Source organism: Streptomyces omiyaensis (assembly GCF_014650895.1).
Lineage (GTDB): Bacteria > Actinomycetota > Actinomycetes > Streptomycetales > Streptomycetaceae > Streptomyces > Streptomyces omiyaensis.
Map to the genome: position 1 here is coordinate 284,287 of NZ_BMVV01000003.1, position 57,671 is coordinate 341,957.

Consider the following 57,671-nt stretch of genomic DNA (forward strand, 5'->3'; position numbering starts at 1 on the left):
CGGGCTCACCGCCTGGACCTGGGGCGGACTGCTCGGCATCGACATGCTGTGGGTGCACGAGGACCACCGCCGGGGCCGCTGGGGGAGCCGGCTGCTGCGCGCGGCCGAGGCGGAGGCCCGCCGGCGCGGCTGCGACCGGGCGGTCGTCTCCTCCTTCACCTTCCAGGCCCCGGACTTCTACCGGCGCCACGGGTACGCGGAGACCGGCCGCACGCTCGGCATCCCGGGCGGCGCGGAGGACGTCCACTTCCACAAGAGCCTGACCACCCCGTAGCCGGAGGGCCGGGCCCCGCCGGGGCCCGGCCCTGCGGGGGTGCTTGACCTTTCCCGGGGAGATGGCGATACGATACGTCTCGTCTTGTTGAGAGAGCGGGAGGAGACCGGCATGATCCGTGGACGGTACGTGGACGTGGAGCCCGGCGTACGGCTCTGGGCCGAGGAGCGCGGCGACGCCGACCGCCCCCCGCTGCTCCTGGTCATGGGCGCGCAGGCGTCCGGGCTCGCCTGGCCCGACGGGCTGGTCGAGCTGCTGGCCGCCCGCCACCGGGTGATCCGCTACGACCACCGCGACACCGGCCGCTCCACCTGGGCCTTCGACGAGAACCCCTATCCGCTGAGCCGGCTCGCCGAGGACGCCGTCGCCGTCCTGGACGCCTTCGGGGTCGAGCGGGCCCACGTCGTCGGGATGTCCCTCGGCGGGCTGCTCACCCAGCTCCTCGTCGCCGACCACCCGGACCGGCTGCTCGGCGCCACCGTCATCGGCACCGCCGCGCTCAGCGCCACCCCGTACGTCCGTCCCGACGGGGTCAGGGTCCCGGTGGAGGAGCTGCCCGGCCCGGCGCGGCACCTGCTGGAGTTCTGGTCCCTCCCCGAGGAGGACCGGGACCCGGAGGCGGAGCTGGACCACCGGGTCGAGCACTGGCGGGCCCTCGCCGGCGACGGCCTCCCCTTCGACGCGGACTGGTTCCGCGCGCAGGAGCGGGCGATCGTCGCCCACACCGGACACCACCGGCCCGGCACCGCCCACGCCCGCGCCGACGCCTCCGGACTGCTCCGCACCGACGAGCTGGCCGCCACCGCCGTGCCCGTCCTGGTGATCTCCGCGCCGGCCGAGCCGGTCGCCCCGCCGCCGCACGCCGAGCACCTCGCCCAGGTGGTCCGCGGCGCCCGGCTCGCCGAGATCCCCGGCATGGGCCACGCCCTGCCCCCGGCGGTGCACGCACCGCTGGCACGGGCCGTCCTCCGGCACGCCGGGGCCTGACCGAATATCCTGGAAGAGCGCACAAAAATACCCCGGCTGAATTGACAGTCGGGGTGGTGCGGCGTCTATATTGATGAATTCCGTGTGCTTGCCGACGGTTTGCGTCAGCTTATGTCCGGCGAATTCGCGGAGCATTTCACTAAAGGCACTGTATCGCGCTGGGAGTCGAATTGTCAACCGAGCCAATTCGGGACGAGCAGAAATTCATCACCTCGCTCTACGCGCGGCTCGACGATCTGCGGGACCGGGCCGAGGCCGCCGTCGGCGCGGCCCTCGGCACGCCGGGGACCGGGAGCGCGCAGTCGCGCCTGGAGCGGGACATCATGGTGGCCGAGCAGTCCGGGCTGCTCGCCGCGTTCAACGCCGGCGAGACCGGACTCTGCTTCGGGCGGCTGGTCTTCCGGGACGGACGCGACCACCACATCGGGCGCATCGGCCTGCGCGAGGACGACCCGCGGCGCACCCCGCTCGTCGTCGACTGGCGCGCCGAGGTCGCCCGCCCCTTCTACCTCGCCACCGGCCACGAGCCGATGGGCCTCAGCCGCCGCCGGCACATCACCACCCGGGGCCGCGAGGTCGTCTCGCTCCACGACGAGGTGCTGGACCTCGCCGACCGCACCCGCTCCGGGCACGAGGGCCGGGACGCCGACGAGGTGCTCCTCGCCGCGCTCGACGCCGCCCGCACCGGCCGCATGCACGACATCGTGCAGACCATCCAGGCCGAGCAGGACGCCATCATCCGCTCCCCGCACGGCGGCGTCCTCGTCGTCGAGGGCGGTCCCGGCACCGGCAAGACCGCGGTCGCCCTGCACCGGGCCGCGTACCTGCTCTACGCCCACCGCGAGCAGCTCGCCAAGCGGGCCGTCCTCATCGTCGGCCCCAACCCGGCCTTCCTCGGCTACATCGGCAACGTGCTGCCCTCGCTCGGCGAGACCGGCGTCCTGCTCGCCACTCCCGGCGAGCTCTACCCGGGCGTCCGCGCCACCGCCGCCGACGCCCCCCGCGCCGCCGCGGTGAAGGGCGACGTCCGGATGGCCGAGGCGCTGGCGGCGGCCGTGCGCGACCGGCAGCAGGTCCCCGGGCGCGGCGCGCCGCTCGTCGTCCCGCACGAGGACGGCGACCTGGTCCTCGACTGGGACATGGCCCTGGAGGCCCGTCACAAGGCCCGCGAGACCGCCCTCCCGCACAACCTCGCCCGCCCCTACTTCGCCTTCCGGATCCTCGACGCGCTCGCCGCGCAGCTCGCCGACCGGATCGGCGCCGACCCCTACGGCGGTCCCAACTTCCTCGGCCCCGACGACATCGCCCTGCTCGCCAAGGGCATCGCCGCCAACCCCGACGTGCACGCGGCCATCGACTCGCTCTGGCCCGAACTCACCCCCGAGGACTTCCTCGCCGACTTCCTCGCCGAGCCCACCCACCTCCCCGAGGAGGACGCGGCCGCGATCCGGCGCGACGGCGGCGCGTGGACCCCCGGCGACGTACCGCTCCTCGACGAGGCCGCCGAGCTCCTCGGCCACGACGACTCCGCGGCCCGTGCCGCCCAGGAGGCCGAGCGGCAGCGGCGGGTGCAGTACGCGCAGGGGGTCCTGGACGTCTCCTTCGCCTCGCGCACCTACGAGTTCGAGGACAAGGAGGAGCTCGACGAGGACGCCTCCGAGGTGCTGTCCGCCCACGACATCATCGACGCCGAGCGGTTCGCCGAGCGGCAGGAGGAGGCCGACCACCGCACCGCCGCGGAGCGGGCCGCCGCCGACCGCACCTGGGCCTTCGGCCACATCATCGTCGACGAGGCGCAGGAGCTGTCCGCGATGCAGTGGCGGCTCCTGATGCGCCGCAGCCCCACCCGCTCGATGACCCTGGTCGGCGACCCCGCCCAGACCGGCGACCCGGCCGGCGTCGGCGCGTGGCAGGCGATCCTCGCCCCGCACGTGCAGGACCGCTGGCAGCACGTGCGGCTCGGGGTCAACTACCGCACGCCCGCCGAGATCATGGCGGTCGCCGCCGCGGTGCGCCGCCGGGACGACCCCGCCTTCGAGCCGCCCGGCTCGGTCCGCTCCACCGGCGTCGAGCCCTGGGACCGGACCGTCGAGGACCCGGTCGAGGAGACCGCCGCCGCGGTCGCGGCCGAGGCCCGCCACGAGGGCCGGCTCGCCGTGATCGCCCCGGCGGAGCTGCTCCCCGCCCTGGCCGGGGCCCTCCCCGACGCCTCCCACGGCCCGGCGCCCGACCTCACCCGCCCGGTGGTCCTCCTCGACCCCCGCCAGGCGAAGGGCCTGGAGTTCGACACGGTCCTCGTCGTCGACCCGGAGGCCGTCCGGGCCGGCTCCCCGCACGGTACGAACGACCTGTACGTGGCGCTGACCCGGGCGACCCAGCGGCTCGGGATCGTCAGGCGGGCCTGAGCCAGACCGTCGCGAGCGGCGGCAGCGTCGTCCGGATGCTCGCCGAGCGCCCGTGCCACGGCACCGACTCGGTCTTCACCGGGTCGGTGCCGACCACGTCCGAGCCGCCGTACCGGGAGGCGTCGGTGTTGAGCACCTCGCCCCACGCGGCGAAGGCGTCCGGCACCCCGAGCCGGTAGTCGTGCCGGACGACGGGGGAGAAGTTGCAGACGGCGAGCAGCGGGGAGCCGAAGGCGTCGTAGCGCAGGAAGGCGAGGACGTTGTCGTCGGCCGCGTCCCCGGCCACCCACTGGAAGCCCTCCGGCGCGGTGTCGCGCTCCCACAGCGCGGGGGTCGCCGTGTAGACCCGGTTCAGGTCCCGCACCAGGTCCTTCACGCCCCGGTGGTCGGCCTCCGCCCCGTACGCCGGGTCGAGCAGCCACCACTCCGGCCCGTGGTCCGCCGACCACTCCGAGCCCTGGGCGAACTCCTGCCCCATGAAGAGGAGTTGCTTGCCGGGGTGGGCCCACATGAAGCCCAGGTAGGCCCGGTGGTTGGCGCGCTGCTGCCACCAGTCGCCGGGCATCTTCGACACCAGCGCCCGCTTGCCGTGCACCACCTCGTCGTGCGAGATCGGCAGGATGTAGTTCTCGCTGTACGCGTACACCATCGAGAAGGTCATCTCGTGGTGGTGGTACCTGCGGTGCACCGCCTCCTTCTCCATGTACTGGAGCGAGTCGTGCATCCAGCCCATGTTCCACTTCATGCCGAAGCCGAGGCCGCCGAAGCCTCCGGGGCCGACCAGGTCCGTCGCCCTGGTCACGCCGTCCCAGGCGGTCGACTCCTCGGCGAAGGTCACGATCCCGGGGCAGCGGCGGTAGACGGTGGCGTTCATCTCCTGGAGGAAGGCCACCGCGTCCAGGTTCTCCCGCCCGCCGTGCTCGTTGGGCAGCCACTCGCCGTACTCGCGGGAGTAGTCCAGGTAGAGCATCGAGGCCACCGCGTCGACCCGCAGCCCGTCGATGTGGAACTCCTGGCACCAGTAGACCGCGTTGGCCACCAGGAAGTTCCGCACCTCCTTGCGGCCGTAGTCGAACTCCAGGGTCCCCCAGTCCGGGTGGTGCGAGCGGCGCGGATCCGGGTGCTCGTAGAGGGGCCGCCCGTCGAACTCGGCGAGCGCCCACTCGTCCTTCGGGAAGTGGGCCGGCACCCAGTCCATGAGCACGCCGATGCCCGCCCGGTGCAGCGCGTCCACCAGGAACCGGAAGTCGTCCGGGGTGCCCAGGCGGGCGGTCGGCGCGTAGAAGCCGGTGACCTGGTAGCCCCAGGAGCCGCCGAAGGGGTGCTCGGTGACGGGCATGAACTCGACGTGGGTGAAGCCGAGTTCCGCCAGGTAGGCGGGGAGCTCGACGGCGAGCTCGCGGTAGGTCAGACCGGGGCGCCAGGACGCCAGGTGGAGCTCGTAGACGGAGATCGGCGCCTCGTGCGGCGGCCGGGCCCCGCGCCGGGCCATCCACTCGGCGTCGTCCCACGCGTAGTGCGACTCGGTGACGATCGAGGCGGTCCGCGGCGGGCACTCGGTGCGCCGGGCCATCGGGTCGGCGCGGACGGTGTGCGAGCCGTCGGGCCGGGTGATGTCGTACTTGTAGACCGCGCCCTCCCCGACCCCGGGCACGAACAGCTCCCACACGCCGGTCGAGCCGAGCGAGCGCATCGGCAGCCCGGTGCCGTCCCAGTGGGTGAAGTCGCCGGTGACGCGGACGCCCCGGGCGTTCGGCGCCCAGACGGCGAAGCGGGTGCCGGTCACCCCGCCGTGGGTCATCACCCGGGACCCCAGCGCCGTCCACAGCTCCTCGTGCCGGCCCTCGCCGATCAGGTGCAGGTCCAGCTCGCCGAGGGACGGCAGGTGCCGGTAGGGATCCTGGACGGCGACCTCGCTCCCCTCGTACCGCACGCGCAGCTCGTAGGCCGGGACCTTCCGCAGCAGCGGCACGAGCGCCGCGAAGAGGCCGTCGCCCTCGTCGAGCAGCTCGACCGTCCGCCCCTTCGGCAGCAGGGCCGTCACCCCCTGCGCCCAGGGCCGGAGCACCCGGACGACGACCCCGCCCTTCACCGGGTGGGCGCCGAGCAGCGCGTGCGGGTCGTGGTGCTCCCCGGCGAGCAGCCGCGCGCGCTCGCCGGGGTCGAGCGGGGGCGCCGGGCGGGGCGTCTTCGCGGTCACGCGAGGCCTCCTGAGAAGTCGAAATGGGTACGAACAAGGCAACTCCCCGGCCGTCCGTCAGGACACTCCGCCGAACGGGCCATCTCGCCCGCCGGGCTCCCCGCGCTCAACGGGCCGCGGCGAGACGCTGGATGGCGGACATGGGGACGGGGAGCCAGTCGGGGCGGTGACGGGCCTCGTAGACGACCTCGTAGACCGCCTTGTCGGTCTCGTAGGCGCGCAGGAGCGCCGGGTCGGTGCGCGGGTCCGCGCCCGCGACCTCGGCGTAGCCGGTGCAGTAGGCGGCCCGGCAGCGGGCCGCCCAGTCGGCGTTCCAGGGCCGGTGGGTGCGGGCCGCGTAGTCGAAGGAGCGGAGCATCCCGGCGACGTCGCGGACGGTCGGCTGGGGGCGGCGGCGCTCGTCGAGGGGCTTCGCCGGCTCGCCCTCGAAGTCGATGACGGCCCAGGCGCCGTCGGAGCCGCGCAGGGTCTGCCCGAGGTGCAGGTCGCCGTGGATGCGCTGCACGGTGCCGGCCCCCTCCGCCTCCCCGGCCGCCGCGAAGACGGCCCGCAGGCCGGGGACGTAGGGCAGGAGCGCGGGGACGGCCTGGGCGGCGGCGTGCAGCCGCCGGTCCATGGCGGCCGCCAGGTCCTCGGTCTCGGTGCGCGGCAGCCGCTGGGTGGGCAGGGCCCGGGCGAGGGCGAGGTGGACCTCGGCGGTGGCCCGCCCGAGCGACCGCGCCTCGGCGGTGAACTCCCGGCCGGCGGCCAGCGCGTCGAGCGCGAGGCGCCAGCCGTCGCGGGAGTCGCGCAGGTAGGGCTGGAGCACGCCCAGGGTCGCCGCGCCGGACTCGAACCAGGCGACCGGGGCCGGTACGCGGGCGCAGCCGGCCCGGTCGAGGGCGAGGGGGAGCTCCAGGTCGGGGTTGGCGCCGGGGCTGACCCGGCGGAAGATCTTGAGGATGTAGGCGTCGCCGAAGACGAGCGAGGAGTTGGACTGTTCGGCGTCGAGGACCCGGGGGGCGAGCGCTCCGGGCAGCGGGCGGGTGGCGTGGAAGCGGAGCGGTCCGGTGCGGCCGGGGGAGCGCAGCCGCTCGTAGAGCAGCCCGGCGAGGCGCGGATCGCGCAGTCCCTCGTAGAGGGCGCGGCCGGCCAGCGGGCCCTGCCGGACGCGTCCGATGAGGGCGGGGGCGAGGCGTGGCGGGAGCTGGCTCCGCACGCCGAGGAGGAGCTGGTAGCAGTCGGCGGGTTCGCCGGCCGGACGGCCGGGCTGTTCGACCCGCAGCAGGAGGTGGAGGAGTCCGGGTCCGGCGCCGTCCAGGGGGAGCAGCTCGGTGGCCGCGTCCAGGGTGAATCCGGTGACCCGGCGGCCCTTGCCCGCGAACCAGCGCTGCCGTGGCAGCCATTCGTGGAGCAGGGGCGTGAGGGACGGAAGGAGGGCGTCCGGGGCCCGGGTGGTGGATGCGGTCTCCGGCATGGCATCGCGTCCTTTCCCCGGGGCGCGCAATGGGATGTCGTAAGCGTTCAAATGCGCAGATTGTCCCGGATGGCGGCTGGGGCTGTCCGGATGTGCGGGACGTGTCGGAAAGGGAAGATCCGTATGGATGGACCGGGATGGAGCGGGATGGACCACGATGGACCCGGTTCGTGTGTGGGACACAGTTCCCAGGGTGGGGCGGCGGAAACCGCCCCACCCCGACGGAGGCCGAAACGGCCGTCCCTCAACTCCGCTTCATGCGGAACCAGTAGAAGCCGTGACCGGTCAGCGTGAGCAGGTACGGCAGCTCGCCGACCGCCGGGAACTCCACCCCGCCGATCAGCTCCACCGGCCGCATCCCCGCGAAGCGCCGCAGGTCCAGCTCGGTCGGCTGCGCGAACCGCGAGAAGTTGTTCACGCACAGCACCAGGTCGTCGCCGTCCTCCCGCAGGAAGGCGAGCACCGCCGCGTTGGAGGACGGCAGTTCGGTGTACGTACCGGTCCCGAAGGCACGGTTCTGCTTGCGGACCTCGATCATCCGCTTCGTCCAGTGGAGCAGCGAGGACGGTGAGGCCATCCCCGCCTCGACGTTGGTCACCTGGTAGCCGTGGACCGGGTCCATGATGGCCGGAAGGTAGAGCCGGCCCGGGTCGCAGGAGGAGAAGCCCGCGTTCCGGTCCGGGGTCCACTGCATCGGGGTGCGCACCCCGTCCCGGTCGCCGAGCCAGATGTTGTCGCCCATGCCGATCTCGTCGCCGTAGTACAGCACCGGGGAGCCCGGCAGCGAGAAGAGCAGCGCGGTGAACAGCTCCATCTGCTTGCGGTCGTTGTCGAGCAGCGGGGCGAGCCGGCGCCGGATGCCGATGTTGGCCCGCATCCGCGGGTCCTTGGCGTACTCGGCGTACATGTAGTCCCGCTCCTCGTCCGTGACCATCTCGAGCGTGAGCTCGTCGTGGTTGCGGAGGAAGATGCCCCACTGGCAGCCGGAGGGGATCTCCGGGGTCTTCGCCAGGATCTCGGAGACCGGGTAGCGCGACTCGCGCCGGACGGCCATGAAGATCCGCGGCATGACCGGGAAGTGGAAGGCCATGTGGCACTCGTCGCCGCCGGAGCGGAAGTCGCCGAAGTAGTCGACGACGTCCTCGGGCCACTGGTTGGCCTCGGCGAGCAGCACCGTGTCCGGGTAGTGGTCGTCGATCTCCTTGCGGACCTGCTTGAGGAAGGTGTGGGTGGCCGGCAGGTTCTCGCAGTTGGTGCCCTCCTGCTGGTACAGGTACGGCACCGCGTCCAGCCGGAAGCCGTCGATCCCCAGGTCCAGCCAGAACTTCAGCGCCGACAGGATCTCCTCCTGCACCGCCGGGTTCTCGTAGTTGAGGTCCGGCTGGTGCGAGAAGAAGCGGTGCCAGTAGTACTGCTTGCGGACCGGGTCGAAGGTCCAGTTGGAGGTCTCGGTGTCGACGAAGATGATCCGGGCGTCGGCGTACTGCTTGTCGTCGTCGGCCCAGACGTAGTAGTCGCCGTACGGGCCCTCCGGGTCGCGCCGGGACTCCTGGAACCACGGGTGCTGGTCGCTGGTGTGGTTCATGACGAAGTCGATGATCACGCGCATCCCGCGCTGGTGCGCCGCGTCCACGAACTCGACGAAGTCGGCGATGTCCCCGAACTCGGGGAGCACCGAGGTGTAGTCGGCCACGTCGTAGCCCCCGTCGCGCAGCGGGGACTTGAAGAACGGCGGCAGCCACAGGCAGTCCACGCCGAGCCACTGGAGGTAGTCCAGGCGCGAGGTGATGCCCTTCAGGTCGCCGACGCCGTCGCCGTTGCTGTCCTGGAAGGACCGGACGAGGACCTCGTAGAAGACGGCCCGCTTGAACCAGTCGGGGTCGCGGTCCTTGGCGGGGGTGGACTCGAAGGTGTCGGGGACGGGATCGTTGACGGTCATGAGGTGGGTGACCCTCCGGTCTGCGGGGACGGTCGCAGGACGAGCACGTGCGCGGGCGTGACGCCCGGTTCCAGGCGCACGTAGGCGTTCCTGCCCCAGTGGTAGGTGTCGCCGGTGAGCTCGTCGCGCACCGGCACGGTCTCGTGCCAGCCGAGGCCGAGTTCCGGCATGTTCAACGAGACCGTCGCCTCCTGGGTGTGGTGCGGGTCGAGGTTGACGACCACCAGAACGGTGTTCGAACCCGACTTCTTCGCGTACGCGATCACCTGCGGGTTGTCGGTGTCGTGGAAGGTGAGGTTCCGCAGGCGCCGGAGCGCCGGGTGACGGCGCCGGATCCGGTTCAGCGAGGTGATCAGAGGGGTGATCGTCGACCCCGAGCGCTCCGCCGACTCCCAGTCACGAGGCCGGAGTTGGTACTTCTCCGAGTCCAGGTACTCCTCGCTGCCCTCCCGCAGCGGGGTGTTCTCGCACAGCTCGTACCCGGCGTAGATCCCCCAGGTCGGCGAGAGCGTCGCCGCCAGCACCGCCCGCACCTCGAAGGCCGGCCGGCCGCCCTCCTGGAGGTAGGCGTGCAGGATGTCCGGGGTGTTCACGAAGAAGTTCGGCCGCATCTGCGCCGCCACGTCCCCGGACAGCTCGGTCAGGTACCCGGTCAGCTCGTCCTTCGTGTTCCGCCAGGTGAAGTACGTGTACGACTGCTGGAAGCCGACCGCCCCGAGCGTCCGCATCATCGCCGGCCGGGTGAAGGCCTCCGCCAGGAAGATCACGTCCGGGTCCGCGCCGTTGACCTCCGCGATGACCCGCTCCCAGAACACCACCGGCTTGGTGTGCGGGTTGTCCACCCGGAAGATCCGCACCCCGTGGTCCATCCAGTGGCGCAGCACCCGCACGGTCTCCGCGACGATCCCGTCCATGTCGGCGTCGAACGCGATCGGGAAGATGTCCTGGTACTTCTTCGGCGGGTTCTCCGCGTAGGCGATCGAGCCGTCCGGACGGTGGTGGAACCACTCCGGGTGCTTCTCCACCCACGGGTGGTCCGGCGAGCACTGCAGGGCGAAGTCCAGCGCGATCTCCAGGCGCAGCTCGCGCGCCCGGGCCACGAAGGCGTCGAAGTCCTCGAAGGTGCCCAGGTCCGGGTGGATCGCGTCGTGCCCGCCCTCCGGCGAACCGATCGCCCACGGCACGCCGACGTCGTTCGGACCCGCCGACAGGGAGTTGTTGGGGCCCTTGCGGTGGGTCTCGCCGATCGGGTGGACCGGCGGCAGGTAGACCACGTCGAAGCCCATCGCCGCGATGGCCGGGAGCCGTTCGGCGGCCGTGCGGAAGTTCCCCTGCACCGTGCGGCCCTTGACCTTCCGCACGCCCTCCGAGCGCGGGAAGAACTCGTACCAGGAGCCGAACAGCGCCCGCTCCCGCTCCACCCGGAGCGGGAACACCGGCGACGCGGAGACCAGTTCGCGCAGCGGGTGCCGCTCCAGGGCCTCCGTCACCTGCGGCGCGAGCGCGGCGGCGAGCCGCGCGGCGGCCGGCCGGGACCCGTCCCGCAGCGCGTCCGCCGCCGCGAGCACCGCCTCGCGTCCGCCGCCCTTCTTCGGGACGCCCTTCGCGGCCCGCTCGTGCAGCTCCGCGCCCTCGGACAGGACGAGTTCGGAGTCGATCCCGGCCGGGATCTTGATTTTCGCCGCGTGGCGCCAGGTCGCCAGCGGGTCGCTCCACGCCTCGACGGAGTACGTCCACAGGCCCTCGGCGTCCGGGGTGACCTCGGCGCCCCAGCGGTCGGAGCCCTCGGCCAGCTCGCGCATCGGGGTCCACGGGCCGGTCCGGCCGGTCGGGCCGGTGAGTACGACATTGGCGGCGACCGCGTCGTGGCCCTCGCGGAAGACGGTCGCCGACACCTCGAAGGTCTCGCCGGCCACCGCCTTCGCGGGGCGCCGGCCGCAGTCGACCAGCGGGCGGACGTCCAGTACGGGAATGCGTCCCATGAGCGGATTCACAGCATCACCTGACGGGTTACGGGGGTGCGGGTGGTGGTGCGCTCTTTCTAGCCGCGCCGGAGGCCGGTGGGAGGCGGGCATCGCCGCGCCCCTCCGCGTTCACTCGGATGGCGGGTCCACAGGGATGAAGACGAGTACGGAGCGGACGGTTTCGGGGGTTACCGGTGGAGCCTTCCCCAGGTTCTCGGGCGGGCAATCCGGCCCTTTGTTAACTACTAGGGCGTAGGGGGTCGGGCAAGGCCACCGGTCGGACACGAATCCGGCCGGACGCGTGCGGCGTCCCGCAACCCCCGTCCCGGCTCGTTACGCTGACGGTCCGTCGTCACCGGGAGATCGGGAGACGCACATGGACGCGAACACGGCCCGGGCCGTCCTCCACCACGTGCTGGCCGGACGCTGCCGGCTCGTCCTGCCGGGGGCCGGCCCCCTCGAACTCGCCGCCGGGGACCTCGCGCTCCTCCCGTCCGGCGCGCGCCACCGGCTCACCGCCGGCCCCGGCGCGCCGCCCCCGCCCAGACCCGCCGCCCCGGGCGCCGGGCCGCCCCGGTCCGGCGGCCCGCCCGTGGAGGTGCGCGAACTCGGCGGGGAGGGCGACGGCGCCCGGGTCCTCACCGTCCGCGCCGGATACGACCGGCGGACCGCACCGCCCCTCGTCGCCGCCCTGCCCCGGGCCCTGCGCCTCGGCCGGACCCGCGTCGACGCCGCCCCGCTGCTCCGCGACACCCTCGCGCTGCTCGCCGCCCCCGGCCGCCGGTCCGGCCCCGGCGACCGGCTGCTCGCCCTGCGGGTCCTGGAGGCCGGCCTGGTCCTCGCCACCGTGCCCCCGCCGCCGGACGGCCCGCGCCGGCACCCCGGCATCGGCCGCGCCGTCGCCGCCATCGAGAACCGCTACGCCGAGCCGTGGACCGTGGTCACCCTGGCCCGCGAGGCCGGGATGTCCCGCTCCGCCTTCACCGCCGCCTTCCGCGCGGCCGTCGGCACCACCCCGGCCCGCCACCTGACGGCCCGCCGGATACGGGAGGCGGCCCGACTGCTCGCCGGGACCGGGATCCCCCAGTCCGCCGTCCCCGCCCGCGTCGGCTACCGCAGCCGGGTCGGCTTCCACCTCGCCTTCCGCACCGCCTACGGCACCACGCCGGGCGAGTACCGCGCCGGCGCCCCCCGCCGGGACTGAGGCCCCATGGCCCGGCGGCCGCGGACGCCCTACGCTCGGCGGCACGCCGGACGCACAGCGTGGTGCGTCCGCTCCGTTCCGTCACCGGCCTGCGAAGGTGGGACACGTGAAGGCAATCCGTCGATTCACCGTGCGTCCTGTCCTCCCCGACACCCTTCGACCCCTCGCCGCCCTGGCGCGCAATCTGCGCTGGTCCTGGCACGAACCGACCCGCGCCCTCTTCGACTCCCTCGCCCCCGAGGGGCTCGCCGGAGCCGACCCGGTCCGGGTCCTCGGCGCCCTGGAGGCCCCCCGGCTGACCGCGCTCGCCGCCGACCGGGACTTCCTCGCCCGGCTCGCCGCCGCCGCCGAGGACCTCGACGGCTACCTGGACCGGCCCCGCTGGTACCAGGAGCGCGGCTCCGGCGACGGCCCCGCCGCGGTCGCCTACTTCTCGCCCGAGTTCGGCGTCGCCGCCGCCCTGCCGCAGTACTCCGGCGGGCTCGGCATCCTCGCCGGCGACCACCTCAAGTCCGCCAGCGACCTCGGCGTCCCCCTGATCGGCGTCGGACTCCTCTACCGCCACGGCTACTTCCGGCAGTCCCTCGGCCGCGACGGCTGGCAGCAGGAGCAGTACCCCGTCCTCGACCCCGGCGAGCTGCCCGTCACCCTGCTCCGCGAGCCCGACGGCACGCCCGCCCGGATCACCCTCGCCCTGCCCGGCGGCCGCAGCCTCCACGCCCACCTGTGGGTCGCCGAGGTCGGCCGGGTCCCCCTGCTGATGCTCGACTCGGACGTCGAGGAGAACGCCCCCGGCGAGCGGGCCGTCACCGACCGGCTCTACGGCGGCGGCAGCGGGCACCGGCTCCTCCAGGAGATGCTGCTCGGCATCGGCGGCGTCCGGGCCGTCCGGACGTACACCCGGCTCACCGGCCACCCCGAACCCGAGGTCTTCCACACCAACGAGGGCCACGCCGGCTTCCTCGGCCTCGAACGGATCCGCGAACTCCAGGGCGAGGGGCTCGACTTCGACGCCGCCCTGGAGACCGTCCGGGCCGGCACCGTCTTCACCACCCACACCCCCGTCCCCGCCGGCATCGACCGCTTCGACCGCGAACTGGTCGCCCGCCACCTCGGCGACGACGGCGCCCTCCCCGGCCTCGACACCGGCCGGATCCTCGCCCTCGGCGACGAGACCCCGCTCGGCGGCGAACCCGGCGTCTTCAACATGGCCGCCATGGGCCTGCGCCTCGCCCAGCGGGCCAACGGCGTCTCCACCCTCCACGGCGCCGTCAGCCGCGGGATGTTCGCCGGGCTCTGGCCCGGCTTCGACACCGCCGAGGTGCCGATCGCCTCGATCACCAACGGCGTCCACGCCCCCACCTGGACCGCCCCCGAGGTCGGCCGCCTCGGGGCCGACGCGAGCGACCGCGACCTGTGGGAACTGCGCCGCACCCTGCGCACCCGGCTCGTCGCCGACGTCCGCGACCGGCTCCGCGCCTCCTGGCGCCAGCGCGGCGCCGCGGCCGCCGAACTCGGCTGGACCGACGCCGTCCTCGACCCCGAGGTCCTCACCATCGGCTTCGCCCGCCGCGTCCCCTCGTACAAGCGGCTCACCCTGATGCTCCGCGACAAGGACCGGCTGCGCGCGCTGCTGCTCCACCCCGAGCGGCCGGTGCAGCTCGTCGTCGCCGGCAAGGCCCACCCGGCCGACGACGGCGGCAAGAAGCTCGTCCAGGAACTCGTCCGGTTCGCCGACGACCCCCGGGTCCGGCACCGGATCGTCTTCCTGCCCGACTACGGCATGGAGATGGCCCGCGGCCTCTACCCCGGCTGCGACGTCTGGCTCAACAACCCGCTGCGCCCGCTGGAGGCCTGCGGCACCAGCGGCATGAAGGCCGCCCTCAACGGCTGTCTCAACCTCTCCGTCCTCGACGGCTGGTGGGACGAGTGGTTCGAGCCCGAGTTCGGCTGGGCGATCCCCACCGCCGACGGGGCCGCCGCGGCCGACGAGGACCGCCGCGACGACCTGGAGGCCGCCGCCCTCTACGAGCTGATCGAGCGCCGGGTCGCCCCCCGCTTCTACGACCGCGGCCCCGACGGCGTCCCCGCCGCCTGGACCGCCATGGTCCGCCGCACCCTCGCCGAACTCGGCCCGAAGGTGCTCGCCGACCGGATGGTCCGGGAGTACGTGGAGCGGCTGTACGTCCCCGCCGCCGGGGCCCGCCGGGCGCTCGCCCCGGACCGGGCCCGGGAGCTCGCCGCGTGGAAGACGCGCGTCCGGGCGGCCTGGCCGGGCGTCTCGGTCGACCACGTGGAGATCGGCGACGACCTCGCGGAGGCCGGCGCCGAACTGGGCGCCACCCCGGTGGTCCGGGTCCGTGTCGCGCTCGGAGGCCTCGCCCCGGACGACGTCGAGGTGCAGGCGGTCACCGGCCGGGTCGACGCCGAGGACTCCCTCACCGACACCCGGGCGGTCACCCTCAAGCCGGCCGGCGGCCCGGACCTGGAGGGCCGCCAGCCCTACGCCGGAACCCTGGAGCTCGACCGCACCGGCCCCTTCGGCTGCACGGTCCGCGTCCTGCCCGCCCACCCGCTCCTCGCCCACCCCGCCGAGCTCGGCCTCCTCGCCCTGCCGGAGGACGCGGGCGGCGAGGGCGCCGGGGTGCTCCTGAGGTAGCGCCGCGCCCGCGACGGCCGCGCCCCGACCCGGGCGCGGCCGCCGCGGGCGCTCCGTACGCCGGGCCCCGCCCGTTGCCTAGGCTGGGCCGCATGATCAGGGTGCTGCTCGCGGACGACGAGGCGATGATCCGTGCCGGGGTGCGGGCCATCCTCACCACCGACCCCGGGATCGAGGTGGTCGCCGAGGCCGGGGACGGGCACGAGGCCGTGGAGCTGGCCCGGCTGCACCGGCCCGACGTGGCCCTCCTCGACATCCGGATGCCCCGGCTCGACGGCCTCGCCGCCGCCGACGCGCTGCGCCGCACCCTCCCGGGGACGGCGGTGGTCATGCTCACCACCTTCTCCGAGGACGACTACATCGCCCGCGCCCTCGGCGGCGGCGTCGGCGGCTTCCTCCTCAAGTCCGGCGACCCGCGCGAACTGATCGCCGGGGTCCGCGCGGTCGCCGCCGGCGGAGCCGCCCTCTCGCCCACCGTCGCCCGCCGGGTCATCGACACCCTCGGCGGCGAACGGCTCACCCGCGCCGCCGACGCCCGCGCCCGGCTCGCCGCGCTCACCGGCCGGGAGCGGGAGGTCGTCGCGCTCCTCGCGGCCGGCTTCTCCAACCAGGAGATCGCCGCCCGCATGCACGTCGTCGAGGGCACCGTGAAGGCCCACGTCAGCGCGGTCCTCGGCCGGCTCGGCCTGCGCAACCGCGTCCAGCTCGCGGTCCTCGCCCACGAGGCGGGGCCGGTCGGCGGGCCCGGGCCGGACGACCGGGGCGCCCCCGGTGCCTGAGACCTCCCCGGCCCGCCGCCGCCTCTTCGACCTGGCGCTGTGGATGCTGCTCTCCGTCCCGGTCCTGCTCCGCTCCGATCCGAACGACGGCGGCTCCTGGTTCCAGGTCGCCGCCGGGATCACCGTCCTCGGCGGCTGCGTCGCCGTCGGCCGCCGGTGGCCGCTGCTGCCGCTGGCGGTCACGGTCGCGGCGAGCCTGCCCGCCTCCCTCGAACTCTTCACCCCCTCGTACAGCCTCGCCCTCGTCGCCTTCGGCTACCTCGCCGGGCGGCGCCAGGACCACACCCGCGGCTCGCTCTGGCTCTTCGGCGCGGTGGCCGCGGTGGGGCTGCTCCTCACCCGGCTCACCGGCACCTCCCTCGGTCCCTGGTTCACCCTGCTGCTCGCCCTGGCGCTGGCGATCGTGGCGCCCTGGCTGGTCGGCCGGTACGTGCGCCAGTACGACCGGCTGGTGCGCAGCGGCTGGGAGCTGGCCGACCGGATGGAGCGGGAGCAGGCGGCGGTGGCCGACCGGGAGCGGCTGCGGGAGCGGTCGAGGATCGCCGGGGACATGCACGACTCGCTCGGCCACGACCTGGCGCTGATCGCGGTCCGGGCGGGCGCCCTGGAGGTGGACCCGGCGCTCGGGCCCGGGCAGCAGCGGGCGGCGGGGGAGCTGCGCCGGGCGGCGGCGGAGGCGACCGAGCGGCTCCGGGACGTCATCGGGGTGCTGCGGGAGGAGGGCGCCGAGGCGCCCACGACCCCGCCGGACGAGACGGTCGGCGACCTGGTGGACCGGGCGCGGGCCTCGGGGCTGGACGTGACGCTCTCGGGCGGCCCGCCCGCGCTGCCGGGGATGGCGGACCGGGCGCTGCGGCGGGTGGTGCAGGAAGGGCTGACGAACGCGGCCAAGCACGCCCCGGGCGCCGCCGTGCGGGTCGAGGTCCGGGAGACCGGGCCGCGGGTGACGGTGCGGGTGGAGAGCGGGCCGGGCACCGGGTCGGGGCCGCCCGCCTCCGGGGGGTCCGGCCTCGTCGGGCTCGACGAGCGGGTGCGGCTCGCGGGCGGCACGCTGTCCCACGGCCCGCTGCGGGGCGGCGGCTTCGCGCTGACGGCGGTGCTGCCGCGGCGGGCCCCGGCGGCGGTGCCGGCCGCGCCGACCTCCGCCCGGGAGCTGGACCGGGCCAGGCGGCGGGTGCGCAAGGACCTGGTGCGGGCGATCTGGATCCCGCTGGCGCTGCTGGCCGCGCTGGCGGTGCTGACGGCGGGCGTGGCGCTGTGGTCGCAGTCCCGCGCGTACCTGGAGCCCGACAACTACGCGCGGCTGCTGGTGGGACAGGCGTACGGGGAGATCGTGGAGGACCTGCCGGAGCATCCCCTGGAGGTGCCGCCCGCGGGGCTGGGGCCGGAGCCGGCGGGGGTCGACACGTGCCGGTACTACCGGGCGACGGTCTTCGCGGAGCTCCCGGTCTACCGGCTGTGCTTCGCGGCGGGCCGGCTGGCCTCCGCGGACGAGCTGCGCTGAACCGGCGGGGGTGCGCGGAGGGCGGCGGGGAACGGGCGGACGCCCGGAGGGATGGGTCCCTCCGGGCGTCCGTCGTGACTGCTCCGGGCCGTGCCCCCCGGGTTACGGGAAGGTCAGCTTGAAGGAGTTGATGTAGCCGGTGTCGGCGCCGGCCTTGTCCTGGACGCGGAGCTTCCAGGCGCCGTTGGCGACCTCGCTGGAGGCGTTCACGGTGTAGGTCTGGTTGATGTTGTCGGCGCTTCCGCCGGAGCGGTTGTGCAGGTTGTAGACCGAGCCGTCGGGGGCGACGAGGTCGACGACGAGGTCACCGATGTAGGTGTGGACGATGTTCACGCCGACGGAGAGGTTGGTCGGCGCGTTGCCGGTGACGCCGGTGACGTTGACCGTCGAGGTCACCGCCGCGCCGGGGGAGTCCGGGATGGAGACGTCGGCGGTGTTCTCGAAGACCTTGCCGGTCGGCGGCTCGCCGCCGCCGGGGCGGGTGCCGACGTTGACGGCGGCCCAGGCGTGCTGGACGGCGAGGGCCTCGGGGCTGCCGGCGCCGTAGAGCTCCTCGGCCACCGCGACCGTGCCGGTGCGGGCGCCCGCGTAGTTGGTCGAGGAACCCCACTTGGTGGTGAGGGCCTTGAACCAGATCAGCCGGGCCTTGTCGATGCCGATGCCGGTGACGGGCAGGCCGTCGGAGGTCGGCGAGTCGTAGGTCACGCCGTTGACCGTCTTCACGCCGCTGCCCTCGGAGAGCAGGTAGAAGAAGTGGTTGGCCGGACCCGAGGAGTAGTGGACGTCGATCGATCCGATGCCCGAGTACCACGCGTCCTTGGACGAGCCGTCCTTGCTCGGCTTGTCCATGTAGCGGAGCGGGGTGCCGTTGCCGCGGATGTCGATCTTCTCGCCGACGAGGTAGTCGCCCTTGTCGTTCGGGTTGTTGGCGTAGAACTCGACCGCCGCCGCGAAGATGTCCGAGGTGGCCTCGTTGAGGCCGCCGGACTCGCCGCTGTAGACGAGCTTGGCGGTCACCGAGGTGAGGCCGTGCGTCATCTCGTGGGCGGCCACGTCGATGGAGGTGAGCGGCTTGGTGTTGCCCGCGCCGTCGCCGTACGTCATGCAGAAGCAGGAGTCCTGCCAGAAGGCGTTGACGTAGGCGTTGCCGTAGTGGACCCGGGAGTACGCGCCGACGCCGTCGCCGCGGATGCCGCTGCGGCCGTGCACGTTCTTGTAGTAGTCCCAGGTGAGCGCGGCGCCGTAGTGGGCGTCGGCGCCGGCCGTCTCCAGGTTGGTCGCGGTGCCGTCGCCCCAGACGTCGTCCGAGCCGGAGAAGAGCGTCCCGGTGCCGGACGTGCCCCGGTTGAGGTTGTACGTCTTGTGGTTGCCGCGGCCGGTGTCGGTCAGCGTGTACGAGGGCGCCGTGCCGAGCGTGACCTGGCCGCTGTACTGGGTGTTGCCCGTACCGGTGTGGACGCCCTGCCACTCGTACAGCTTGGCGCCGGTCTTGGCGTCGGTGACGACGTGCAGCTCGTTCGGCGTGCCGTCCTCCTGGAGGCCGCCGACGACGGTCTCGTACGCGAGGACGGGGGCGCCGGACTGCGCCATCCAGACGACCTTGCGCGGGGCGCGCTCGCTCTTGGCCGCCTTCGAGCCGTCGGCGGCGGCGAGGCCGACGGCCTGCTTCTCCGCGGCGGCCGGGGTGACGGTGGCGGCGAGGTCGACGTTCTTGAGCTCCGCGCGGGAGGACTTCGAGACGCCGGTGGTGACCCCGGTGGTGGACTCGGCGACGATCAGGTCGCCGCCGAGCACGGGGAGCCCGCCGTAGGTGCGCTCGTAGCGGGTGTGCGTGGTGCCGTCGCGGTCCTGGACCACGTCGCGGACGACCAGCTTCTCCTGGGCACCGAGGCCGAGCGCCTTGGCCGTCTCGGCCTTGTCGGCGTCGGCGGCCTTGATCAGCGCGGTGCGCTGGGCGGGGGAGAGGTCGGCGGGGAGCTTGCCCGGGTCGGCCTTCCCGCCCGCCAGGATCTGCGGGGCGGCCCCGGCGTTGTCGGCGGAGGCGCTGCCGGCCTGGACGCCGACGGCGAGCATGGCGGCGGCGGCGATGAGCGCGCCGGTCGCGGTGGCACGGCGGCTGGGCGTGGATCTCACGCGAACTCCTTTTGCGAGGGGGGTACCGGCCGCTGGGTGGGGCGGGCCGGGCTGTGCAAGCAGAGCGGTGGCGCACGATCGGGTGAAGTGGTGAACACGGTTGCGAGGAACCGGTGGAGAGACTGGCAGCTACCGGCGGTATCTGTCAGGAGCGCGTCAACAACTTGGCCGGAAGTCGTCCGCTGCGCGTACGGCCGCGTTCGTTAACCGGACGTTTCATCGATCATGGGCGGGACGCCATCCCCCGTTCCGCGTGCGGGAACGCCGTGCCGGCCGCCCGCGCCGACCGCTCCCCGCCGCCCGCCGTCCCGCCCCTCGGACGCGAGACGGCTTTACCGAAGCGATGGCCGGAATCATCCGGCGTGAACCGAGCCTTCCGCTCCGCCCCGGTCCCGGCGATCCCGCGCGGACGGCCGGGCGGACCGTGCCTCCGGCATGCTCCGCCCGGTCCTTCCGGGTCCCCGGCGCCCCCGTGCGGCCCGCCGCCCGTCCCCGGCGCCCTCGCCCCCGCCCTTCCGCAGGCCCCCGCCCGCGAGGGCGGGGGCCCGACGCCCGTCAGCCCGTCAGGGAGTCGCGCCAGGCACGGTGGAGACCGGCGTAGCGGCCCTCGCCGCCGACCAGCCCGGCCGGCGTGCCGTCCTCGACGATCCGGCCCGCCTCCATCACCAGGACCCGGTCCGCGACCTCCACCGTGGAGAGGCGGTGGGCGATGACCACCGCCGTGCGGCCCGCCAGGACCGTGTCCATCGCGTGCTGCACCGCCCGCTCGCCCGGCACGTCGAGCGAGCTCGTCGCCTCGTCCAGGATGAGCACCGCCGGGTCCGCCAGGAGCGCCCGCGCGAAGGCCACCAGCTGGCGCTGGCCCGCCGAGATCCGGCCGCCCCGCTTCCGTACGTCGGTGTCGTAGCCGTCCGGCAGCCCCGCGATGAACTCGTGCGCGCCGATCGCCTTCGCCGCCCGCTCGACCTCCTCCCGGGTCGCGTCCGGACGCCCGATCGCGATGTTCTCCGCGACCGTCCCGGAGAACAGGAACGCCTCCTGCGTCACCATCACCACCCCGCGCCGCAGCTCCGGCGTGGCCAGCTCCCGCAGGTCGACGCCGTCCAGCAGCACCCGGCCGTCCGTCGGGTCGTAGAACCGCGCCAGCAGCTTCGCCAGCGTCGACTTGCCCGCGCCGGTCGCCCCGACCACCGCCACCGTCTGCCCGGCGGGGATCCGCAGGTCGAAGCGGGGCAGCACCTCGCCGCCCGTCCGGTAGGCGAACCGCACCCCGTCGAAGACGACCTCCCGGCCCGGCGCCGCCCCGGCCCGCTCCGGCAGCTCCCGCGGCGCCACCGCCTCCGGCACGCCCGGCTCCTGCGCCAGCAGACCCGCGATCTTGGCCAGCGAGGCCGCCGCCGACTCGTAGGAGTTGAGGAACATGCCGAGCCGGTCGATCGGGTCGTACAGCCGCCGCACGTACAGCACCGCCGCCGCCAGCACGCCCAGCTCCAGCGAACCTCCCGCCACCCGGTAGGCGCCCCACAGGCACATCCCGGCCACCGCCGTGTTCGCCACCAGCCGCGAACCGACCACGTAGCGGGCCATCTCCAGGAGCGCGTCGCCGTTGCTCCGCTCGTGCCGGTGGTTCAGCCCCGCGAACTCCGCGTCGTTCACCCGCTCCCGGCGGAAGGCCCGCACCGGCCGGATCCCGTTCATCGTCTCCGCGAACTTCACGATCACCCCGGCGATCGCCGTCGACCGCTCCGCGTACACCGCGCCCGCCCGCCGCCGGTACCTCCGCACCAGCAGGTACAGCGGCCCGAAGGAGGCCACCGCCACCGCGCCGATCCCCAGGTCCAGCCAGAGCAGCACCAGCGAGATCGACACGAAGGACAGCACCACCCCGATCAGCTCCTGGAGCCCCTCCGACAGCAGCTCCCGCAGCGACTCCACGTCCGTCGTCGACCGCGAGATCAGCCGCCCCGAGGTGTACCGCTCGTGGAAGTCCACGCTCAGCACCTGCGCGTGCCGGAAGATCCGCCCCCGCAGGTCGAGCAGCACGTCCTGGTTGATCCGCGCCGCGCCCCGCACGAAGACGTACTGGAGCGCCCCGGCGCCCACCGCGCACAGCAGGTAGCCGACCGCCACCGCGACCAGCGGACCGTGGTCCCCGGCCCGGAAGGCCGGCACCCCGCGGTCGATCGCGTACGCCACGAGCAGCGGGCCCGCCTGGACCGCCGCCTCCTTCACCAGCAGCACCAGGGCCGCCACCGCCACCCGGAAGCGGTGCGCGGCCAGCAGCGAGCGCAGCAGCGCCCCGGTCGCCCCGTGCGGCGCCGGCAGGTCGTCCCGGTCGAACGGATCGCCCGGACCGGCCTCCTCCCGCTCCTTCTCCGGCCGCTCCGGCTGCGCGAGCGTGGTCTCCGTCATCGCCCCGCGTCTCCCGTCTCCGCGGACCCCTCGCCCGCGGTCGCGCCCGACATCAGCCAGGCGTACTCGGCGCTGCTCCGCAGCAGTTCCTGATGGGTGCCGACCGCCGCGATCCGGCCCTCCGACAGCAGCGCCACCCGGTCGGCCAGCATCACCGTCGACGGGCGGTGCGCCACGACCAGCGCCGTCGTCTCCTTCAGCACCTCGCGCAGGGCCGCCTCGACCCGCGCCTCGGTGTGCACGTCCAGTGCCGAGAGCGGGTCGTCCAGCACCAGGAAGCGCGGCCGGCCGACCACCGCCCGGGCCAGTGCCAGCCGCTGCCGCTGCCCGCCCGAGAGGCTCAGCCCCTGCTCGCCGACCTGCGTCCCGGCCCCCTCGGGCAGCCGCCCGACGAAGCCGTCCGCCTGCGCGATGCCGAGCGCCCGGTCCAGCTCCGGCTGCCCGGCCGCCGCGCCCGCGCCCATCAGCACGTTCTCCCCGACGCTGGCCGAGAAGAGGGTCGGCTCCTCGAAGGCCACCGACACCAGCGACCGCAGCCGCTCCCGCTCCATCAGGGCGATGTCCTCGCCGTCCAGCAGGATCCGCCCGCCGCTCGCCTCGTGCAGCCGCGGCACCAGGGCCGTCAGCGTCGTCTTGCCGGAGCCGGTGGCCCCGACCAGCGCCAGCGTCTCGCCGGACCGCACGTGCAGGTCGACGCCGTCCAGGACGGGCGGGGTGCCGTCGGGCGCGTCCGGGAAGCGGAACGAGACGCCCTCGAACCGCAGCCCGCCGGAGGGACCCCCCGCCGGCCGGGTCCCCGCGGCCGGGTCCCGCTCCTCCTCCGCGTCCAGCACCTCGCAGTACCGCTCCGTCGCCGTCACCGCCTCCTGGCTCATCGCGAGCAGGAAGCCGATCGAGTCCACCGGCCAGCGCAGCGCCAGCGCCGTCGACAGGAAGGCCACCAGGGTGCCCGCCGACAGCCCGCCGTCCGCGACCCGCACCGAGCCCAGCACCAGCGCGGCGCCGATCGCCAGCTCCGGCAGGACCGTGATGAGCGCCCAGATCGTGGCCAGGAGCCGCGCCTTGGACAGCTCCGTGGAGCGCAGCAGCTCCGCGAGCCGGCGGAAGGCCTCCGCCTGGCTGCGGTGCCGGCCGAAGCCCTTCACGATCCGGATGCCGAGGACGCTCTCCTCCACCACCGTCGTCAGGTCGCCCACCTGGTCCTGCGCCCGCCGGGCCACCACCCCGTACCGCCGCTCGAAGTACGAGCAGAGCACCACCACCGGCACGACCGGGAGCAGCAGCACCAGGCCGAGCGACAGGTCCTGGGCGAGCAGCAGCGCGCAGCCGGCCAGGATCGTCACGCCGTTGACCACCAGGAAGGTCAGCGGGAAGGCCAGGAACATCCGGATGACCATGAGGTCGGTGGTGCCGCGCGAGAGCAGCTGCCCTGACGCCCACCGGTCGTGGAAGGCGATCGGCAGCCGCTGGAGCCGCCCGTACAGGTCCTCCCGCATCCGCGCCTCCACCGAGGAGAGCGGCCGGGCCACCAGCCACCGCCGCAGGCCGAACAGCGCGGCCTCGGCGATCCCGAGCAGCAGCAGGTAGAGTGCCCCCAGCCACACCCCGCCGGGGTCCCGGTCGGCGACCGGACCGTCCACCAGCCACTTCAGGACCAGCGGAATCACCAGGGAGAGGCAGGAGGCGACGATCGCGACGGCGCCGGCGGTGAAGAACCGCCCGCGCACGGGCCGGACGTACGGCCAGAGCCGCAGCAGCACCCGCACGGCCGAACGGCGGGCGGGGGCGGACTCGGAGGGAGCAGGTTTCTCGGGCATCAGGTCCGACCATACGAGTCGCCACTGACACCCCTCACCCGATTTTCGGACGGTGCCCCTCCGTGCGTCCGGCCCGGGGGCGTGCATAGGATCCCGGTTCTGATCACGACCAGGGGTGGGGAAGAAGCATGAGGATCCGGAAGAGACCCGGAGTGGCGGTCACCGCCGTGGCGCTGCTGACGGCGCTCGTCGGCTGCGAGGACCCGGCGGGCGGGGCGAAGGGCGCGGGGGAGAGCGGCGCGAGCCCGGCGGCGACCCCGACCCGGGCCGCCGTCCTCGACCTGCCGGTCCGGCGGCAGCCCTCCGCCGCGGCCTCCGCGCTGCCGGAGAGCGGTACGGCCCGCTTCACCGCGACCGTCACCTACGCCTCGGCCGGCGGGAGCGCGGTGGAGCGGACCGACGGCGTCCTCGACTGGGGGAAGGACGCCGCCCGCGCCGAACGGGTCCGCCGGACCCCGGCCGGATTCCCCGGCTCCCTCGCGGACGAGCTCGGCCTCGCGCCCGGGGCGACCGTGCGGCAGAGCTTCGCCGTCGAGGGCAACGAGGTCGCGTACCGCCCGCGGGGGGAGGCCTGGCTGAAGTACGCCGCCTCCGATCCCAAGGAGTTCGCCGACCGGGTCGACGGGGTCCTCGACCTCGCGGGCGACGCCGCCCCCTGGGGGCGCACCCTCGCGGAGGTGCTGAAGACCTCCTCCGCGGAGGAACGCGAGGCGCTGCCGGGCGGCGGGTTCCGGTACCGGACGAGCGTCGACGCGTACGGGGCGCACGTCGCGCTGCCGCCCGCCGTCGCCCGGCACGTCGGCCACGGCCCGGCCCGGCGGGTCGTCGTCGACCTCGACCGGGAGGGCCGGCTCGTGCGCGCCGAGGCCGACTTCGGGCCGCTGCTGAAGGAGCTGCACCGGGACGGGGAGCTGCGCGGGCTGACCGGGCTCCGGGTCGAGCTCGCCCTCACCGGGCACGGCACCCCCGTCACGGCCCTCGTTCCCGCCACCGAGCGCTTCGAGGCCGCGCGGACGGTGCTGACGCCGCTGGCGGAGGTGGAGCCCGGAGCCTGCGCCTCCGGGGACACCGGCCTCGACCACACCGGAGTGGTCCGCGTCGTTCGCTGCGGAGCCGGCGCCGACCTGCGGGTCTTCGGGCAGCGGAGGATCGACGAGACGGTGCGGAACGCGAACCCCGAGGGGCTCGGGGACCGGCTCGCCGCCGAGCGGTGCGGGCGGGACTTCCGCGCCGCACCGGCCGCCTGGACCTCCGGTGCCCGCCCGGCCGGCACGTACCGGGTCTCCGGCACCGAGCGGATCAGCTTCGTGTACACCGGCCCCGACGCCTCAGCGCGCGGCGACTTCACCTGCTACGTCCGCCTCCGCTGACCCCGCGGGCGGGTCTCCTCACCCCACCACCCTCAGCAGCACCACCGACCGCGCCCCCACCGGCAGGACCGCACCGCCGGGGTGGAGCGTGCCCGGGGGCGCGGACTGGTCGTCGAGGGCGGTGTCCAGGACGCGTTCGTAGGTCTGGGCCCAGGGCGCGGCGGGGAGCCGGAAGTCCAGGGGCTCCGGACCCGCGTGCAGGACGGCGAGGAAGCTGTCGTCGAGCACCTGTTCGCCGCGCTCGTCCCGGCCCGGTATGTCGCGGCCCGACAGGTAGAGGGCGAGCGTGGCCGAGGGGGCGTACCAGTCCCGCTCGGTCATCTCGGTGCCGTCCGGGCCGAACCAGGCCAGGTCCCGCAGCCCGTCCGCGCCCTGCGGGCGGCCGGAGAAGAAGGCGCGGCGGCGCAGCACCGGGTGCCGGTGGCGCAGGGCGAGCAGCCGCCGGGTGAGGGCGAGGAGCTGGGCGCGGCCGGGGTCCTCGGGGAGGGACCAGTCGAGCCAGCTCGTCTCGTTGTCCTGGCAGTACGCGTTGTTGTTGCCGCCCTGGGTGCGGCCCATCTCGTCGCCCGCGACGAGCATCGGCACGCCGGTGGAGAGCAGCAGCGTGGTGAGCAGGTTGCGCAGCTGGCGGAGCCGGAGGGCGCCGGTCTCCGGGTCGTCGGTCTCGCCCTCGGTGCCGCAGTTCCACGAGCGGTTGTCGTGGGTGCCGTCCCGGTTGCCCTCGCCGTTGGCCTCGTTGTGCTTGCGCTCGTACGTCACCAGGTCGCGCAGGGTGAAGCCGTCGTGGGCGGTGACGAAGTTGACGGAGGCGTAGGGCCGCCGGCCGCCCCAGGCGTAGAGGTCGCTGGAGCCGGAGAGCCGGTAGCCGAGGTCGCGGACGTCGGGCAGCGCGCCGCGCCAGAAGTCCCGTACGGCGTCCCGGTAGCGGTCGTTCCACTCGGTCCACAGGGGAGGGAAGGCGCCGACCTGGTAGCCGCCGTTGCCGACGTCCCAGGGCTCGGCGATGAGCTTGACCCGGCGCAGCACCGGGTCCTGGGCGATGACGGCGAGGAACGGCGACAGCATGTCGACGTCGTGCATCGACCGGGCCAGCGCCGCCGCCAGGTCGAAGCGGAAGCCGTCGACGCCCATCTCGGTGACCCAGTACCGCAGCGAGTCGGTGATGAGCCGGAGCACCTGCGGCTGGACGACGTGGAGGGTGTTGCCGCAGCCGGTGTAGTCGGCGTAGCGGCGGGCGTCGGACTGGAGCCGGTAGTAGCCGCGGTTGTCGATGCCCTTCAGGGAGAGGGTGGGGCCGAGCTCGCCCGCCTCCGCGGTGTGGTTGTAGACGACGTCGAGGATCACCTCGATGCCGGCCGCGTGCAGGGCCCGGACCATCCGCTTGAACTCGCCGACCTGCTGTCCGGTGGTGCCGGAGGAGGAGTAGCCGGCGTGCGGGGCGAAGTAGCCGATGGAGTTGTAGCCCCAGTAGTTGGTGAGGCCGCGGCGCAGCAGGTGGTCCTCGTGGGCGAACTGGTGGACCGGCAGCAGCTCGACCGCGGTCACCCCGAGCCGGACGAGGTGGTCGACCGCGGCCGGGTGGGCGAGCCCCGCGTAGGTGCCCCGGAGGTGTTCGGGGACGCCGGGGTGCCGGGCGGTGAAGCCCTTGACGTGGAGCTCGTAGATGACCGAGTCCTGCCAGGGCGTCTTGGGCCTGCGGTCGTCCGACCAGTCGTCGTCGTCCCGCACGACGACCCCCTTGGGGACGTGCGGGGCGGAGTCCCGCTCGTCGCGGACGGTGTCGGCGACGTGCTGCTGGGGCCAGTCCCGGACGTGCCCGTACACCTCGGGGGGCAGCGCGAACTCGCCGTCGACGGCCCGCGCGTACGGGTCGAGGAGGAGCTTCGCCGGGTTCCAGCGGGCGCCGGTCCACGGGTCCCACCGGCCGTGCACCCGGAAGCCGTACCGCTGTCCGGGCGCGATCCCGGGCACGAAGCCGTGCCAGATCTCGTGGGTGAGTTCGGTCAGCGGCAGCCGGGTCTCGGTGCCGTCCGGCGCGAAGAGGCAGAGTTCCACCGCCTCGGCGCCGCCCGCCCAGAGGGCGAAGTTGGTGCCCCGGGTCCCGTCCGGTCCCACCCGGCAGCGGGCCCCGAGCGGGGTGGGCGTCCCCGGCCACACCGGGGGTGCGGCCCGTCCCGGGGCATGCTCCGGTACCGCCTGCTGTTCGGCTGCGCTCGACACCGCCCTGGCCTCCCGCGGCTCCGGCGGGCCCGCGTGCCGGGGCCGGGGCGTCCCGGCCCCGGCCCCGCGCGTCCTCCCGCACCCTCGTGTACTGCCGTCCGTCCCCCCTGTTCTGCCCGCAGGGCCGTCCCCCCAACATGGCCCGCACGCACGTTTCCCCTGGAGGGGGGTCGTCGTTGGGCCACGCGTGACACGTGTATGGGTACGGGCCGGACAACTCCTCGCGGTCGCGGGGCTCCTCGTGGGTCTCGCCGGCTGCACCGGATCGGACGAGGAAGGAGGCGTCGGCCTGGGACTTCCCGGCAAGGCGCGGGCCCCCGGCGACGTGATCCGGGTCAGCCCGGAGGACGGCAGCCGGGCGGTTCCCCCGGAAGGGCCCCTGGAGGTGAGGGTGGACAGCGGGCGGCTCGAACGGGTGAGCGTGACCCAGGTGGCGGACGGGCGGCGCTCGGCCGTGCCCGGCGCGATCGGGACCGACGGGCTGCGCTGGCGGCCCGCGGAGGGCAGCCGGCTCGCGCTCGCGGCCAAGTACACCGTGGACGCGGTGGCGCTCGACGCGCACGGGCGCCGCTCGGCCCGGCACACCACCTTCACCACGGTGGTGCCGGAGAGCAGGTTCATCGGCTACTTCACGCCGGAGAACCGTTCCACTGTCGGCTCCGGCATGATCGTCTCCTTCGGCTTCAACCGTCCGATCGAGAACCGGGCCGCGGTGGAGCGGGCCATCCGGGTCACCTCCGACCCGCCGGTGGAGATCGTCGGCCACTGGTTCGGCAAGGAGCGGCTCGACTTCCGCCCGGCCGCCTACTGGGCGGCCGGCACGCGGGTGACGGTCGAGCTCGGGCTGCGGGACGTCGAGGGCGCCCCCGGCGTCTACGGCATCCAGCGCAAGACGGTCGGCTTCACCGTCGGCCGCTCCCAGGTCTCGCTCGTCGACGCCGCCGCCCACACCATGCAGGTGCGGCGGGACGGGCGGGTGCTGGCGACGCTGCCGATCACCGCGGGCGCGCCGAAGACCACCACGTACAACGGCAAGATGGTGGTGACCGAGCTGTACGACGTGACCCGGATGAACGGGGCCACCGTCGGCTTCGGCGGCGAGTACGACATCAAGGACGTGCCCCACGCGATGCGGCTCACCGAGTCCGGGACCTTCATCCACGGCAACTACTGGGCCGACGAGTCCACCTTCGGCTCGGCCAACGTCAGCCACGGCTGCGTGGGGCTGCGGGACGTGAAGGGCGGCGGCTCCGACACCCCCGCCGGCTGGTTCTTCGACCGGAGCCTGATCGGCGACGTGGTCGAGGTGGTCAACTCCCAGGACCGGGAGGTCGCCCCGGACAACGGCCTCGGCGGCTGGAATCTGGACTGGGCGGAGTGGACGGCGGGGTCCGCGCTCCGCTGACCCCTCCCGCCCGGCCCGGGGCCGGGCGCGCGCCGCTCCCCGCGCGCCTCCGGCCCCGGATCGACTGGGACTGAACGGTGACATTCGCGTGGAACTTTCGTGTCTTCCGGTGTGATTATCTAGCGCCGTGCGCGGGACGTGCGTACGGGGGTGGGGCCGGCCGGGAGGCGGGCCGTGCGAGGGGAGAAGACCAGAATGAACGGGCAGCCGATATCGGGGACGTCGGCGCGGCGACGGGGCGTTCGCCTCGGTGCCCTCGCCACGGGGGCGCTGCTGCTGGTCCTGACCGCCTGCGGCGGGGAGGACCCGGCCGCGACGGGCGGTGGCGCCGGCGCCAAGGGCACCGGCCGGGGGACCTCCGCACCCGACAACGCCGCCTCCCAGGCGGTCGTGACCATCCTGCCGAAGGACGGCGCCGACTCGGTCGCCACCAGCGGGGCCCTCAAGGTCACCGCGGAGCAGGGCAAGCTGTCGACCGTGACCGTCGCGGACTCGAAGGGCACCGCGGTCGAGGGGAAGATCTCGGCGGACGGCGCGAGCTGGGAGCCGCTGGCCCACCTGGCGGGCGGCACCCAGTACAAGGTCCACGCGATCGCCAAGGACGCCGAGGGCCGCGAGTCGGCGAAGGACACCACCTTCACCACGCTGGTCCCGAAGAACACCTTCATCGGCCATTACACGCCGGAGGCCGGGACGACCGTCGGCGTGGGCATGCCGGTCTCCATCAACTTCACCCGGGGCATCACCGACCCGGAGGCCGTGGAGAAGGCCATCAAGGTGACGGCCGTGCCGGCCGTCGAGATCGAGGGCCACTGGTTCGGCAACGACCGCCTCGACTTCCGCCCCGAGGAGTACTGGAAGGCCGGGACGAAGGTCACCGTCGAGCTCAACCTGGACGGCGTCGAGGGCCGCCCGGGCGTCTACGGCAAGCAGAAGAAGACGTACTCCTTCACCATCGGCCGCCGTCAGGTCTCCACGGTCGACGCGAGCGCCAAGACGATGAAGGTCGAGCGCGACGGGCAGATCATCAAGACCCTGCCGATCACCGCGGGCGCCCCGTCCACGACCACGTACAACGGCCAGATGGTCATCAGCGAGAAGTACAAGGTGACCCGCATGAACGGGGCCACGGTGGGCTTCGGCGGCGAGTACGACATCAAGGACGTGCCGCACGCGATGCGCCTGTCCACCTCCGGCACCTTCGTGCACGGCAACTACTGGGCCCCGAAGTCCACCTTCGGCTCCCAGAACGTCAGCCACGGCTGCGTCGGCCTCTCGGACACCCGGGGCGCGGGCGACAGCTCCACCCCCGCCGCCTGGTTCTTCGACCGCTCGATCATCGGTGACGTCGTCGTCGTGAAGAACTCGAAGGACAAGCAGATCAAGCCGGAGAACGGCCTCAACGGCTGGAACATGTCCTGGTCGGAGTGGACCGCGTAAGGTCCCCCTCCGCGCGGCGGGCCCGGTGCTGTGAGCAACGGCACCGGGCCCGTCCGCGTTAACGCGCACTAACCTCTTCCCATGACTGTGAACCTCGAAGTCGCCGACGGCGTCGGCACGATCCGCCTCGACCGTCCGCCGATGAACGCCCTGGACATCGCCACCCAGGACCGGCTGCGCGAGCTGGCCCGGGAGGCCACCGACCGCGACGACGTGCGGGCCGTGGTCCTCTACGGCGGAGAGAAGGTCTTCGCCGCCGGCGCGGACATCAAGGAGATGCAGGTCATGGACCACGTGGCCATGGTCGAGCGGTCGCGCGCGCTCCAGGACTCCTTCACCGCCGTCGCCCGCATCCCCAAGCCGGTCGTCGCCGCGATCACCGGCTACGCCCTCGGCGGCGGCTGCGAGCTCGCCCTCTGCGCCGACTACCGGATCGCCGCCGACGACGCGAAGCTGGGCCAGCCGGAGATCCTGCTCGGCCTGATCCCCGGTGCCGGCGGCACCCAGCGGCTCTCCCGCCTGGTCGGCCCCTCCCGCGCCAAGGACCTCATCTTCACCGGCCGGATGGTGAAGGCCGACGAGGCGCTCACCCTCGGCCTGGTCGACCGGGTCGTCCCGGCCGCCGAGGTGTACGCGCAGGCGCACGCCTGGGCCGCGAAGCTGGCGCAGGGCCCGGCGGTGGCGCTGCGCGCCGCCAAGGAGGCCGTCGACCAGGGTCTGGAGACCGACATCGACACCGGCCTCGCCCTCGAGCGCACCTGGTTCTCCGCGCTGTTCGCCACCGCGGACCGGGAGACCGGCATGCGCAGCTTCGTCGAGGAGGGCCCGGGCAAGGCGAAGTTCGCCTGACGGTCCGCGGGGCCGGGCGGATCCGACGGTCCGTCACGGCGACGCGCCGCCCCGCGGGGGCCATTCCACCGGAACGGCCCCCGCGCTCCGTCTCCTGCGGCCATGATGGGGGCATGGCGGGCCTGGAGAGCAGGGAACAACCACGGCAGGGCGGCGTGCCCGCCGCTCGGTGGACACCGACCCTGGAGGACGACGAGGCCCTCGCGGCGATGGACCGGTTCGGCAATCCCGCGGAGGCGGACGTCCGTCTGCCGTCGCAGCCGGAGTCGGCCCGGACCGCCCGCCGGATGACGCGGTACGTGGTGCTGCGGCAGTGGGGGCTGGGCCCGACCCTCGCCGAGCACGCGGTCCTGCTCGTCTCCGAACTGGTCGGCAACGCGGTCCGGCACACCGGCGCCCGGGTCTTCGCGCTGCGCGCCCTGCGGCGCCCCGGCCGGATCCGGATCGAGGTGCGCGACCCCTCGCGCGGGCTGCCGTGCCTGATGCCGGTGGCGGAGCTGGACGTCAGCGGCCGGGGCCTCTTCCTCGTCGACAAGCTCTCCGACCGGTGGGGGGTCGACCTCGGGCCGCGCGGCAAGACGACCTGGTTCGAGATGCGGGTCACCGACCGCTGAGGCCGGCCCGGCCCCGGACGCACGGAAGCCCCCGTGTGCCGTGGTGAGGCAGGAGGGGGCTTCCGTGTGATGCGCCGTGGACGGGGGGGTGTATCCACGGCCGCTTGGTCGACCTGGCCCGGGTCAATGGGGGTCGTGACATCGACTATGACAGACGGCGGGCCACACCGCCAAGCGCCCGTATCGTTATCAATACGGACATACATGCACGTTTTAACTGTGAATCGTTGGTGACGTGCAGCACCCACCTTGAAAACTGTGAATGACTATGCGGTTCATCGATTGTTTCCCTCGATCATCCACATAGTGGACGCCTCAGGTGGCGGTGAGCAGCGCCTCCGACGCCACCGGCCGGTACCCCGCCGCCTGGAAGGTCCGCACGCTGCGCGCGTTGCCCGGGGACTGCTGCGCCCACACCACGGCGTCCGGCGTCAGGTGGCGTGCCGCCGTGGCGAGCGCCCGGCCGAGGCCCCGGTGGCGCGCCTCCTCGTCCACCTCGATCGCCGCCTCCAGGCGTCCGGCGACCCCGCGCCCCAGGATCAGCACGCCGCCGTCGGCCGCCCACACCCGCACGTCGTCCCGGTACTTCAGCGCCCGGGCCACCCGGGGGTGCTCCGGGTCCTCGATCTCGCGCAGCTCCAGCGGCGGCGGCCCGGGCAGGGCGTCGGCGACGGTCAGCAGGTCGATCGTGTTCATCCGCCGGCCCGTCCGCTCCATCAGCCGCACCAGGAAGCCGGGGTTCATGCTCGCCGCCAGCGGATCGCTCCCGGTCGCGGCCAGCCGGTCCCGCACCCACTCCGGATCGACGTCGGCGAAGACCACCGAGTGGGCGGTGAAGGCCAGTACCCCGGCGTCCCGCGGGTCCGGCTGCGGGACCACCGTCGTCCCGCCGTCCATGGCGGGGAACTCCCCGCGCGCCGCCGCCGCCAGGATCCGTGTCACGTCACTGCTCATACCGCCATCATCGGGCACCGTACGGCCAGCTAATCTGACCCCCGTCAGAACAGCACCGAGAAGGGGCGGAAGCAGTGGCGGACATCGAGTCGGCACGCACGGCATTCAACCGGTACGACGTGGACGGGGACGGCTTCATCACCGCCGCGGAGTACAAGAGCGTCATGGCCCAGCTGGGTGACTTCAACGTCACCGAGACCGTGGCCGAGGCCCTCATCAAGCAGCGCGACGACAACGGCGACGGCCGTCTGTCGTGGGACGAGTTCTGGTCCCACCTCAGCAAGGCGTGACCCGGGTCTGACCCGTCCCGTGACCGGGGCCGGGCCGGCGTCCACCCCGCGTGGCCGCCCGTCCCGGGCCCGGTGACGACCGTCCGGCGACGTCTCCCGGACCCCTCGGCGCCCCGGCGCCCCGGCCCGCGCGGGCTCCGCCCCCGGCGCCCGGTCGCGCGCCACCGGCAGGGCGGTGCCCCGGGCGCCAGGGCCGCGGGGAGCCCCACCACGGCCCGTACGGCCTCCGCGGACGGCCCGCCGGCCGGCAGGCCCGCCGATCGCCGCCAGGGCCCCGCGACCCGGCCGTACCGGCGCCGGTCGCAGAGCCGGGCCGGCGGAAATCGGCCGCGGGCCCGGAATCCGGCCATCCGTGCGGAGGCTGGTCTGGACCTATTGCCCGCGAGGGGGCGCGCCGATACGTTTCCTCCCGGCTGCGCAGCCGGAACAAAACCCACCGCACCGCATCGCATCGTTCATTTCAGGAGGACATGCCATGTACCGTCGCGTCGCAGCCGCCCTCGCCACCGCCGCCACCGCCGGGGCCCTCGCCCTCGGCGCCGCCGGCACCGCCGAGGCCGCCGGCCCCGGCTTCTACCCGCGCAGCCACCACTCCTCGTACGCCGAGTGCCAGGCCGCGGGCCAGGCCGGCGAGTGGATGTGGGGCAAGATCTACTTCTGCGAGCCCTTCGCCCCGAGCCGCCCGGACGTCTACGTCCTCTGGGTCCGCTTCTGACCCGAACGGGAAACGGCCGGTCCCGTGGGGGCGGGACCGGCCGGCTGGCGGGGGAGCGGTGAGGGGTCGCTCAGGATGCCTCCCGTCCCTCCCCGAGGGGCACCGCTGCCGGATGCGGCCCGGAGGAGCCGAGGAACCCCGCGTACAACAGGATCTGGACGGCCAGGCCGAGGACTGTCGCGGCCTCGATCCAGGACAGTGCCAGCAGCGCTTTGCCGTTCCCCTCCTTGCTCCAGAAGAACGTCAGTCCGCCGAGCGGCACGAGGCAGAAGGTGGCGACGTCCACCAGGCACTGGAGCTTCTTCCGCGACGTCCGGCGGGAGTCCGAGCGGTGCGCCGTCTCCCATCCGAAGAGCTCTGGAGCGCCGGTCGCCCCGTCCACGCGGGCGGCCAGACCGGGACGCAGGGTGGAGCGGACGTAGCCGCCTATGGCCGAGATCTTCTCGTCGTTGACCACGTAGGTCCACCCGAGGACCACGCACACTGGAGGCAGGGCCAGCAGCAACGTCGCCGACCGCGTCTGCGCGGCGGCGGCGATGACGGCGGTGACGGCGGCCAGGGTCACGTAGAGCAGGTTGTCGCGGAACCCGATCCGGGCCCGCTGCTCCTCCTTGATCGCCTGGTACTCCGCCAGCATGAGGTCCACCACGGTCCGGTTCTCTCCCGAGCCGGACGGACGATCGGTGCTCATTCTCATCCCACCCCTTCAACGAGACTGCTCTGGCGCAGAGTTGGAATTACACTATGCGCATGGTGGACGCACTGCCGCTTGCCGTGGTTCTGACCGCGCTGCCTGTCGAGTATCAAGCCGTCAGAGTCCTGGTCACCGATACCGAAGACATCTCCCATCCGAGCGGCACCCGTGTGGAAGTCGGGCTCCTGTCCGGCACTCGATGGCGCGTTGCGCTGGTCGAGACCGGGGTGGGTGCCGGGGTGACGGCCGTGCTCACCGAACGGCTCGTCCAGTGGCTGAGTCCCCGGGCCGTCTTCTTCGTGGGCGTGGCCGGTGGGCTCAAGGACGACATCGCCCTCGGCGACGTCGTCGTGGCGACCAAGGTGTACGCCATCCACGGGGGCAAGTACGTGCAGGGGGGCTTCCAGGTCCGGCCGCAGGCGTGGTCGGCCTCCCACCGCCTGGAGCAGGCTGCCCGGGCCGCTCTGCGCGGCAGTCCGGGCGTGCACTTCAAACCGATCGCCTCGGGAGACGTCGTGATGGCCGACGAACTCTCCGAAGTCGCGGCCCTGCTCCGGTCCCACTACAACGACGCGGCAGCCCTGGAGATGGAGGGCGCCGGCCTGGTGGAGGCCGCGCACCTCACGGGCGGACTGGACGCCTTGGTCGTGCGGGGCATCAGTGACAAGGCCGACCGGAACAAGTCCCTCGTGGACGCGGCGGGATCACACGAGCGGGCGGCCGACAGGGCGGCCGGCGCCTTGGCCGAGATCGTCGCCCTGCTCGAGTCGGCACCCGGCTCCACGGTGCAGCCGGAGCAGCGTCCCTCTGCTCCGGCGCAGCTCTTCCCCATTCTCGAAGGGTGGAGCCTCTCCGACGACCACTACGAGGCCCTGGGAGCGGTGGCCAAGCACGCCGGGCATGCATCCGGCGGCCGGCTGGAGCAGGCCGCCGTTGTCCGGGTCGTCACCGAGGCGCTCTCCCATCTGCAGGAGGAACGGAGGCAGGAGGTGCTGCGGTCGCTCATCGAACGTCGCTTACTGAGCATGAGTCCGAGCGGCCGCGTCGAAGTCTCACCGCACGGCATACAGGCCCTCGTCAGGAAGAGGAAGGCTCAATGACCCAGCCGGACCGTGAATTCAGCATCTTCCGTGCCTTGCAGGAGGCGGGCGAAGGGGTTCTCGACATCCCCAGCCTGTCCGTCCTCCGCTACAAGTCCCCGAGCGTGCTCATCGCCGAGTTCCAGGCGACCTGGGGCGTGGAGCCCAAGGCGGTGGCGCTTCCCGTGGCGGAGGCCGACGGCTTCCTGTACGAGGTACAAGGGCTGCGCGGTGTCCCGATGTCCAGCTACGCCCAGCCCACCCAGAACCTCCGGGCCTTCGAGGACGTCGTCAAGGTCTTCCTCGGGCTGGGGAAGAACATCATCCTGACTCTCTGCCCCACCATGGGCTACATCCCCGGAGAGGGCCTGCAGCTCCGGGACATCAGCGGCGCGAGCTCCCCCCAGCTGTGCTTCGCCAACCCCCGCTCCTCCGAGGTCCTCGGAGCGATCCTCGGCACCGGGATCGACATCGTGCGGCGCGTGTCCTCCAAGACCGCCGGCGTCGGCCTCCAGGGAATCGCCATCGACGTCACGGATCTGTGGGGCATGAGTGGCGAGCTCGGCAGGGTCGAGGCGACCTGCTTCTGCACCAGCTGCACCCAGCACTTCACGGACACCGCCCCGGACCTGCTGAAGCACTTCAGGACGTTCCCCAACCCGTGGAGCCTGCTGCTGAGGCCCACGGACACCGGGATCGACTACGTGAGCGAGGTGTCCCCGGGGATGACGCCCGAGGAGGTCGTCGGGATCGCCCGCCAGCGGAGGTACGTGGAGCAGTTCCCGAACGCGGACCAGAGCGAACTGCTCGAACACGCCACCCTCCTCCTCCGCTACATGCGGAGTCGGCACGCCCTGACCATCGGCGCGATCGGCGCCCTCCTCGACTACGCCACCGAGGGCCTCGACGAGACGTACACCCGCATCCTGATCATGGAGGGGGAGACCTACGGCTGGACGTCCGGCCTGTGGATCGAGGAACTCGACACCGAGTTCGACGACGAGGGGAACCGGAGCTACGACGAGATCTGGTTCAACGTGACGCCCGGCTACCTCCCGCAGACCGTTCCCTACCGTGCCTACATGTGGCGCCGGAGCCGTTACACGATCAACAACTTCTTCGATCTGGCGGGAAGCCTCTCCAACGCCTCGATGCGGGTGAACACCATGCTCAGCCAGAGGAGCATCGAGGAGTGCAGGCGCATGGTGGCGGACCACTGGCAGCGGGTGCACGGCAGCGCGCTGAGCTCCCAGGCTGCCCTGGTGATGCTGCCGAAGGACTCCGAGAGGGCGCTGGAGAAGAAGATCCGGCGGGGCTTCGTGGGAGTCGGTCTCGACCGTGAGTTCGGTGACCGGTTCAGTGATCAGCTGGCGATCCTGCCCGGCCGGGCGGACACCGCGGCCCGCCCGGTGCCGGACATCGACCTCGCCTCGATCCTCTACCGGCTCCGGGAGGGCCAGGCCTGATTCGCCCGGAGGGGCGGAGGGGCGGCCGGTGGCCCTGGCCGTCCCCTCCCGCCACCACCGGCATCAGCACTCGATGATGTTGACCGCGAGGCCGCCGCGCGCGGTCTCCTTGTACTTCACGCTCATGTCGGCGCCGGTCTCCTTCATGGTCTTGATGACCTTGTCGAGGGAGACCAGGTGGCTGCCGTCGCCGCGCATCGACATCTTCGCCGCGGTGACGGCCTTGACCGCGGCCATGCCGTTCCGCTCGATGCAGGGGATCTGGACCAGGCCGCCGACCGGGTCGCAGGTCAGGCCCAGGTTGTGCTCCATGCCGATCTCGGCCGCGTTCTCCACCTGCTCCGGGGAGCCGCCCAGGACCTCGGCCAGCGCGCCCGCCGCCATCGAGCAGGCCGAACCGACCTCGCCCTGGCAGCCGACCTCCGCGCCGGAGATCGAGGCGTTCTCCTTGAAGAGCATGCCCACCGCGCCCGCCGCCAGCATGAAGCGCACGATGCCGTCCTCGTCGGCGCCCGGGACGAAGTTCGTGTAGTAGTGCAGGACCGCGGGGATGATGCCGGCCGCGCCGTTGGTCGGGGCGGTCACCACCCGGCCGCCGGCCGCGTTCTCCTCGTTCACCGCCATCGCGTAGAGGGTGATCCACTCCATCGCGTGCATCGCCGGGTCGCCCTCGGAGCGCAGCTTGCGGGCCAGGGTCGAGGCGCGGCGCCGGACCTTCAGGCCGCCCGGCAGGATGCCCTCGCGGGACATGCCGCGCGAGACGCAGGCCTGCATGACCCGCCAGATCTCCAGCAGGCCCGCCCGGATCTCGTCCTCGGTGCGCCAGGCCTTCTCGTTCTCCATCATCAGCGAGGAGATCGACAGGCCGGTCTCCCTCGCCAGGCGCAGCAGCTCGTCACCGGTGCGGAAGGGGTACTTCAGGACGGTGTCGTCGGGGATGATCGGGTCCTCGCCGGCGACCGCGTCCTCGTCGACGACGAAGCCGCCGCCGACCGAGTAGTACGTCTTCTCCAGCACGAGCCCGCCCTCGGCGTCGTACGCGAAGACCGTCATGCCGTTGGCGTGGTAGGGCAGCGCCTTGCGCCGGTGCAGGACCAGGTCGGCGTCGAAGTCGAAGGGGATGTCGTGGGCGCCGAGCAGGTTGATCCGCCCGCTCGCCTTGATCCGCTCGAACTCCTCGTCGGCGCGCTCCACGTCGACGGTGCGGGGCGAGTTGCCCTCCAGGCCCAGCAGGACCGCCTTCGGAGTGCCGTGGCCGTGGCCGGTGGCGCCCAGCGAGCCGTACAGCTCCGCCCGCACCTTCGCCGTCCCCGCCAGCAGCCCCTCGTTCTTCAGCCGGCGGGCGAACATCCGGGCCGCGCGCATCGGGCCCACCGTGTGGGAGCTCGACGGACCGATGCCGATCGAGAACAGGTCGAAGACCGAGATGGCCACGGGGAACTCCTTGTGGGGCTAGACGCCGTTGTCTGCCGGGGTGATGCAGAGAAGCGCACGGGGGCAAAGGGGTGGGGCACCGCGCTCACTGTCCAGTGTGCGCGGTGCCCCGGAGCTTCGTACGAATGAAACCGGAACTAAAGCGTACGAAATTACTTCAGGCCGGGGTACAGCGGGTGCTTGTCGGCCAGCGCGGTGACGCGGGCCTTCAGCGCCTCGGCCTTGGCCTCGTCGAAGCCCGGCTTCAGGGTCTCGGCGATGATGTCGGCGACCTCGGTGAAGTCCCCGGCGTCGAAGCCGCGGGTGGCGAGGGCCGGCGTGCCGATGCGCAGGCCGGAGGTGACCATCGGCGGGCGCGGGTCGTTCGGAACGGCGTTCCGGTTGACCGTGATGCCGACCTCGTGGAGGCGGTCCTCGGCCTGCTGGCCGTCGAGCTCGGAGTCGCGCAGGTCCACCAGGACCAGGTGCACGTCCGTGCCGCCGGAGAGCACCGAGACGCCGTGCGCCGTGACGTCGTCCCGGACCAGGCGCTCGGCCAGGATCCGGGCGCCGTCCAGGGTGCGCTGCTGGCGCTCCTTGAACTCCTCCGAGGCCGCGACCTTGAAGGAGACGGCCTTGGCCGCGATCACGTGCTCCAGCGGACCGCCCTGGAAGCCCGGGAAGACCGAGGAGTTCAGCTTCTTCGCGAACTCCTTCTTCGCCAGGATGATGCCGCCGCGCGGGCCGCCGAGCGTCTTGTGCGTGGTGGAGGTCACCACGTCCGCGTACGCGACCGGGTTCGGGTGCAGACCGGCCGCGACCAGACCCGCGAAGTGGGCCATGTCGACCCACAGGTAGGCCTCGACCTCGTCGGCGATCCGGCGGAACTCCGCGAAGTCCAGCTGGCGCGGGTACGCCGACCAGCCGGCGATGATCACCTTCGGGCGGTGCTCCTTGGCGAGGCGCTCGACCTCGGCCATGTCGACCAGGCCGGCGTCGTCCACGTGGTACGCGACCACGTTGAACTGCTTGCCCGAGAAGTTCAGGCGCATGCCGTGGGTGAGGTGGCCGCCGTGCGCCAGGTCGAGCCCGAGGATCGTGTCGCCCGGCTGGGCGATCGCGAAGAGCGCGGCCTGGTTGGCGGAGGCGCCGGAGTGCGGCTGCACGTTGGCGTACTCGGCACCGAACAGGTCCTTGATCCGGTCGATCGCGATCTGCTCGGCCACGTCGACGTGCTCGCAGCCGCCGTAGTAGCGGCGGCCCGGGTAGCCCTCGGCGTACTTGTTGGTGAGGACGGAGCCCTGGGCCTCCATGACCGCGACCGGAGCGAAGTTCTCCGAGGCGATCATCTCGAGGGTGGACTGCTGGCGGCGGAGCTCGGCGTCGACGGCGGCGGCGACGTCCGGGTCCAGCTCGTGGAGGGGAGTGTTCAGAAGCGACATGAAGCGATCCCTAGGGGGTCTCGGTCAGCCTGCGGTGAAGGCGGTGTACTCGTCGGCGGTGAGCAGGTCGTCCGGCTCGCCCGTGATGCGCACCTTGAACAGCCAGCCGCCCTCGAAGGGGGCGGAGTTCACCAGCGAGGGGTCGTCGACGACGTCCTGGTTCGCCTCGACGATCTCGCCCGTCACCGGGGCGTAGAGGTCGCTGACGGACTTGGTCGACTCCAGCTCGCCACAGGACTCGCCCGCGGTCACGGTGGAGCCGACCTCGGGGAGCTGCACGTAGACGACGTCACCGAGGGCGTTGGCCGCGTGCTCCGTGATGCCGACCGTGGCGACGCCGTCCTCGACGGCCGACAGCCACTCGTGCTCCTTGCTGTAGCGAAGCTGCTGGGGGTTGCTCATGGCCTGATTCTCCTGGATCGGGGGAGTGCGGATGTACGTGGGTCTTGCGGGGTGAGACGTGTCCTGAGACGAATGCGTCACGTCCGGGACGGGTCCCGGAGGCGCACGCCTACTTCCGGCGCTTGTAGAACGGCAGCGCCACGACCCGGTACGGCTCGTGGGTGCCGCGGATGTCCACCCCTACACCCTCGGTGCCGGGGACGGCGTGCGCCGCGTCGACGTACGCCATCGCGATCGGCTCGCCGAGCGTCGGGGAGGGGGCGCCGGAGGTGATCTCGCCGACGACCTCGCCGCCGGAGACGACGGACATGCCGGCGCGCGGGACGCGGCGGCCCTCGGCGACCAGGCCGACCAGCTTGCGCGGCGGGGCGGTCTCGGCGCGCTCGGCGGCGGCCTCCAGCGCCTTGCGGCCGACGAAGTCGCCCGGCTTCTCGAACTTGACGACCCGGCCGAGACCGGCGTCGAAGGGGGTGAGGGCGGTGGTCAGCTCGTGCCCGTACAGCGGCATGCCCGCCTCCAGGCGGAGCGTGTCGCGGCAGGACAGGCCGCAGGGGATGAGGCCGGCGCCCGCGCCCGCCTCGGTCAGCGCGGTCCACACGCCCTCGGCGTGCTCCGGCTTCAGGAAGAGCTCGAAGCCGTCCTCGCCGGTGTAGCCGGTCCGGGCGATCAGCGCCGGGACGCCGGCGACCGTGCCGGGCAGGCCCGCGTAGTACTTCAGGCCGTCCAGGTCGGCGTCGGTGAGCTGCTTCAGGATGCCGGGGGACTCCGGGCCCTGCACGGCGATCAGCGCGTAGGCGTCGCGGTCGTCGCGGACCTCGGCGTCGAAGCCGCCGGAGCGGGCGACGAGCGCGTCCAGGACGACCTGCGCGTTGGAGGCGTTGGCGACGACCATGTACTCGGTCTCGCCGAGGCGGTAGACGATCAGGTCGTCGAGGATCCCGCCGTCCTCCTGGCAGATCATGGTGTAGCGCGCCCGGCCGTTGCCCACCGTGGAGATGTTGCCGACCAGGGCGAAGTCGAGCAGGTCGACCGCCTGCGGGCCGGTGACGGTGATCTCGCCCATGTGGGAGAGGTCGAAGAGGCCGGCCCGGGTGCGCACGGCGTTGTGCTCGTCGCGCTCGCTGCCGTACCGCAGCGGCATGTCCCAGCCGGCGAAGTCGGTCATGGTCGCGCCCAGCGAACGATGCAGGGCATCGAGGGCGGTCAGGCGGGGGGTGGTGCTCATGGACGTGACTCCCGGGTCCCGAAGGCGGAAAACATGACAGGCAAGGACGTTCCTCCCCATCTGTCATGGAACCTGAGAGGTTCACCGAGAGCATCTCGTCGCCGGGATCGGCGGGAGGGATCGGCTTGCACCTTGGGTGGGGACACGCCGGGTGTCCCGCTTTTCAGATCTGCCTCATCCACGCGGTACGGGGCCTGAGAGATTCAAGGGAGGGTCTTGCTCCTTCGGCGCCCGGACGGCCGAGGCCGGTCCGGAACTCTCCCGCGCGGATTCGAGCGGCCGGTATGCGGTTGTGGGGCGCTGCGCGCGCCTGGCGCGCACATCATTGCACGCGGTGTCGGCCCCGCAAATCGCTTGTCTCGGATTACCGATTCTTTACACTTCGTGGGCAAGGGTCTCCTGAGGTCTTCCGAGACCCGACAGGGGGAGCAGCGATGAGGATCCACCACACCGGCGTCTTCGCCACCGACGCCGCCATACCCGCCCAGCGGGCCCGCGCCAGGACCCGGCGCCGCGGGCGCGTCGTGCGGGACCTCCGCGACCGCGGAGGGCGCGGCCCGCGCGCCCTCACCTTCGCCGCCGGCGACGTCGTGGTCGTCTCCGGGCTCCCCGGCAGCGGCAAGTCCACCCTGCTGCGCCGTGCCGCCGAGGGCCGCGGCATCGACTCGCAGGACGCCCGGGAGCGCTGGGAGGCCCGGATGCCGCGCTTCCTGCCGTACGCCCTCTACCGCCCGCTGGTCCGCGTCGCGCACTACGCGGGGCTCCGCCGGGCCCTGCGCTCCGGCGCCGGGGTGGTCGTCCACGACTGCGGCACCCAGTCCTGGGTCCGCGGCTGGCTCGCCCGCTCCGCCGCCCGCCGCGGCCGGGCCTTCCACCTGGTCCTGCTCGACGTCGACCCGGCCACCGCCCGGGACGGACAGCGCGAGCGGGGCCGCGGGGTGTCCTCGTACGCCTTCGCCCGGCACCGGAGGGCCGTCGGCCGGCTCGTCGCCGCGGTCGAGTCGGGCCGGCTGCCGCGCGGCTGCGCCTCCGCGACCCTGCTCGACCGGGACGCCGCGACGGCGCTGCGCCGGATCGGCTTCCGCGAGCCCGTGTGACGGCGGGCCGCCCGCCCGGGTGCGGGTTCTGGTCACGGCCGGGGCGGGGCGGCGTTAGGGTGCTGCGGGGCGGCCGGGACCAGGGCCGTGCGAGAAGGGGACGGAACCACCGTGGACGTGACGTGGCCGGGCAACGAGCTGGAGGAGGCGCTGGCCGCCGCGCTCGGGGAGCCCGCGGCCGGAGGCCGGCTCATCGAGGTGCTCGGCCGCAGCCAGGTCTGGGTCCCGCTGCCCAACGGCGGCGGACCCGACAGTCCGGACCTGGACCTCGCCACCCTGGAGATCGGCGGCGCCGCCTACGTCCCCGTCTTCAGCTCGCAGGCGCAGTTCCTCGCCTGCGTCGGGGACCACATGTCCTTCACCGTCGCCCCCGCCCGTGACTTCGCCCGCGGCCTGCCCCCGCAGCTCGGCATCGCGGTGAACCCCGGCGGCGTCGTCGGCGTCCCGCTGCCCCCGCCCGCCGTCGCCGAGCTCTGCCGGGTCGGCCGCACCGCCCTCGACGGGCCCGCGAGCGGCGGCCGGGTCCGGCTCTTCGAGCCGGACTGGCAGGACGACCCGGTCGACTTCCTCGCCGCCGCCTCCGCCGAGTTCGAGGCCACCGGCGTCGTCGCCACCGCCCGCCGCACCCTCGCCAGCGTCGAGGGCACCGAACCGGCCCTCTTCATCGGCGTCCAGCTCGTCGGCTGGGACGGCGTCGACCGCAACGCCCCGCTGGACGCCCTCGGGCGCGCCCTCGGGCGCGTCGAGGTCGCCTGGCCGGTCAACCTGATCCTGCTCGACATGGCCGCCGACCCGGTCGGCGACTGGATGCTGGAGCGGGTGCGCCCCTTCTACCAGCGCGCCACCGGGTGACCCCGGCCCTGTCTAAGCTGGACCGACCGAGACCGAACCACCGAACCGAGCCGTACGAGACAGAGGGGCGGGACCCAGGGTGAGCGCGTCAGGCGCGACCGGACAGGTCGAGCACATGCTGCGCCAGGTGGCGCCCGGACGCTACGACGCGTACGAGGGCCTGCTGCACGCCCTGGCCGACGGCGAGCTGTACATGCTGCTCTGGCAGGGCGGTCCGGGCTCGCCGGACGCCCAGTACGGCAACATGGAGGTCGACGGGCACGGCTACGCCCCCTGCGTCACCTCCGCCGGCGAGCTGGCCGCCTCCGGCTGGCACCGCGCCCACGAGCGCGTCACCGGCCGCGAGATCGCCCGCGCCCTCTACCCCGAGCGGTGGGGCGTCTGGCTCAACCCGCACGCCCCCGGCGGCGGCGTCGGCATCCCCTGGGCCGACCTGCGACGGATCGCCACCGGCCTCGACCGGATGCCCGCCGGTCCGCTCCGGGTCTCCGAACCCGCCCTGGAGATCCCGCAGTTCTACGCCCAGCTCACCCAGAACGCGCACCGCACCCCGGCCGTCCGCTCGCTCCGCCGCGGCTGGGTGCAGCCCTCCCTGGGGACCCCGTACCTGGTCATCGGTCTGGACCTGTACGACGGTTCGGCGGCGGCCGTCGACGAGGTGCGGGCGATGATGCGCCAGTCCATCGGCACGGTGCCCGACGGGCTGCCCGTCTCGACGGTCGCGCTCTCCGACGCCTACGACCCGGTGGCGCTCTGGCTGAAGGCCCACGCCCGGCCCTTCTACGACCGCGAGGCGCACGGAGCCCCGTCCCAGCATGCGGGATCCCACCGTCCGGGATACGGCTACCCGCCCGCGCGGCACGGCTGACGCCACTCCTGTCCCTTTTCCCCGCTCTGGCCGAAATGGCTTGCCAGGGCGGGGTTTTGCGTCTGGTTGGGCCCGCTCCAGGCGTCGATGTCCGGCATCGGACCGTTTTGGCGAGTGTCCGGGTCTCAGGTTGGTATCACCGCTATGCGGACTGTTCTCTGCCGCGTCACTCGCCAGTAGCGTTCGGCCGGTCAAGACCACACATGGCGACCCAGGGGTGGACCCATGCGCATACTCAATTCCCGGTCGACCCGGGCTCTGACGGCGGCCATCGCGGTCGGCCTCATCGCCACGGGCTGCGCGAGCGACCGGGACAAGGACGAGAACAAGGGCGGAGCCAAGGACACCTTCGTGTTCGGCGCCCCCGGTGACCCGGCCTCCCTCGACCCGGCCCTCGCGAGCGACGGCGAGACCTTCCGGGTCACCCGCCAGGCGTTCGAGGCGCTCCTGGAGCACGAGTCCGGCGGCAGCAAGCTGGTGGGCGGGCTCGCCGAGAAGTGGTCGAGCAACCCCGAGGGCACCGTCTGGACCTTCAACCTCCGCAAGGGCGTGAAGTTCCACGACGGCGAGACCTTCGACGCGAAGGCGGTCTGCGCCAACTACGACTACTGGTTCAACTGGAAGGGCACCTACCAGTCGAGCGCGGTCTCGTACTACTGGCAGACCATCATGGGCGGCTTCAAGGCCAACGAGGACAAGGAGACGCCCAAGGCGAACTACAAGTCCTGCACGGTCAAGGACGACGCCACCGCCGTCATCGAGGTCTTCGAGCCCTCCGCCAACCTCCCCGGCGGCTTCTCCCTGAACGCCCTGGCGATCCACTCGCCCAAGGCGATCCAGGAGTACGCGAAGCAGCAGGTCACCGAGGCCGGCGACGCCATCACGTACCCCAAGTACAGCCAGGAGGCCGGCACGGTCGCCGGCACCGGCCCGTACAAGATCACGAAGTGGAACAAGGGCAACAAGGAAGTCGCCCTGGAGCGCTTCGACGACTACTGGGGCGACAAGGCCAAGGTGAAGAACCTGGTCTTCCGCACGATCGACACCGAGGAGGGCCGCCGCCAGGCGCTCCAGGCCGGTGACATCGACGGCTACGACCTGGTCGCGCCCGCCGACATCAAGACCCTCGAGGGCGCGGGCTTCAACGTCCCGACCCGTGACGTCTTCAACCTGCTCTACCTCGGCATGACGCAGGAGGCCAACCCGGCCCTGCAGAAGCCCGAGGTCCGCCAGGCCATCGCGCACGCCGTCGACCGCGAGAACATCGTCAAGACCCAGCTGCCCGAGGGCGGCAAGGTCGCGACCCAGTTCATGCCCGACACCGTCGCCGGCTACTCGGAGAACGTGAAGAAGTACGCGTTCGACACCGCCAAGGCCAAGCAGCTCCTCGCCGGCGCCGGCGCGAGCAACCTCGCGGTCGACTTCTGCTACCCGACCGAGGTCACCCGCCCGTACATGCCCGCCCCGCAGGACATCTTCGAGCTGGTCAAGGCCGACCTGGAGAAGGCCGGCATCAAGGTCACCCCGAAGCCGAAGAAGTGGAACCCGGACTACGTCGACGCGGTGGAGAAGGGCGGCTGCGCCCTCCACATGCTCGGCTGGACCGGTGACTTCAACGACGGCTACAACTTCATCGGCACCTGGTTCGCCGGGTACGACAAGCAGTGGGGCTTCAAGGACGACAAGGTCTTCAACGCGGTGAAGGCGGGCTCGCTCCAGGGCGACCCGGCCAAGCGCACGGACCTCTACAAGGCCGCCAACGAGGCGATCATGGAGTACCTGCCCGGTCTCCCGCTGACCTCCTCCCCGCCGGCCATCGCGTTCGGCAAGAACGTGAACCCGCCGAAGGTCTCCCCGCTGACGCAGGAGAACTTCGCCGAGGTCTCCTTCAAGTAACACCCCCGTAAGCGGTCCGCCCGGTCACGCGTTCCTCTCGTGACCGGGCGTCCGCGCATCCACCCTCCACACGCAAGAAAGGGGCACGCGGGGTGTTGCGACTCGTCGTACGACGACTTCTCCAGCTCATACCCACCCTGCTCGGCCTGTCGGTTCTGCTCTTCATCTGGCTGAACCGACTGCCCGGCGGACCCGCCTCAGCGATCCTGGGCGAGCGGGCGACCGAAGCCGACGTGGCGCGCATCAACCGCGCGCTGGGCCTCGACCAGCCGATCTACGTCCAGTACGGACGCTTCCTCAAGCGGCTCCTCGACCTCGACCTGGGCACCTCGGTGCAGACCGGACAGCCCGTCTGGGACGAGTTCGTGCTGCGCTTCCCGGCCACGGTCGAACTCAGCGTCGCGGCCATGCTCATCGCCACCGCCGTGGGCATCCCCCTCGGCTACATCGCCGCCCGCAAGCGCGGCGGCTGGATCGACGTGGCCTCCGTCTCCGGCTCGCTCGTCGGCATCTGCATCCCGGTCTTCTTCCTGGCGCAGCTCCTCAAGGCCGCCTTCGGCGACATCTTCGGCACCTTCGGCCGCCAGTCCACCGGCATCGACGCCACCAGCGTCACCGGCTTCGCCGTCCTCGACGGCGTGCTCACCGGCGAGTTCGACGCCGCCTGGGACGCCCTCATGCACCTGGTGCTGCCCGGCATCGCCCTGGCCACCATCCCGCTCGCGGTCATCGTCCGCATGACCCGCGCCAGCGTCCTGGAGGTCCTCGGCGAGGACTACGTCCGCACCGCCGAGTCCAAGGGCCTGGAGCGCAAGGTCGTCCGCGGCCGGCACGTCCTGCGCAACGCGCTGCTCCCCGTCGTCACCGCCATCGGCCTGCTCACCGGCAGCCTGCTCTCCGGCGCGGTGCTCACCGAGTCCGTCTTCACCTTCGGCGGCATCGGCTCCTTCATCCGGACCGCCATCGACGCCCGCGACTACCCGGTCCTGGTCGGCTTCATCATGTTCATCGCCATGATCTACGTGCTGATCAACATGCTCGTCGACCTCGCGTACAGCGTCATCGACCCGAGGGTGCGGGTGCACTGATGAGTCTGACCACCACCGCTTCCAAGATCGACCGGCTCGCCCAGCTCACGGCGAGGACCGAGACCGCCAGCGGCGCCAGCCTGTGGCGCGAGGCGATGCGCCGCATGCGCGCCAGCAAGATGGCGATCATCGGCGCCGTGATCATCGCGGGATTCGTCCTGCTGGCGGTCATCGGCCCCTGGATCGCCCCGTACAGCCCCACCGACCAGACCTGGCGCGGCGAGGTCTTCTCCAACCGCGGCGAGTTCGTCGGCGCCCGCGCCGAGAACTGGTTCGGCCTGGACCACCTCGGCCGGGACCTGTTCTCCCGGATGCTCGTGGGAGCCCGCCAGACGCTCCTCGTCGGCGTCGTCTCCATGCTCATCGGCCTGCTGATCGGCGCCTTCGTCGGCATCGTCTCGGGCGCCGCGGTCACCCTCGGCGGCAAGACCGGACGGCGGATCGACGACGCGATCATGCGCGTCACCGACATCCTGCTCGCGCTGCCCTCGCTGCTCCTCGCCGTCTCCGTCGCCGCCGTGATGGGCCAGTCGCTCACCACCGTGATGATCGCCGTCGGCGTCGTGCAGATCCCGGTCTTCGCCCGTCTGCTGCGCGGCTCGATGCTCGCCCAGGGCGGCAGCGACTACGTGCTCGCCGCCCGCTCGCTCGGCATCCGCAAGCGGCGGATCGTGCTCACCCAGATCCTGCCGAACTCGCTGAGCCCGGTGATCGTCCAGGCGACGCTCAGCCTCGCCACCGCGATCATCGAGGCCGCCGCCCTCTCCTACCTCGGACTCGGCAACCCCGACCCGGCGGTGCCGGAGTGGGGCGTCATGCTCTCCGCGGCCCAGCGCTTCTTCGACAACGAGCCGATGATGTCCATGTACCCGGCGGTCGGCATCGTCATCACCGCCCTCGGCTTCACCCTGCTCGGCGAGGCCATGCGCGAAGCCCTCGACCCGAAGCTGCGAGGCTGACATGCCCCTCCTCACCGTGGACGAACTCACCGTCACCTTCGGCGGCCGCGGCCGCAAGGACGTCCGGGCGGTCAACGGCGTCTCCTTCGACGTCGACCAGGGCCAGGTCGTCGGCCTCGTCGGCGAGTCGGGCTGCGGCAAGTCCGTGACCTCGCTCGCCCTCATGGGCCTGCTCCCCTCCAAGGGCGTCACCCTGGGCGGCCGGGCCGAGCTCGACGGCACGAACCTGCTCTCGCTCACGCCGTCGAAGATGCGCGACCTGCGCGGCCGCGACATGGCGATGATCTTCCAGGACCCGCTCTCCTCGCTGAACCCGGTCGTCCCCGTCGGCGTCCAGGTCACCGAGATCCTCCAGCGCCACCGCGGGCTGAAGGGCGAGGCGGCCCGCAAGGAGGCCGCCCACCTGCTCGACCGGGTCGGCATCCCGGACCCGACCCGGCGGCTCAAGGAGTACCCGCACCAGCTCTCCGGCGGCATGCGGCAGCGCGCGCTCATCGCCATGGCGGTCGCCTGTGCCCCCCGCCTGCTCATCGCCGACGAGCCGACCACCGCGCTCGACGTCACCATCCAGGCCCAGATCCTCGAACTCCTCAAGGAGCTGGTGGACCAGGAGGGCACCGCGCTGCTGATGATCACCCACGACCTGGGTGTCGTCGCCGGCCTCTGCGACCAGGTGAACGTCCTCTACGCGGGCAAGGTCGTCGAATCGGCGGGCCGGCGCGAGCTGTTCGCCCACCCGACGCACCCGTACACCCACGGCCTGCTCGGCTCCATCCCCCGGCTCGACGCCCCGCGCGGCGAACCGCTCCACCCGATCCGCGGGTCCATCAACGACCAGATCGCCTGGGCCGACGGCTGCGCCTTCGCCCCGCGCTGCGACCGGTACGAGATGGAGTGCCTCACCGGCACGCCCGAACTGACCGAACCGCGCGCCGCCGGCCACCACGCCCGCTGCGCGAACCCGGTCCTCGCCACGACGGAGGTACCGGCATGAGCCTGCTCGAACTCGACGGCGTGAAGGTCCACTTCCCCGTCAAGAAGGGCATCCTCTTCGACCGCACGGTCGGCCACGTCTACGCCGTGGACGGCATCTCGCTCAAGGTCGAGGCGGGCCAGACCTACGGCCTGGTCGGCGAGTCGGGCTGCGGCAAGACCACCCTCGGGCGGGCCGTGCTGCGGCTCGTGGACGTCACCGACGGCTCCGTCGTCCTCGACGGCACCGACGTGGCCAAGCTGCCGGAGAAGGAGCTCCGCTCCTTCCGCCGCCGGCTCCAGATGGTCTTCCAGGACCCGCTGGGCAGCCTCAACCCGCGCCAGAACATCGAGTCGATCCTCAGCGAGGGCATGGCCGCGCACGGGATCGGCGCGAACCAGGAGGAGCGGCGGGAGAGGATCCGGGAGATCCTCGCCAAGGTGGGCCTGCCCGCCAACGCCCTCTCCCGCTACCCGCACGAGTTCTCCGGCGGCCAGCGCCAGCGCATCGGCATCGCCCGCGCGCTGGTCCTGGAGCCGGACCTGATCATCTGCGACGAGCCGGTCTCCGCGCTCGACGTCTCCATCCAGGCCCAGGTGATCAACCTCCTGGAGGAGCTCCAGGAGTCGATGGGCCTGACCTACCTGGTCATCGCCCACGACCTCGCCGTCGTCCGGCACATCTCGGACGTCATCGGCGTGATGTACCTGGGCTCGCTGGTCGAGGAGGCGCCGAGCGACAGCCTGTACGAGGAGCCGCTGCACCCGTACACGCGGGCGCTGATGTCGGCCGTGCCGGTGCCCGACCCGGAGGTCGAGGAGCGGCGCGAGCGGATCCTGCTCCACGGCGACCTGCCCTCCCCGGCCAACCCGCCGGCGGGCTGCCGCTTCCACACCCGCTGCCCGTGGGCGCAGCCGAAGTGCTCCGAGGAGCGCCCGGAGCTCACGGACGCGGGCGGCGGCCACAAGGTGGCCTGCCACTTCACCCGGGAGATCCAGGACGGCACGCTCACCCCGGCCGGCTCCGACGCCGTGGTGATCCCGGCCCAGGCGGAGGCCCCGGCGGAGGAGACGGCGAAGGAGCCGGAGCCGGCCGCTCCGGAGTCCGGCGAGGCCGCGGAGTCCGGGGACACCTCCGCGACCGCGTCCGAGGACGTCTCCGAGGACGTCTCCGAGGACGTCTCCGAGGACAAGTAGCGACATCAGGGAAAGGGCCCGGCCGCCGTGGTGCGGCCGGGCCCTTTCCGAACGCACGGCACAATTGGCCGGTGCTCCACGATCTGTTCAGTCCGTCGGTCCAACACACGCTCGACCTCGTCGGCATCTTCGTCTTCGCCATCTCCGGCGCCCTCCTCGGCGTCCGGAAGAACTTCGACGTCTTCGGCATGGCGGTGCTCGCCGAGGTCACCGCGCTCGGCGGCGGCCTCCTGCGCGACCTGATCATCGGGGCCGTGCCCCCGGCCGCCTTCACCGACCTCGGCTACTTCCTCATGCCGCTGGTCGCCACCGTCCTCGTCTTCTTCCTCCACCCCGAGGTGGAGCGCACCCAGACGGCCGTGAACGTCTTCGACGCGGCCGGCCTCGGACTGTTCTGCGTGACCGGGACGACGAAGGCGTACGACTACGGGCTCGGCCTCACCTCCTCGGCGGCGCTCGGCCTCGCCACGGCCGTCGGCGGCGGCGTGCTGCGCGACGTCCTCGCCAACGAGGTGCCCTCGCTGCTGCGCTGGGACCGGGACCTGTACGCCGTGCCCGCGATCGTCGGCGCGGCCATGGTCGTGCTGTGCATCCGCTTCGACGTCCTGAACGCCTACACCAGCGGCGCCGCCGTGCTCACCGCCTTCCTGCTGCGGCTGCTCGCGATGCGCTACCACTGGCGGGCGCCGCGCGCCTGGAACCGCCGCTCGTCGGCCCGCGAGGAGCCCGAAAAAGCTACCGCTCAGTAGTTTCCTGCGGTACCGTCGGCCGTATGAGCACGAGCACCGAGACGAGCCCCGCCCCGCGGACCGGGGCGGGCAGCGAGTTCGACCGGGACACCGCCGTCACCCTCCGCGAGCCCGGGGTCTACGACGCCGAGCTCTCGGCCGGCTGGACGATCATCCACGCCGTCAACGGCGGATACCTCCTCGCCCTGCTCGGCCGTGCCCTCGGCGACCACCTGCCGCACCCCGACCCGTTCACCATCTCGGCGCACTACCTGACGCCGTCGGCCCCGGGCCCCGCGGTCATCCGGACCGAGACCGTCCGCACCGGCCGGACCCTCTCCACCGGCACCGCCTCCCTCTACCAGTACGCCGAGGACGGCACCGAGGTCGAGCGGATCCGCGTCCTCGCCTCCTACGGCGACCTCGACGCCCTCACGGACGACGTCCGCACCAGCGCCGTGCCGCCCGCCTTCGCCCCGGTCGACCAGTGCTTCAGCGCCTCCGACGGCCCGGCCCCGCCGATCCCCGGCTCCTCCGCGATCACCGACCGCCTCGACCTGCGCCTCGACCCCGCCTGCGTCGGCTGGGCCATCGGCGCGCCCTCCGGCAAGGGCGAGATGCGGGCCTGGTTCGGCCTCGCCGACGGGCGCGAGCCCGACCCGCTCTCCCTCCTGCTCGCCGTCGACGCCCTGCCGCCGACCTCCTTCGAGCTCGGCCTCAAGGGCTGGACCCCGACCGTGGAGCTCACCGCCCACGTCCGGTGCCGCCCCGCCCCCGGACCGCTGCGGGTCTCCATCACCACCCGCAACCTCGCCGGCGGCTTCCTGGAGGAGGACGCCGAGGTCTGGGACAGCGCCGGCCGGCTGGTCGCCCAGTCCCGCCAGCTCGCCCGCGCCCCGCGCGACTGACCCCGCCGGTCCCCGGCCGCCCGCGGACCCGTCCGGAGCGGCGGGCCGGGCGCCGGGGACCCGCATCCGCCCCGCCGAGGAGGGGCCGCGCCCGGCCTCGTAGAGGAAGGCCGCGTCCGGGCTCGTAGAATCGACCCACCATGGCTTACCTCGACCACGCCGCGACCACGCCCATGCTGCCCGAGGCGATCGAGGCGATGACCGCCCACCTCGCCGTCACGGGCAACGCCTCGTCCCTGCACGCCGCCGGGCGGCGCGCCCGGCGGACCGTCGAGGAGGGCCGCGAGACGCTCGCGGCCGCGCTCGGCGCCCGCCCCAGCGAGGTGGTCCTCACCTCCGGCGGCACCGAGGCCGACAACCTCGCGGTCAAGGGCCTCTACTGGTCCCGCCGGGACGCCGACCCCCGCCGCACCCGCGTCCTCGCCAGCCCCGTCGAACACCACGCCGTCCTCGACGCCGTCGACTGGCTCGCGACCCACGAGGGCGCGGACGTCGAGTACCTGCCGGTCGACGCGCACGGCCGGGTCCACCCCGAGGCGCTGCGCGAGGCGATCGCCCGCGACCCCGACTCCGTCGCCCTGGCCACCGTGATGTGGGCCAACAACGAGATCGGCACCGTCATGCCGGTCCGCGCCCTCGCCGACGCCGCCGCGGAGTTCGGCGTCCCGCTGCACGCCGACGCCGTCCAGGCCGTCGGCCAGCTCCCGGTCGACTTCGGCGCCTCCGGACTCGCCGCCATGACCGTCTCCGGCCACAAGATCGGCGGCCCCTACGGCATCGGCGCCCTGCTGCTGGGCCGCGAGCACACCCCCGTCCCGGTGCTGCACGGCGGCGGCCAGGAGCGGCACGTCCGCTCCGGCACCCTCGACGTCCCCGCCGTCGCCGCCTTCGCCACCGCCGCCCGCGCCGCCGCCGACGGGCAGGAGGCCTTCGCCCGCGACATCGGCGCCCTGCGCGACGCCCTCGTCGCCACCGTCCGCGCCGCCGTCCCCGACGCGATCCTCGGCGGCGACCCGGTCGACCGGCTCCCCGCCAACGCCCACTTCACCTTCCCCGGCTGCGAGGGCGACTCCCTGCTCCTCCTCCTCGACGCCGCCGGCATCGCCTGCTCCACCGGCTCCGCCTGCACCGCCGGCATCGCCCAGCCCAGCCACGTCCTGCTCGCCACCGGCGCCGACCCGGACCTCGCCCGCGGCACCCTCCGCTTCTCCCTCGGCCACACCTCCACCGAGGAGGACGTGAAGGCCGTCGCCGACGCCATCGGCCCCGCCGTGGAGCGCGCCAGGACCGCCGGGCTCAGCTAGGCCGTCTCTTCCCGATCGGGCCGATCGGGCCGATCACGCCGGGAGCTTCGCCCGCTCCCGGCGGACCAGCTCCATGTACCGGTCCCAGTCCCAGTGCGGGCCGGGATCGGTGTGGTCCGTGCCCTCGACCTCCGCGTGCTCGATGATGTGCTCCCGGTCGACCGGTATCCCGTACCGCCGGCAGATGTCGGCCGTCAGCCGCGCCGACGCCTCGTACATGGCCTTCGTGAAGTCCTGCGGCCGGTCCACGAACCCCTCGTGCTCGATGCCGATGCTCCGCTCGTTCATGTCCCGGTTCCCCGCGTGGTAGGCCACGTCGAGCTCCCGCACCATCTGCGCCACCCGCCCGTCCTTGCCGACCACGTAGTGCGTGGCGGCCTCGTGCAGCGGGTTCCTGAAGACCTTCAGCGCGGTGGCGTAGCTGCCCTGCACCACGTGGATCACCACCCGGTCGATCCGGTAGTCGTCCGGCCGGTCCGCCCGCCGCGAGTTCGCCTGGTGCGCCGCCGTCCACGCGGCCGCCCGGTAGTCCAGCTCCCCGTCCACCCGCGGCTTCTCCATCCACGGCAGCCGCCACCAGGCGCGCGCCAGCTCCTCGCGCGCCAGCACACCCGTACCCACGACCGCGACCCCGCCGCCGATCAGCACGGCGCGCCGGCCGACGCCCCGCTTCTTCCCGTTCTCGCTCCCCATGCTCCCCAGAACGCCGGTCCCGGCCACGCGGTTCCCGCCGCCCCGTACCCTGGTAGGGCTATGACTCAGACTCCGCGCCCCCTCCGCGTCCTCGCCGCCATGTCCGGCGGAGTGGACTCCGCCGTCGCCGCCGCCCGAGCCGTCGAGGCCGGGCACGACGTCACCGGCGTGCACCTCGCGCTCTCCGCGAACCCGCAGTCCTTCCGCACCGGAGCCCGCGGCTGCTGCACGATCGAGGACTCGCGCGACGCGCGCCGGGCCGCCGACGTCATCGGCATCCCCTTCTACGTGTGGGACCTCGCCGAGCGCTTCCGCGCCGACGTCGTGGACGACTTCGTCGCCGAGTACGAGGCCGGCCGCACGCCCAACCCGTGCCTGCGCTGCAACGAGAAGATCAAGTTCGCCGCGCTGCTGGACAAGGCGCTCGCCCTCGGCTTCGACGCCGTCTGCACCGGCCACTACGCCACCGTGGTGCTGACCGGGGACGGCACCCGCGAGCTGCACCGCGCCTCCGACATGGCCAAGGACCAGTCCTACGTGCTCGGCGTCCTCGACGAGCAGCAGCTGGCCCACGCGATGTTCCCGCTCGGCGACACCCTCACCACCAAGGACGAGATCCGCGCCGAGGCCGAGCGGCGCGGCCTGGCCGTCGCCAAGAAGCCCGACAGCCACGACATCTGCTTCATCGCCGACGGCGACACCCAGGGCTTCCTCGCGACCCGCCTGGGCCGGGCGGAGGGCGACATCGTCGACGAGTCCGGCACCAAGCTGGGCACCCACGAGGGCGCCTACGGCTTCACCATCGGCCAGCGCAAGGGCCTGCGGATCGGCCACCCGGCCGCGGACGGCAAGCCCCGCTACGTCCTCGACATCTCGCCCGTGAACAACACCGTCACCGTCGGCCCCGCCGAAGCCCTCGACGTCACCGCCCTCACCGCGATCAAGCCCCGCTGGTGCGGCACCGCCCCCGGGGGCCCCGGCCGCTACACCGCCCAGCTCCGCGCCCACGGCGGCGAGACCGAGGTGAGCGCGGCCCTGGAGGACGGCGAGCTGAAGGTCACCTTCGACGAGCCCGTCCGCGGCGTCGCCCCCGGCCAGGCGATCGTCCTCTACGACGGCACCCGCGTGGTCGGCTCCGCGACGATCGCGACGACCGTGCGGCGCGCGGCCCCCGCGTCCGCGTAGCGGGGCGGTCCGGCTCAGACGGCGTCGGCCGACGCCGCGGCCTCCGCCACGAACTCCGCGAGGACCGGCGCCAGCACGTGCGGCGCCACCTCGTGGGTCTGGCCCGTCAGCGTCCGGTGCCGGGCGTGCGGCAGCAGCTCCGACAGCTCCCGCGCCGCCCGGCGCACCGGCGCGGGGCTCGCGCCCCCGTCGATCACCAGCACGTGCGCGCGGACCTCCCCGAGGGCCCCCAGCCCGTCGGACGGCGGCTCGAAGACCGACACCGCCGCCACCGGCAGCCCCGCGGCCGCGGCCGCCAGCGCCAGCGCGCCCCCCGCCCCGCTGCCGTGCACCGCCGCGCCGGGACCCGCCGCCTCCAGCACCGCCGCCAGGTCCTCGAGCTCCCGCTCGACCGCGTGCCCGCCGCCTCCCCGGCGGTCGTACACGTACACGGGGTGGCTCCGGGCCAGCAGCCGGACGAGCGGCGTCTCGCCCACGCCCGCCCCCGGCGCCCCGCCGACCAGCACCACCGCGGGCCCGTCCGCGGCCCCCGCCCCGTACCGCACGTACGCGACCGGCGTCCCGTCCCGTGACACGACCGTCTTCACCTCGTCCATGGCAGGGCAGACCGGCGGCCCCGCCGGAACTCATCGCCGCCGCCCGAAAGTTCCCGAAGAATCATGGAAACCCCAGGTCAGGGAGGGTGAGAAAAGAGCCGTGTTCTACCGTGGCGGCATGAACATCTGCGTCTTCCTCTCCGCCGCCGACCTCGACGAGCGCTACACCGCGCCGGCCCGCGAGTTCGCCGGCCTCCTCGGCAAGGCGGGCCACACCCTCGTCTGGGGCGGCTCCGACACCGGACTGATGAAGGTCGTCGCGGACGGCGCGCAGGAGGCCGGCGGCCGGCTCGTCGGCGTCTCCGTCGACTTCCTCGCCGCCAAGGCCCGCGCGCACGCCGACGAGATGACCGTGACCAGGGACCTCGCCGAGCGGAAGGCCCTGCTCCTCGCCAAGTCCGACGCGATCGTCGTCATGGTCGGCGGCACCGGCACCCTCGACGAGGCCACCGAGATCCTGGAACTGAAGAAGCACGGCAAGCACGCCAAGCCCGTCGTCCTCCTCAACACCGCCGGCTTCTACGACGGCCTCAAGGTCCAGTTCCAGCGGATGGAGGACGAGGGCTTCCTGCCCCGCCCCCTCGCCGAACTGGTCTTCTTCGCCGAGGACGGGCGCGCGGCCCTCGCGTACCTGGAGAGCGAGATCGCCGCCCGCTGATGGGACCATGGTGCCCATGGCTACTCATGTGATCACCGGGGCCGGGTCCGGCATCGGCGCCGCCGTCGCCCGCCGGCTGCACGCGCGCGGGGACGACCTCGTGCTGCACGCACGCGACGCGGGGCGCGCCAAGGAGCTGGCGGCCGAGTTCCCCGGCGCCCGCACGCTGGTGGGGGACCTCGCCGACCCGGACCGGCTCTCCTGGGCGTTCTCGCACCAGAGCCTGCCCGACCGGGTGGACTCGCTGCTGCACGTCGCGGGCGTCGTCGACCTCGGCACCGTGGGGGAGCTGACGCCCAAGACGTGGCACCACCAGCTCAACGTGAACCTGGTGGCCCCGGCCGAGCTCACCCGGCACTTCCTGCCCCAGCTCCGGGTCTCCCAGGGCCACGTCGTCTTCGTGAACTCCGGCGCCGGACTGAACGCGCACGCCGAGTGGAGCGCGTACGCCGCCTCCAAGCACGGCCTCAAGGCCCTCGCCGACTCCCTGCGCCACGAGGAGCACGGGCACGGCGTCCGGGTCACCTCCGTCTACCCGGGCCGCACCGCCGGCCCCATGCAGGCCAAGGTGCACCAGCAGGAGGGCAAGGAGTACGACCCGGCGCGGTGGATCGACCCCGAGTCCGTCGCGACCACGATCGTGACGGCCCTCGACCTGCCGCGCGACGCCGAGATCAACGACCTGACGGTCCGTCCGGGGCGATGACGATGAACGACGTTCCCCCGTGGGGCCCCGCGACCGGCGTCGGCTCGCTGCCCGGCGGCGACGCCCGCGAGGCCGCCAAGACCGTCACCGGCTCCTTCGAGGACTTCCCCTTCCTCGCCGAGCTCCCCGCCCGCGGGCCCGGCGCCGACATGATCGGCCGCACCCTCGGGATGCTGGTCGACCTGTACGCGCACGTGGAGCCCAGCGGCTGGCGGATCAGCGACCGGCCCGGCCGCGACACCCGCCGCGCCCGCTCCTGGCTCGGCGAGGACCTCGACGCCCTGGAGGAGTTCACCCAGGGGTACGAGGGCCCGCTCAAGGTCCAGGCCGTCGGCCCGTGGACCCTCGCCGCCGCCCTCGAACTCCGCGGCGGAGAAGCCGCCCTGGGCGATCCCGGCGCCTGCCGCGACCTCGCCGCCTCCCTCGCCGAGGGCCTGCGCGAACACCTCGCCGACGTCGCCAAGCGCGTCCCCGGCGCCCGGATCGTGCTCCAGCTCGACGAGCCCTCGCTCACCGCCGTCCTCCTCGGCCAGGTCCGCACCGCCAGCGGCTACCGCACCCACCGGGCCGTCGACCGGCAGGTCGTCGAGGGCACCCTGCGGGACGTGATCGCCGCCCACGACGGGCCCGTGACCGTCCACTCCTGCGCCCCC

General features: G+C 73.2%; 47 protein-coding genes and 2 riboswitches (2 of these 49 only partly in view). Of the genes, 31 read left to right on the top strand and 16 right to left on the bottom strand.

All coding sequences use genetic code 11. From position 1 onward, the window contains the following. From IE287_RS06895 to IE287_RS06905, 3 genes are all read left to right on the top strand, one after another. On the top strand, positions 1–274 hold the 3' portion of the coding sequence (locus IE287_RS06895) for a GNAT family N-acetyltransferase (RefSeq protein ID WP_189848001.1). Its footprint begins 176 nt before the window's first position; 274 of the gene's 450 nt are visible here — the last part of the coding sequence; its start codon lies off the left edge, out of view; its stop codon occupies positions 272–274. A gap of 111 nt (positions 275–385) precedes the next feature. After that, positions 386–1,261: an alpha/beta hydrolase gene (locus tag IE287_RS06900; protein ID WP_189848002.1), complete on the top strand. Its 876-nt coding sequence runs from the start codon at positions 386–388 to the stop codon at positions 1,259–1,261. A gap of 170 nt (positions 1,262–1,431) precedes the next feature. Next, the gene (locus tag IE287_RS06905) at positions 1,432–3,666 is read left to right on the top strand and encodes a HelD family protein (RefSeq protein WP_189848003.1); all 2,235 of its coding nucleotides are present in this window, start codon (positions 1,432–1,434) and stop codon (positions 3,664–3,666) included. Here the strand turns inward: IE287_RS06905 and glgB are convergent. From glgB to IE287_RS06925, 4 genes are all read right to left on the bottom strand, one after another. After that, positions 3,653–5,866 carry a 1,4-alpha-glucan branching enzyme gene (glgB, locus tag IE287_RS06910; RefSeq protein ID WP_229883316.1) on the bottom strand — a complete coding sequence of 738 codons (2,214 nt, stop codon included), beginning with the start codon at positions 5,864–5,866 and terminating at the stop codon, positions 3,653–3,655. The genes IE287_RS06905 and glgB overlap by 14 nt on opposite strands. A 106-nt stretch (positions 5,867–5,972) precedes the next feature. Next, positions 5,973–7,322 carry a maltokinase N-terminal cap-like domain-containing protein gene (locus IE287_RS06915; protein ID WP_189848005.1) on the bottom strand — a complete coding sequence of 450 codons (1,350 nt, stop codon included), beginning with the start codon at positions 7,320–7,322 and terminating at the stop codon, positions 5,973–5,975. A gap of 244 nt (positions 7,323–7,566) precedes the next feature. Continuing rightward, the gene (gene treS / locus IE287_RS06920; RefSeq protein ID WP_189848006.1) at positions 7,567–9,261 is read right to left on the bottom strand and encodes a maltose alpha-D-glucosyltransferase; all 1,695 of its coding nucleotides are present in this window, start codon (positions 9,259–9,261) and stop codon (positions 7,567–7,569) included. Then, positions 9,258–11,243, bottom strand: coding sequence for an alpha-1,4-glucan--maltose-1-phosphate maltosyltransferase (locus IE287_RS06925; RefSeq protein ID WP_229883317.1), 1,986 nt, complete (start codon positions 11,241–11,243; stop codon positions 9,258–9,260). Before IE287_RS06925 ends, treS begins: the two co-directional genes overlap by 4 nt. A gap of 358 nt (positions 11,244–11,601) precedes the next feature. On the opposite strand from IE287_RS06925, the gene IE287_RS06930 reads away from it, so the two are divergent. The 4 genes from IE287_RS06930 to IE287_RS06945 all read left to right on the top strand — a co-directional run bounded on the left by IE287_RS06930 (position 11,602) and on the right by IE287_RS06945 (position 17,371). Next, positions 11,602–12,429, top strand: coding sequence for an AraC family transcriptional regulator (locus IE287_RS06930; protein WP_189848008.1), 828 nt, complete (start codon positions 11,602–11,604; stop codon positions 12,427–12,429). A gap of 106 nt (positions 12,430–12,535) precedes the next feature. Beyond that, positions 12,536–15,088, top strand: coding sequence for an alpha-glucan family phosphorylase (glgP, locus tag IE287_RS06935; protein WP_189848009.1), 2,553 nt, complete (start codon positions 12,536–12,538; stop codon positions 15,086–15,088). 92 nt (positions 15,089–15,180) lie between these two features. After that, on the top strand, positions 15,181–15,867 hold the full coding sequence (locus IE287_RS06940) for a response regulator transcription factor (RefSeq protein WP_189848010.1): 687 nt from the start codon (positions 15,181–15,183) through the stop codon (positions 15,865–15,867). Then, the gene (locus tag IE287_RS06945; RefSeq protein WP_229883318.1) at positions 15,860–17,371 is read left to right on the top strand and encodes a sensor histidine kinase; all 1,512 of its coding nucleotides are present in this window, start codon (positions 15,860–15,862) and stop codon (positions 17,369–17,371) included. The genes IE287_RS06940 and IE287_RS06945 overlap by 8 nt, the downstream gene beginning before the upstream one ends. Positions 17,372–17,473: 102 nt before the next feature. Here IE287_RS06945 and IE287_RS06950 read toward each other — a convergent pair whose 3' ends face one another. The 3 genes from IE287_RS06950 to IE287_RS06960 form a co-directional block, all read right to left on the bottom strand. Continuing rightward, positions 17,474–19,504, bottom strand: coding sequence for a M4 family metallopeptidase (locus IE287_RS06950; RefSeq protein WP_189848011.1), 2,031 nt, complete (start codon positions 19,502–19,504; stop codon positions 17,474–17,476). Positions 19,505–20,059: 555 nt separating this feature from the next. Further along, entirely contained in the window at positions 20,060–21,916 is a 1,857-nt protein-coding gene (locus IE287_RS06955; protein ID WP_189848012.1) for an ABC transporter ATP-binding protein, read from the bottom strand. After that, a complete protein-coding gene (locus IE287_RS06960; protein WP_189848013.1) occupies positions 21,913–23,733 on the bottom strand; it encodes an ABC transporter ATP-binding protein in 1,821 nt (606 codons plus the stop codon). Before IE287_RS06960 ends, IE287_RS06955 begins: the two co-directional genes overlap by 4 nt. A gap of 128 nt (positions 23,734–23,861) precedes the next feature. Here IE287_RS06960 and IE287_RS06965 point away from each other — a divergent pair, with 128 nt between their 5' ends. Then, positions 23,862–25,103, top strand: a complete 1,242-nt coding sequence (locus IE287_RS06965; protein WP_189848014.1) for a hypothetical protein — start codon at positions 23,862–23,864, stop codon at positions 25,101–25,103. Positions 25,104–25,121: 18 nt separating this feature from the next. Here the strand turns inward: IE287_RS06965 and glgX are convergent, their stop codons facing one another. Next, the gene (glgX, locus tag IE287_RS06970) at positions 25,122–27,323 is read right to left on the bottom strand and encodes a glycogen debranching protein GlgX (RefSeq protein WP_189848015.1); all 2,202 of its coding nucleotides are present in this window, start codon (positions 27,321–27,323) and stop codon (positions 25,122–25,124) included. A 187-nt stretch (positions 27,324–27,510) separates the two neighbouring features. Here glgX and IE287_RS06975 point away from each other — a divergent pair, with 187 nt between their 5' ends. The 4 genes from IE287_RS06975 (at position 27,511) to IE287_RS06990 (ending at position 31,631) form a co-directional block, all read left to right on the top strand. Then, a complete protein-coding gene (locus IE287_RS06975; protein WP_189848016.1) occupies positions 27,511–28,728 on the top strand; it encodes a L,D-transpeptidase in 1,218 nt (405 codons plus the stop codon). A gap of 195 nt (positions 28,729–28,923) precedes the next feature. Beyond that, positions 28,924–30,168 carry a L,D-transpeptidase gene (locus tag IE287_RS06980; protein ID WP_189848017.1) on the top strand — a complete coding sequence of 415 codons (1,245 nt, stop codon included), beginning with the start codon at positions 28,924–28,926 and terminating at the stop codon, positions 30,166–30,168. A gap of 81 nt (positions 30,169–30,249) precedes the next feature. Then, the gene (locus IE287_RS06985; protein ID WP_189848018.1) at positions 30,250–31,017 is read left to right on the top strand and encodes an enoyl-CoA hydratase/isomerase family protein; all 768 of its coding nucleotides are present in this window, start codon (positions 30,250–30,252) and stop codon (positions 31,015–31,017) included. 113 nt (positions 31,018–31,130) lie between these two features. Further along, the gene (locus IE287_RS06990) at positions 31,131–31,631 is read left to right on the top strand and encodes an ATP-binding protein (RefSeq protein ID WP_189848019.1); all 501 of its coding nucleotides are present in this window, start codon (positions 31,131–31,133) and stop codon (positions 31,629–31,631) included. A gap of 315 nt (positions 31,632–31,946) precedes the next feature. Here the strand turns inward: IE287_RS06990 and IE287_RS06995 are convergent, their stop codons facing one another. Further along, positions 31,947–32,585 carry an N-acetyltransferase gene (locus IE287_RS06995; RefSeq protein ID WP_189848020.1) on the bottom strand — a complete coding sequence of 213 codons (639 nt, stop codon included), beginning with the start codon at positions 32,583–32,585 and terminating at the stop codon, positions 31,947–31,949. A 74-nt stretch (positions 32,586–32,659) separates the two neighbouring features. Here IE287_RS06995 and IE287_RS07000 point away from each other — a divergent pair, with 74 nt between their 5' ends. Both IE287_RS07000 and IE287_RS07005 read left to right on the top strand, forming a co-directional pair. Further along, on the top strand, positions 32,660–32,875 hold the full coding sequence (locus IE287_RS07000) for an EF-hand domain-containing protein (protein WP_015036303.1): 216 nt from the start codon (positions 32,660–32,662) through the stop codon (positions 32,873–32,875). Between the two features lie 475 nt (positions 32,876–33,350). Then, on the top strand, positions 33,351–33,590 hold the full coding sequence (locus IE287_RS07005) for a hypothetical protein (protein ID WP_189848021.1): 240 nt from the start codon (positions 33,351–33,353) through the stop codon (positions 33,588–33,590). Between the two features lie 70 nt (positions 33,591–33,660). On the opposite strand, the gene IE287_RS07010 is transcribed toward IE287_RS07005, so the two are convergent. Further along, positions 33,661–34,281, bottom strand: a complete 621-nt coding sequence (locus IE287_RS07010) for a hypothetical protein (RefSeq protein WP_189848022.1) — start codon at positions 34,279–34,281, stop codon at positions 33,661–33,663. 59 nt (positions 34,282–34,340) lie between these two features. Here IE287_RS07010 and IE287_RS07015 point away from each other — a divergent pair, with 59 nt between their 5' ends. Together IE287_RS07015 and IE287_RS07020 are read left to right on the top strand one after the other, a co-directional pair. Continuing rightward, a complete protein-coding gene (locus IE287_RS07015) occupies positions 34,341–35,384 on the top strand; it encodes a 5'-methylthioadenosine/S-adenosylhomocysteine nucleosidase (RefSeq protein WP_229883319.1) in 1,044 nt (347 codons plus the stop codon). Continuing rightward, on the top strand, positions 35,381–36,829 hold the full coding sequence (locus IE287_RS07020) for a hypothetical protein (protein ID WP_189848024.1): 1,449 nt from the start codon (positions 35,381–35,383) through the stop codon (positions 36,827–36,829). The genes IE287_RS07015 and IE287_RS07020 overlap by 4 nt, the downstream gene beginning before the upstream one ends. A gap of 63 nt (positions 36,830–36,892) precedes the next feature. Here IE287_RS07020 and IE287_RS07025 read toward each other — a convergent pair whose 3' ends face one another. From IE287_RS07025 to gcvT, 4 genes are all read right to left on the bottom strand, one after another. Continuing rightward, positions 36,893–38,263, bottom strand: coding sequence for an L-serine ammonia-lyase (locus tag IE287_RS07025; protein WP_189848025.1), 1,371 nt, complete (start codon positions 38,261–38,263; stop codon positions 36,893–36,895). A 152-nt stretch (positions 38,264–38,415) separates the two neighbouring features. Beyond that, the gene (gene glyA / locus IE287_RS07030; protein WP_189848026.1) at positions 38,416–39,684 is read right to left on the bottom strand and encodes a serine hydroxymethyltransferase; all 1,269 of its coding nucleotides are present in this window, start codon (positions 39,682–39,684) and stop codon (positions 38,416–38,418) included. Positions 39,685–39,708: 24 nt separating this feature from the next. Further along, positions 39,709–40,086 (bottom strand): glycine cleavage system protein GcvH, encoded by a 378-nt coding sequence (gene gcvH, locus IE287_RS07035; protein ID WP_189848027.1) that lies wholly within the window; start codon positions 40,084–40,086, stop codon positions 39,709–39,711. A 109-nt stretch (positions 40,087–40,195) separates the two neighbouring features. Beyond that, a complete protein-coding gene (gene gcvT / locus IE287_RS07040) occupies positions 40,196–41,311 on the bottom strand; it encodes a glycine cleavage system aminomethyltransferase GcvT (protein WP_189848028.1) in 1,116 nt (371 codons plus the stop codon). 50 nt (positions 41,312–41,361) lie between these two features. Further along, positions 41,362–41,483: riboswitch (glycine riboswitch) on the bottom strand. A 1-nt stretch (position 41,484) separates the two neighbouring features. Then, a riboswitch (glycine riboswitch) is annotated at positions 41,485–41,585 on the bottom strand. Positions 41,586–41,745: 160 nt separating this feature from the next. Here gcvT and IE287_RS07045 point away from each other — a divergent pair. The 11 genes from IE287_RS07045 to IE287_RS07095 all read left to right on the top strand — a co-directional run bounded on the left by IE287_RS07045 (position 41,746) and on the right by IE287_RS07095 (position 53,180). Beyond that, the gene (locus IE287_RS07045) at positions 41,746–42,408 is read left to right on the top strand and encodes an AAA family ATPase (protein ID WP_189848029.1); all 663 of its coding nucleotides are present in this window, start codon (positions 41,746–41,748) and stop codon (positions 42,406–42,408) included. A 111-nt stretch (positions 42,409–42,519) separates the two neighbouring features. Then, positions 42,520–43,260: an enhanced serine sensitivity protein SseB gene (locus IE287_RS07050; RefSeq protein ID WP_189848030.1), complete on the top strand. Its 741-nt coding sequence runs from the start codon at positions 42,520–42,522 to the stop codon at positions 43,258–43,260. Between the two features lie 79 nt (positions 43,261–43,339). Continuing rightward, complete coding sequence (locus tag IE287_RS07055; protein ID WP_189848031.1) at positions 43,340–44,128, top strand: enhanced serine sensitivity protein SseB C-terminal domain-containing protein; 789 nt, start codon at positions 43,340–43,342, stop codon at positions 44,126–44,128. A 225-nt stretch (positions 44,129–44,353) separates the two neighbouring features. Then, positions 44,354–46,024: an ABC transporter substrate-binding protein gene (locus tag IE287_RS07060; protein WP_189848032.1), complete on the top strand. Its 1,671-nt coding sequence runs from the start codon at positions 44,354–44,356 to the stop codon at positions 46,022–46,024. 92 nt (positions 46,025–46,116) lie between these two features. Continuing rightward, positions 46,117–47,112, top strand: a complete 996-nt coding sequence (locus IE287_RS07065) for an ABC transporter permease (RefSeq protein WP_189848033.1) — start codon at positions 46,117–46,119, stop codon at positions 47,110–47,112. Then, complete coding sequence (locus tag IE287_RS07070; protein ID WP_189848034.1) at positions 47,112–48,071, top strand: ABC transporter permease; 960 nt, start codon at positions 47,112–47,114, stop codon at positions 48,069–48,071. The genes IE287_RS07065 and IE287_RS07070 overlap by 1 nt, the downstream gene beginning before the upstream one ends. A 1-nt stretch (position 48,072) precedes the next feature. Then, positions 48,073–49,065, top strand: coding sequence for an ABC transporter ATP-binding protein (locus IE287_RS07075; RefSeq protein WP_189848035.1), 993 nt, complete (start codon positions 48,073–48,075; stop codon positions 49,063–49,065). After that, positions 49,062–50,240 carry an ABC transporter ATP-binding protein gene (locus IE287_RS07080; protein ID WP_229883320.1) on the top strand — a complete coding sequence of 393 codons (1,179 nt, stop codon included), beginning with the start codon at positions 49,062–49,064 and terminating at the stop codon, positions 50,238–50,240. Before IE287_RS07075 ends, IE287_RS07080 begins: the two co-directional genes overlap by 4 nt. 71 nt (positions 50,241–50,311) lie before the next feature. Further along, positions 50,312–50,989 (top strand): trimeric intracellular cation channel family protein, encoded by a 678-nt coding sequence (locus IE287_RS07085; RefSeq protein WP_189848036.1) that lies wholly within the window; start codon positions 50,312–50,314, stop codon positions 50,987–50,989. 23 nt (positions 50,990–51,012) lie between these two features. Further along, a complete protein-coding gene (locus tag IE287_RS07090) occupies positions 51,013–51,876 on the top strand; it encodes a thioesterase family protein (RefSeq protein WP_189848037.1) in 864 nt (287 codons plus the stop codon). Positions 51,877–52,016: 140 nt separating this feature from the next. After that, positions 52,017–53,180 (top strand): cysteine desulfurase family protein, encoded by a 1,164-nt coding sequence (locus IE287_RS07095; protein WP_189848038.1) that lies wholly within the window; start codon positions 52,017–52,019, stop codon positions 53,178–53,180. A gap of 33 nt (positions 53,181–53,213) precedes the next feature. Here IE287_RS07095 and IE287_RS07100 read toward each other — a convergent pair whose 3' ends face one another. Beyond that, positions 53,214–53,873 carry an N-acetylmuramoyl-L-alanine amidase gene (locus tag IE287_RS07100; RefSeq protein ID WP_189848039.1) on the bottom strand — a complete coding sequence of 220 codons (660 nt, stop codon included), beginning with the start codon at positions 53,871–53,873 and terminating at the stop codon, positions 53,214–53,216. Between the two features lie 60 nt (positions 53,874–53,933). Between IE287_RS07100 and mnmA the strand changes: the two genes are divergently transcribed. Next, complete coding sequence (mnmA, locus tag IE287_RS07105; RefSeq protein ID WP_189848040.1) at positions 53,934–55,058, top strand: tRNA 2-thiouridine(34) synthase MnmA; 1,125 nt, start codon at positions 53,934–53,936, stop codon at positions 55,056–55,058. A gap of 14 nt (positions 55,059–55,072) precedes the next feature. Here the strand turns inward: mnmA and IE287_RS07110 are convergent, their stop codons facing one another. Further along, positions 55,073–55,654, bottom strand: a complete 582-nt coding sequence (locus IE287_RS07110) for an alpha/beta fold hydrolase (protein WP_373307817.1) — start codon at positions 55,652–55,654, stop codon at positions 55,073–55,075. 118 nt (positions 55,655–55,772) lie between these two features. Between IE287_RS07110 and IE287_RS07115 the strand changes: the two genes are divergently transcribed. The 3 genes in view from IE287_RS07115 to IE287_RS07125 are tightly spaced (at most 7 nt apart) and all read left to right on the top strand, a layout consistent with a single transcriptional unit that may run on beyond the window. After that, positions 55,773–56,312, top strand: coding sequence for an LOG family protein (locus tag IE287_RS07115; protein ID WP_189848042.1), 540 nt, complete (start codon positions 55,773–55,775; stop codon positions 56,310–56,312). A 7-nt stretch (positions 56,313–56,319) separates the two neighbouring features. Beyond that, positions 56,320–57,018, top strand: a complete 699-nt coding sequence (locus IE287_RS07120; protein ID WP_189848043.1) for an SDR family oxidoreductase — start codon at positions 56,320–56,322, stop codon at positions 57,016–57,018. Positions 57,019–57,020: 2 nt separating this feature from the next. Then, positions 57,021–57,671, top strand: partial view of a methionine synthase gene (locus IE287_RS07125; RefSeq protein WP_189848044.1) — the 5' portion only. 348 nt of this gene lie beyond the right edge of the window; the window shows 651 of its 999 coding nt (coding positions 1–651); it begins with the start codon at positions 57,021–57,023; its stop codon lies off the right edge, out of view.

Excerpts from the sequence above, each read along its gene's own strand:
- IE287_RS06900 (WP_189848002.1), top strand. The coding sequence starts at position 386 with ATGATCCGTGGACGGTACGTGGACGTGGAGCCCGGCGTACGGCTCTGG.
- IE287_RS06915 (WP_189848005.1), bottom strand. The coding sequence starts at position 7,322 with ATGCCGGAGACCGCATCCACCACCCGGGCCCCGGACGCCCTCCTTCCG.
- treS (WP_189848006.1), bottom strand. The coding sequence starts at position 9,261 with ATGACCGTCAACGATCCCGTCCCCGACACCTTCGAGTCCACCCCCGCC.
- IE287_RS06925 (WP_229883317.1), bottom strand. The coding sequence starts at position 11,243 with ATGGGACGCATTCCCGTACTGGACGTCCGCCCGCTGGTCGACTGCGGC.
- IE287_RS06930 (WP_189848008.1), top strand. The coding sequence starts at position 11,602 with ATGGACGCGAACACGGCCCGGGCCGTCCTCCACCACGTGCTGGCCGGA.
- IE287_RS06940 (WP_189848010.1), top strand. The coding sequence starts at position 15,181 with ATGATCAGGGTGCTGCTCGCGGACGACGAGGCGATGATCCGTGCCGGG.
- IE287_RS06955 (WP_189848012.1), bottom strand. The coding sequence starts at position 21,916 with ATGACGGAGACCACGCTCGCGCAGCCGGAGCGGCCGGAGAAGGAGCGG.
- IE287_RS06960 (WP_189848013.1), bottom strand. The coding sequence starts at position 23,733 with ATGCCCGAGAAACCTGCTCCCTCCGAGTCCGCCCCCGCCCGCCGTTCG.
- IE287_RS06965 (WP_189848014.1), top strand. The coding sequence starts at position 23,862 with ATGAGGATCCGGAAGAGACCCGGAGTGGCGGTCACCGCCGTGGCGCTG.
- IE287_RS06980 (WP_189848017.1), top strand. The coding sequence starts at position 28,924 with ATGAACGGGCAGCCGATATCGGGGACGTCGGCGCGGCGACGGGGCGTT.
- IE287_RS06985 (WP_189848018.1), top strand. The coding sequence starts at position 30,250 with ATGACTGTGAACCTCGAAGTCGCCGACGGCGTCGGCACGATCCGCCTC.
- IE287_RS06990 (WP_189848019.1), top strand. The coding sequence starts at position 31,131 with ATGGCGGGCCTGGAGAGCAGGGAACAACCACGGCAGGGCGGCGTGCCC.
- IE287_RS06995 (WP_189848020.1), bottom strand. The coding sequence starts at position 32,585 with ATGAGCAGTGACGTGACACGGATCCTGGCGGCGGCGGCGCGCGGGGAG.
- IE287_RS07005 (WP_189848021.1), top strand. The coding sequence starts at position 33,351 with ATGTACCGTCGCGTCGCAGCCGCCCTCGCCACCGCCGCCACCGCCGGG.
- IE287_RS07010 (WP_189848022.1), bottom strand. The coding sequence starts at position 34,281 with ATGAGCACCGATCGTCCGTCCGGCTCGGGAGAGAACCGGACCGTGGTG.
- IE287_RS07015 (WP_229883319.1), top strand. The coding sequence starts at position 34,341 with ATGGTGGACGCACTGCCGCTTGCCGTGGTTCTGACCGCGCTGCCTGTC.
- IE287_RS07020 (WP_189848024.1), top strand. The coding sequence starts at position 35,381 with ATGACCCAGCCGGACCGTGAATTCAGCATCTTCCGTGCCTTGCAGGAG.
- glyA (WP_189848026.1), bottom strand. The coding sequence starts at position 39,684 with ATGTCGCTTCTGAACACTCCCCTCCACGAGCTGGACCCGGACGTCGCC.
- gcvH (WP_189848027.1), bottom strand. The coding sequence starts at position 40,086 with ATGAGCAACCCCCAGCAGCTTCGCTACAGCAAGGAGCACGAGTGGCTG.
- gcvT (WP_189848028.1), bottom strand. The coding sequence starts at position 41,311 with ATGAGCACCACCCCCCGCCTGACCGCCCTCGATGCCCTGCATCGTTCG.
- IE287_RS07045 (WP_189848029.1), top strand. The coding sequence starts at position 41,746 with ATGAGGATCCACCACACCGGCGTCTTCGCCACCGACGCCGCCATACCC.
- IE287_RS07060 (WP_189848032.1), top strand. The coding sequence starts at position 44,354 with ATGCGCATACTCAATTCCCGGTCGACCCGGGCTCTGACGGCGGCCATC.
- IE287_RS07070 (WP_189848034.1), top strand. The coding sequence starts at position 47,112 with ATGAGTCTGACCACCACCGCTTCCAAGATCGACCGGCTCGCCCAGCTC.
- IE287_RS07075 (WP_189848035.1), top strand. The coding sequence starts at position 48,073 with ATGCCCCTCCTCACCGTGGACGAACTCACCGTCACCTTCGGCGGCCGC.
- IE287_RS07080 (WP_229883320.1), top strand. The coding sequence starts at position 49,062 with ATGAGCCTGCTCGAACTCGACGGCGTGAAGGTCCACTTCCCCGTCAAG.
- IE287_RS07090 (WP_189848037.1), top strand. The coding sequence starts at position 51,013 with ATGAGCACGAGCACCGAGACGAGCCCCGCCCCGCGGACCGGGGCGGGC.
- IE287_RS07095 (WP_189848038.1), top strand. The coding sequence starts at position 52,017 with ATGGCTTACCTCGACCACGCCGCGACCACGCCCATGCTGCCCGAGGCG.
- IE287_RS07100 (WP_189848039.1), bottom strand. The coding sequence starts at position 53,873 with ATGGGGAGCGAGAACGGGAAGAAGCGGGGCGTCGGCCGGCGCGCCGTG.
- mnmA (WP_189848040.1), top strand. The coding sequence starts at position 53,934 with ATGACTCAGACTCCGCGCCCCCTCCGCGTCCTCGCCGCCATGTCCGGC.
- IE287_RS07110 (WP_373307817.1), bottom strand. The coding sequence starts at position 55,654 with ATGGACGAGGTGAAGACGGTCGTGTCACGGGACGGGACGCCGGTCGCG.
- IE287_RS07115 (WP_189848042.1), top strand. The coding sequence starts at position 55,773 with ATGAACATCTGCGTCTTCCTCTCCGCCGCCGACCTCGACGAGCGCTAC.
- IE287_RS07120 (WP_189848043.1), top strand. The coding sequence starts at position 56,320 with ATGGTGCCCATGGCTACTCATGTGATCACCGGGGCCGGGTCCGGCATC.